Raw genomic sequence first — 56868 nt, forward strand, 5'->3', positions numbered from 1 at the left:
CCGCGCAAGGATGCGGTGGCGCCGGTGAAGAAGATGTTGCCTTGGCCACGCGGCAGCATCAGCCGCGCCGCCTCGCGTCCGGCGAGGAAGCCGGAATAGCAGGCCATCTCCCAGACCTTGCGGAATACGCGCTCGGTGGTTTCCAGGATCGGGAAATTGACGTTGGCGCCGATGTTGAAGATGCAGACTTCGAGCGGCGCGTGCTTGTCGGCGTCGTTGAGGAAGGAGATGATCTCCTCCTCCTTCCGCGCGTCGAGCGAGCGGGCATGGATCTCGCCGCCGGCCGCCTCGATCTCCTTCACCAGCGGCTCGAGCTTGGCGCCATTGCGTCGTCCGGCGAAGATCGTGAATCCTTCGGACGCAAATTTCTTGGCGATCTCACCGCCGATATAATCGCCGGCCCCGATGACCGCCGCCGTCGCATTTCTCTTCTGCATTGGCCTCTCCCGACTGCTGATTGGAATAAATCGATCTCGCCGCGTGCTCAGGACGTGCGCAGCGACTCCGCCAGTTTGTGCTTCAATATCTTGCCCGTCGAGGTCGCCGGCAGCGCGTCGAGCAGGATGATCTCCGAGGGCCGCTTGTAGGAGGTGAGCTGCGGCGCGACATGGGCCATCAAGTCCTCCGCCGTCGCCTTCGAGCCCTGCAGCAGCTGGACGAACGCGACCACTTCCTCATTGCCCTCGACCGGCCGCCCCACCACGGCGCACTGCACCACGGCGTCGTGGGTCGAGAGCACCGCCTCGATCTCCGCCGGATAGACGTTGAAGCCGGAGCGGATGATCATCTCCTTGGTACGGCCGACGATATAGAGGCAGTCGCCCTCGAAACGCGCGAGATCGCCGGTGTTGAACCAGCCATCGGGATCGATCGCCTTCGCGGTGAGATCGGGCGCGCGGTAATAGCCGCGCATCACGTTGGCGCCGCGGACATGGAGCTCGCCGACCGCGCCGCTTGCGACCAGCTTGCCATCCCTGCCGACGATCCTGGCCTCGAGACCGGGCAGCAGCGTCCCGACGCCATGGTCGGCTCTCGGCGCCTCCGGACGGATGCCGGAAATCCCGGGCGAGCATTCGGTGATGCCGTAGCCGTTGAGCAAAGGCAGCCCGAGTTCCTGTTCGACCCGCGATTTCAGATCGAGGTCGAGCGGCGCGCCCGCGACCGAGATCAGGCGCAGCGCGCCGCGGTTCAGTTTCGAAAGACCTGACGTCCGCTTGTATTCGAGCAGGCGCTGATAGGTGGCGGGAACGCCGTTCAGGATCGTGATGCCTTCCTCCGCCATCGCCTGCACCAGCGCCGCCGGATCATACTTCGCGACCAGGCGGACCGTGGCGCCGGTCATCAGCGTCATCGTCAGTAGCGAGATCCCGACGATGTGCGAGATCGGCAGCACGCAATATTGCACGTCGTCCGACGTCATGTTGCGCAGCGCCGCGGTGGTCTGGGCGCTGAACAAGAGATTGCGGTGCGTCAGCATCACGCCTTTCGGCGTGCCCGTGGTGCCCGAGGTGTAGATCAGCACGGCGACCTGGCTGGCGCCGTCGGCCTCGACCGGCTCGGGCGAGGTCGCCTCGTTCAGCGCGGATACGCCGATGCCATAGAGCGGGCCGACATCCTCCACCGGTGCGCTATAACGCGCGGCATGCGCGGCCGCTTCCTTGGAAACGTCGGTGGTGAGGAAGACGCGGCGCGCGCCGCTGTGATCCCGGATCTGGTCCAGTTCGCGCGGCGATAGCCGCGGATTGACCACGATCGCCCAGGCATCGAGCCGGCTCGCGGCGAACAGAAGGCACGCGAGCGGGATCGCGTTCTCGCTGACGATCATGATGCGGTCGCCGGCGCGGATGCCGAGCGCACGCAGCGCGTCCGCGGTGCCGCCGATGGCGCGATCGAGTTCGCGGTAGGTCAGGCTGCCGCCGTCATCGATCAGCGCCGTGCGATCCGGCGTCGCCGCGACATGCCGGTCGATCACCTCGTGAATCCGGTTCGGCAGATTTGCCAGAATTTCGGCCGCCGGGGCCGCTCGCTCCAATATCGTCAACGACACCTCCCGCCTCCACGACCCTTGTTCCGGGCCTTGCTGTGAATTGGTTTGCTTAGGTTCCTGGCCGTCTCGCGCAGCCTTTCGCCGCCGCGAGCTGGGCGACGATCTCTTCCTCGACCTCGCGCAGGCGATCCTTGCCGAAGAACATCTCGTCGCCGACGAAGAAAGTCGGCGAGCCGAACTCGCCGCGCGCCACCGCGGCTTGCGTGTTCTCGATCAGCTTCTTCTTGACGTCGTCCTGCTGGATGCGCGCGAGCACGCGGTCGATATCGACACCGGAGGCGAGGAACGCGTCGCGGAAGACCTGCGGATCGTCCATCTTCTTCGGCTCGACCCACATGTGGTGGTAGGCCGCACGGAAATAGGGCTCGAACAATCCCTCGAATTCCGCGGCGATCACGCCGCGCATCAGCATCAACGTGTTCACCGGGAAGAACGGGTTCGACTTGAATTTCGTGATGTGGTGGCGCCGCAGGAAGCGCTCGGTTTCCAGTGCGTTGTATTCGGCCTTGTTCTTGATCCCGCGCAGCGAGTCGAACGGCGACATGTTGCCGGTCGCCTTGTAGACGCCGCCGAGCAGCACCGGGACGTAGTCGAACTTCACGCCGGTGCGCTTTTCAATTCCCGGCAGGACCAGCTCGGCGAGATAGGCGTTCGGGCTGCCGAAATCGAAATGAAACTCGACTTTGAGCGGAGCAGCCATCGATTGCCTTTCCTTGGCTAGGCCGGCCCGTCGCCGCCATCGGTTGCGACCTCGGCTTTAAAGTTCTATTTTAGAACTGTCAATAGCGGATTGGGCTCTGCGGTAACGGTCGGCGCACAAACGGTTGAACGCGCCTCAGTGCCGAATTAGAATGAATCTTGCTTCGCGGACTGCAGGTGACTGGAGACATTGATGAAATGGGATACGCTTGAAGAGGAGCCGTGCTCGCTGGCCCGCACGGTGGCCGTGATCGGCGACCGCTGGAGTCTCCTGATCCTGCGCGAGTGCTTTCTTCGCAAGCGGAGGTTCGAGGCGTTTCAGTCTTCGCTGGGCATCACCCGCCATCTGCTCGCCGAGCGGCTGAAGAAGCTGGTGCGCTTCGGCGTGCTGCGCCGGATCCCGTACCAGGAATCGCCGAAGCGCTACGAATATATCCTGACGCAGAAGGGCCTCGACCTCTATCCGATCATCATGTCGATCGTGCACTGGGGCAACATCCACATGGTCGACTCGCGCGGCCGACCGATGCTGCATCAGCACAAGAACTGCGGACACATGTTCGACCCGGTGATGGTCTGCTCGGAATGCGGCGAGCCGCTGTCGGCCAAGGCCGTCCATGTGCATCCGGGCCCCGGCGCCCGCCAGACCTCGCCGGTGCACGCCATGGCGGCGGATGATCCGAAGGCGAAGACCAAGACCGGGACGTGACTGGGGCGCGGTAGCCCGCGTGGAGCGGAACGCGCAACCCGGGGCCGATGGATGACCCGGGTTGCGCTGCGCTCCACCCGGGCTACGCGCCGGGAAGTGAGCTCAAGCGGCCTAAAATCGCTCCAAATCCTTCAATTTGGGCGGGTTTTCGGCCCGTTTGCCTTGACTCCTGGCGCTTGGCAGCTATAACGGCGCCCAATCCGGCGTGGGATTTCTCGCGCCGCTTGTTTTTGTGCGAATTCCGGGGCAGGTCCCCGTCGCGCGAAAATCGTAACCCATAGCGACTGAACAAGAAGCCGCCCGGGGTTTCCCCGAGGACGGGATCGAACACGAAGGAATTAAACGATGTTCGCAGTCATCAAAACCGGCGGCCGGCAGTACCGCGTCGTTCCGGATGATGTTCTCGAGATTGGCAAGATCGCCGGCGATGTCGGCACGATCGTGCAACTTGGCGAAGTTCTGGTGGTCGGCGGTGAAACGCCGGTCCTGGGCGCGCCGACGGTGGCAGGTGCTTCGGTGGCGGCCGAGGTGCTGCAGCACAAGCGCGGTCCGAAGGTAATCGCGTTCAAGAAGCGCCGCCGCAAGAATTCCCGTCGCAAGCGCGGCTATCGCGATGAACTGACGGTGCTGAGGATCACCGAGATCCTGACCGACAACGCGAAGCCGACGATCGGCCCGCGGCCGAAGAAGGAAAAGGTTGCTGCAGCGCCCACTGAGGATGCCGCATAAGCCTTCAAAAACGCGGCGTTAGAGAAATGTGATCGTCACGTCTCAAAAGTTGAAACGTGACAAAAAGTGAAATGATTCCGTCAAGGAATTGATCTAGAGAATTACTGCAGTTGGAGACGAGCTATGGCTCACAAAAAAGCAGGCGGTTCATCGCGAAACGGACGTGATTCCAAGGGCAAGCGCCTTGGCATCAAAGCGTTCGGTGGCGAGCTCGTGATTCCCGGTAATATCATCGCGCGTCAGCGCGGCACCACCTGGCATCCGGGCCTTAATGTCGGCATGGGAACCGATCATACCCTATTCGCCAAAGTTGAAGGTCGTGTGGAGTTCCGCGCCAAAGGCAATGGCCGCACCTTCGTATCGGTAATTCCGGTGCTCGAGGCTGCAGCCGAATAGACGGTGGACGATATGAGTCCGCCGGATCCTGTTGAACCGGCGGGGCTCTAAGTGGCTCCAGGGGAGGCGGGATACCGGCCTCCCCTTTTCTGTTGCGCGTGTCCCATGTGGGGCCACGCGCAAGGATCGAAGCGTAGCGTACCGTTGTCGCATCACAGGAGCCCGACATGCTGCAGGATATCCCGACCCCAATGTTACGCGAGTCGAGAGGTTGCGTCCTCGAGACCGAACGGCTGACCTTGCGCAAGCCGACGCTCGCGGACGTAAAAGCAATTGCGCATCTCGCCAATGATCGTCGCATTGCAGAGAACACCCGCCGCCTGCCGCATCCTTATCTGAACGAGCATGCGGTCGAATTCGTGCGTGCGACTGCCGGGGGAGGCGGCGAGACCGTGTTCCTGATCGAGACCAGCTCCGCGCCGATAGGCGTGGTCGGCATCGACTGGCGCGAGCCTGATACTCCGGAGCTCGGCTACTGGCTCGGCGTCGAACATTGGGGCCAGGGCTTTGGCACCGAGGCCGCGCGCGCCACGATCGACTACTTCTTCGAGGAGTTCGGCCACGACTACCTGTTCTCCGGCGCCCGCGTCGCCAACCCGTCGTCGCGCAACATCCTGGAGAAATGCGGCTTCCAGTGGAGCGGCGTCGAGCTGCACCGCTTCGAAGCGCTCGGCTCCTCCACCCCGGTCGACTGCTTCCGCCTGTCGCGCAGCGTCTGGTCGTCGCTGAGGCGCTGGGGCTCATCGATGCGAAGGGATCGATAGCAGAGAAGACCGCGTAGGGTCTCGCCGCAAACAACACCCGTCGTCCCCGCGAAAGCGGGGACCCATAACCACCGGAAGTTGTTGAGGCGCGAGCAAGCAGAAACTGCGCAGCGTCGTTGAAGCTACACCGGCGGGCTCACCACCGGCTCTTCCCGCCCCAGCTTCTGCTCGCGCAGGAAGATGTAGAGCCCGGCGGCGATGATGATCGCGGCCCCGACGATTGTGGCCCAGGACGGCACGTCACCCCACACGACGAAGCCGAAGATCACCGCCCAGACGATCATCGAATATTGGTAGGGCACCACCACGCTTGCCGGCGCCAGCTTCAGCGAGCGATTGACACAGAACAGCGCCGCGACCGAGATCAGCCCGGCGACGAAGAAGAGAGCAAGGCTGCCGGCATCCGGCGTCACCCAGCCGAACGGCGACAGCACGACGCCGAGCAGGAACGTGCCGCAGAACTGCGACGAGGTCAGCACGATATCGGGTGTTGCGCGCAGCGAGCGCGTGATCAGCATCAGGACCGCGAACGACATGCTGCCGCCGAGCGCAATCATCGCCGGCAAGCTCACGGTTTGCGCTGATGGCCTGAGCGCGATCAATACGCCGCAGAAGCCGACCAGGATCGCGCTCCAGCGCCGCCAGCCGATCCGCTCGCCGAGCACCAGACCCGACAGCGCGGTGACGAAGATCGGGCCGGCAAGATAATAGGTGATGACGTCGGCGAGCGGCAGGTAGACGGTCGCAAGGAAGAAGGCGGCAACCTCGAGCGTTGACAGTATCACCCGCAGCAATTGCAGCCAGGGACGCTCGATAGGGAAGAACTTCGCACGCTGCTTCCAGATGATCGGCAGCAGCACCACCAGTGCCGCACAGGCGCGCAGCCACAACAACTGTCCGACCGAATAGGTCGCGACAAGGAATTTCCCCATCGCATCGCCGAACGAGAACATGAAGATCGACAGCAGCATCAGCCCGATGCCGGCAAGCCGGGCGGAGCGATCATCATAGGCGGAGAGTTTTGCGAACAGGGTCATGGATGGCTGGGATGCTTCTCGTCATGGCGGGATTAGAGCATGATCCGGAAAAGTGTGAGGCGGTTTTCCGAAAAGATCATGCTCAAACAATAACCTAAAGCGCGATGATGCTTCATCCTCATCTCATCGCGCTTTAGGCGGAATCGATTGCCGCATCAACATTGCTGCGATACCGGTACATCACAAAACAATTCTGCCGAGGAAAGCCCTGATATGACCGACTTCGACCCCGCCCAACACCGCATGGTGCAAGCACAGCGCTGGTTCGAAGATTTCACCCTCGGCGAGCGCTTTGTGATCCCGAGCCGGACCCAGACCGAGGCGGTGTTCGCGGCGTTCCAGACCGCCAGCGGCGACACCCATCCGATCCACTATGACGTCGAATATTGCCGTGCCCGCGGCATGCCGCACCTGCTCGCGCACGGCTTTCAGACCCTGATCCACACCGCACCCGGCGCCGGGCTGTTTCCGTTCATCGTCGAGGAATCCATGATCGGCTTTCTCGAACAGTCGAGCCGCTTCTTGAAGCCGGTCTATGCCGGCGACACCATCTATCCCGCGCTCGAAGTGACCGAGCTTGTGCCCGGCCGCACCACCGGCGTCGTGACGTTGCGCTCCACCGTGTTCAACCAGCGCCGGGAATTGGTGCTCGAAGGCATGCAGAAGTTCTTGATCCGGCGACGGCCAGCCTAAAGCGAAACGCCTTCGTGCGCGAGCAGCCAGCGCTTGCGCTCCAACCCGCCGCCATATTTGACCAGCGCGCCATTGGCACCGATCAGGCGATGACAGGGCAGCACGACGCTGATCGGGTTGGAGCCGTTGGCATGACCGACAGCGCGCTGCGCGTTGGGCGCACCGAGCTTTGCCGCCATCGCGCCATAGCTCATCGTCGTGCCCACGGGGATCTTCGCCAGCGCGGTCCAGACCTTGTTTTGGAACGCCGTGCCCGCGACGCGCCACTGGATGCCGCCGAGGCGATCGAGATCGCCCTTGAAATATTCGGACAGCGCGGCGCGGATGTCCTTCGGCGCACGCGCCTGTTTCAAGACCACGGCGCCATAGCGCAGGCGCAGCAGCTCGTTCATGCGCGCCTCATAGTCCTCCCAATCCAGCGCGCGGAGCACGCCGTCGTCATCGGTGACCAGCAACGCCACGCCGATCGGCGTTTCCAGCCGATCCAGGCCGAACGTTGTGGCCGGCTTCGTCAGTTTGTCGCGTACAGGCATTGTCGTTCCAGACATCGATGAACAGTCGCATCTTCGATCCGTCGCGTGCTACCGTCCACCCGGTTTCCGGGGACGGGGGACAAGATGTTCTGGATCGCAAACCTCTTGGTCGCGGTGGTGGCCGCGCCGCACATCTACTTCCTGATCCTGGAGATGTTTCTCTGGACCAAGCCGCTCGGCCTGAAGACGTTTCGCAACTCGATCGAGAAGGCCACCGATTCGGCGGTGCTCGCCGCAAACCAGGGCCTCTATAACGGCTTCCTCGCGGCTGGCCTGATCTGGGGCCTGCTTCACGCCAGCCCGGGCTTCGCGTTTCAGATCAAGACATTCTTCCTGCTCTGCGTAATCGTTGCCGGCGTCTATGGCGCAGCAACCGTCAGCCGCCGGATCCTCTATGTGCAGGCGGCTCCTGCTGCGCTCGCGCTGATTCTGCTCTGGCTTGCGTAACCAGCACCCTACTTTGGTCGACTGATATCGCTCGGCTTTTCGGCGCGACGCCACCTTGCATTGCACCAGGGGTTCCTCCACTATTACCGGCAGCGATGGCATCCGGCGGGTTTTGAAGTCCGGCGGAGAAGATCATCGGCACAATCACAACACATGAGGAAACTGCGAATGAGGAACGGGTTTTTGCATCTGGTCACAGGGACGGCGCTGGCATTCGCGCTGTCGGTTTCCGCGGCCAATGCCCAGAAGAAATACGACCCCGGCGCCAGCGACACCGAGATCAAGGTCGGCCAGACCGTGCCGTTCTCCGGACCTGCATCGGCCTATGCCTCGATCGGCAAGACCCAGACCGCCTATATGAAGATGATCAACGATCAGGGCGGCGTAAACGGACGCAAGATCAACCTGATCCAATACGACGACGCCTACTCGCCGCCGAAGGCCGTCGAGCAGGCGCGCAAGCTGGTCGAAAGCGACGAGGTGCTTCTGACCTTCCAGATCGTCGGCACGCCATCCAATGCCGCGGTCCAGAAATATCTCAACTCCAAGAAGGTGCCGCAGCTTTTCGCGGCGACCGGCGCCTCGAAGTTCACCGACCCGAAGAATTTCCCGTGGACGATGGGCTTCAATCCGAACTACTTCGTCGAGGGCCGCATCTACGGCCAGTACATTCTGAAGAACCATCCGAACGCCAAGGTCGGCATCCTCTATCAGAACGACGACCTCGGCAAAGACTACCTGAACGGCATCAAGGCCGGCCTCGGCGACAAGGCGGCCAGCATGGTGGTGGCGGAAGCCTCCTACGAGGTCTCAGATCCGACCGTGGATTCGCAGATCCTCAAGATCAAGGACGCCGGTGCGGACCTGTTCTTCAGCGCCACCACGCCGAAGCAGGCGGCGCAGGCGATCAAGAAGATCGCCGAACTCGGCTGGAAGCCAGTGCAGATCGTCGACATCAACGCGACCTCCGTCGGCGCGGTGATGAAGCCCGCCGGCCTCGAGGCGGCCAAGGGCGTGATCAGCGTCAACTACGGCAAGGATCCGCTCGATCCGACCTGGAAGGATGATGCCGGCATGAAGAAGTATTTCGAGTTCATGGCCAAGTACTATCCGGAAGGCGACAAGGACTCGAACTTCAACACCTACGGCTACTCGACCGCGCAGCTTCTGATCCATGTACTCAAGGAGTGCGGCGATAATCTCACGCGCGAGAACGTGATGAAGCAGGCCGCCAGCCTGAAGAACGTGCAGCTCGACCTCTCGCTGCCCGGCATCGTCGCCAACACCTCGCCGACCGATTACCGCGTCAACAAGCAGCTCCAGATGATGCGCTTTAACGGCGAGCGCTGGGAGCTGTTCGGCCCGATCCTCGAGGACGTCGGCCCGGCGGGTTAGTGGGGCGGCTTATGGAAGACACGATCGGCGGCCTCCGGGCCGCCGATTTGTTTTATGCGTCGCTGCGCTGCTTGACCCTGAGGAGCGCGCAGCGCGTCTCCGGACGATGCTTCGCATCGCTCGGAGAACCATGAGGCCCCGCCGGTGGCCTCGCCCTTCGAGACGGTCGCTTCGCGACCTCCTCAGGGGATAGGGCGGAGCACGCTGCCCCATCCGTCATTGCGAGCGCAAGCGAAGCAATCCATCTCTCCACTCGCGGAGGCATGGATTGCTTCGCTCCGCTCGCAATGACGGGAAAAAGCCTACTTCGGAATCTCCCCGAACGTCTTGCCCACCGGCAACACGGCATGCCTGATCAATCGCGAATCCTCCACCGCGGCCTGGCGGTGCTTCACCGCTTCGCGATAGACGGGATCGCGGATCATTTCGACGAAGGCGGCGACGCTTGGATATTCGGCGATGAAGCTATGATCCCAGCGTTCGGCCTCGGGCCCGATCAGCATCAATTCGAAGCGGCCCTGCCAGACGATGCGGCCGCCGAGCCGCTCGAACACCGGCCCGCTCTCGCGGCCATAGGCCGCATAGGCTTCGGCGCCGGTCACCCTGCGGCCGTCGGGATAGGCGGCCCATTCGCGCAGGCGGACCAGATTGAGCATGTGGATCGGCCCCGGCCGATCACTCTCCCTGAACTGCGCGAAGACTTCCTTGGTCGGATCGATATGGCCCATGCGTCGCTCCTTTCTTTGTTTGGCGCGTTTTCTATGCCTGGTTCCCCAATCCTTACCACGCGCCGCCTCACCTCCTAATCCCGCGTTAAGCTTTGCGTAACCGGGCCTTAAACCGGAAACGCTAGCGTGCGGCGGAACGTGGTGTGAGCAGCGTTTGTGGATGGCGTGGGGAAAGAAAAAGAGCGGCGGGCGCAAGGAGCCGCTATTCGGGCTTCCGGCCGCGCTCGCCGATTTGCGGCTCTCGCCGGCCGACCGCATCCCCAATCCCGAAGACAGACCGAAGAAATCCGCCAAGCGCAGCAGCAGCGGCAGCAGCGGCAGCAGTGACCCCGGCGCGGAACCGCCGCGCGAGCGCAAGTCTGCCCCGAGTGGCGGGAAACGGCGGAAATCGCGCGGCGGCTTTTCGATCGGCCGCCTGTTCTATTGGGGCGTGGTGCTCGGCCTGTGGGCGGCGATTGCGGTTATCGGCGTCGTGGTCTGGGTCGGCGCGCATCTGCCGCCGATCCAATCGCTCGAAATCCCGAAGCGCCCGCCGACGATCCAGATCGTCGGCATGGACGGCAGCGTGCTGGCGCAGCGCGGCGAAATGGCCGGCGCCAATGTCGCGCTGAAGGACCTGCCGCCATACCTGCCGAAAGCCTTCATCGCCATCGAGGATCGCCGCTTCTACTCGCATTACGGTGTCGACCCGATCGGCATCGCGCGCGCAGCGGTGACCAATCTCCTGCGTCGCGGCGTGTCGCAGGGCGGCTCGACGCTGACGCAGCAGCTCGCCAAGAATCTGTTCCTCACCCAGGAGCGCACCATGCAGCGCAAGCTGCAGGAGGCCGAGCTCGCGATCTGGCTGGAGCGCAAGCATTCCAAGAACGAGATCTTGGAGCTCTATCTCAACCGCGTCTATTTCGGCTCCGGCGCCTACGGCGTGGAGGCCGCGGCGCAACGCTATTTCGGCAAATCCGCCAAGAACGTGACATTGGCGGAAGCTGCGATGCTTGCAGGCCTCGTCAAATCGCCGTCGCGGCTGGCGCCGAACCGCAATCCTGAAGGCGCCGAGCAGCGCGCGCAGGTCGTGCTGTCGGCGATGGCGGACGCCAAGTTCATCACCGAGACCCAGGCGCAGGCCTCGATTGGCCATCCTTCCTACAACGTGAAGCCCGCCGGCGCCGGCACCGTGAACTATGTCGCCGACTGGATCGGCGAAGTGCTCGACGACCTCGTCGGCCAGATCGACCAGAACATCACGGTCGAGACCACGATCGATCCGAAGCTGCAGAACGTCGCCGAAGCCGCCATCATCGACGAGCTCGCCGCCAAGAGCGTGAAGTTCAACGTCACCCAGGGCGCGCTGGTGGCGATGACGCCCGAGGGCGCGGTGCGCGCCATGGTGGGCGGACGAAACTATGCCGAGAGCCAGTACAACCGCGCGGTGACCGCGAAGCGCCAGCCCGGCTCGGCCTTCAAGCCGTTCGTCTATCTCACCGCGGTTGAGGCCGGGCTGACGCCCGAGACGATCCGCACCGATGCGCCGCTCGATATCAAGGGCTGGAAGCCGGAGAACTACACCCACGAATATTTCGGCTCGGTGACGCTGACGCAGGCGCTGGCGATGTCGCTGAACACGGTCGCGGTCAGGCTCGGGCTCGAGGTCGGGCCGAAGAACGTGGTGCGGACCGCACACCGGCTCGGCATCTCCTCCAAGCTCGACGCCAACCCCTCGATCGCGCTCGGCACCTCCGAGGTCTCGGTGATCGAGCTGGTTGGCGCCTACGCGCCCTTTGCCAATGGCGGCACCGCCGTCTCGCCGCATGTGGTGACGAGGATCCGCACCGATAAAGGCAAGCTGCTCTACGTCCGCCCGGCCGACCCGCTCGCCCGGGTGGTCGAGCCGCGTTATGTCGCGATGATGAACGCGATGATGATGGAGACGCTGATTTCCGGCACCGCGCGCAAGGCCGAAATTCCCGGCTGGACCGCGGCCGGCAAGACCGGCACCAGCCAGGATTTCCGCGATGCCTGGTTCATCGGCTACACCGCCAATCTCGTCACCGGCGTCTGGCTCGGCAACGACGACAATTCGCCCACCAAGAAGGCGACCGGCGGTGGACTGCCGGTGGAGGTGTGGAGCCGCTTCATGCGCACGGCGCATCAGGGCGTGCCGGTCGCGAGCCTGCCGAATTCGCAAGTCGGCTGGGCGCTGTCGAACCTGGTGCAGGCCTCCTCGCAGATCAGCGCGCCATCACCGCAGTCACTCGCGCCACCCGCACCCGTTCCATCCGCCGGTCAGTATCGCCCGCCAACGCCGGCGCCGACGCGCGCGTCCGCGCCCCCCAACCCCAACGCGCGTCCGGAAGCTGCGGCAGGATTGGACGGTTGGTTGGTCGATCGCCTGTTCGGCGGGCGTTGATTGGTTTGCGCTGCCAGCTATTCCACGTCGTCCCGGCGAAGGCCGGGACCCATACCGCGTGATGCCTCAATAAGGCTTCAGCGGCAGTCGCCTTCCGCAAAACTGCTCCCTGTGGTTATGGGTCCCGGGTCAAGCCCGGGACGACAGCGGAGCGGCGCGAGAGCACCCCTTAATCCTCGATCCCGTAGCGGTGCAGGTCGTTGCCGTGGGTGTCGAGCCAGGTCTTGGCGCGATCCACCGACGAGCAGATCCGGCCCACGGTCTTCCAGAACCGCAGCGAGTGATTCATCTCGACCAAATGCGAGACTTCATGCGCGGCGAGATAGTCGAGCACGTAGGGCGGCGCGAGGATCAGGCGCCAGGAGAACGACAGCGATCCGTGCGAGGTGCAGGAGCCCCAGCGGCTCGATTGATCGCGGATCGAGACACGGCGCACGCGCACACCGAGTTCCGCCGCATACGCCAAGGAAGCCTTGTGCAAATCCTTGCGCGCTTCGCGCTTGAGGAAGTCGTGCACGCGGCGGTCCATGTGCTCCAGCTCGCCGGCCACGCACAAAATCCTTTCGCCGCTGTCACGGATCTCGGTCCACACCGTGCCGCGCTCGCCGGCGCGATGCACGAGCCGATGCGGCACGCCGCGCAGCGGCACCACTGTGCCGGGTTGGAACGGTGCCGCCTTCGGCAGACGACCGAGACGCGCGGCGATCCAGCCGCCATGAAGCTGCGCGAAGTCGCGCGCGTCGGCGATGGTGCCGCGCGGCGGCATCGTGAGGATCGCTTCGCGGTCAGTTGGATGAATGCGAAGCGTGTAGCGACGCGCGCGCCTATGCCGCCGTAGCCTGATCGCGAAATATTGGGAGCCGTGCTTGATGAGAAGAGTCGAGGGTTCGGCGGGCCGCCGATAGAGAAGCGCGCGAGTAGCCATTTCTGAGAGTCCGGGGAGGAGGAGTTCGCCCGGATTCTGCCATATCCGCCGCCAGGGAAATCGCTCGGCGCAAAAACAAATCATTTGCCCAATATACAGAGGCTGCCCGTGGTTTGACCCCCATATCGTGGGGTCGGAACCCGAAAAATTTGGGCCGACCCGGCCCGAAATCACCCCCCAAGGAACGAGTCAAAACTCATTCCTTGAGTGATCGCCGAATCCGGATTCTTTTAATCAATTCAGCGACTTACAAACCCACCCAAAACGGGCTCGATCACGCCGCTATTCAGCGGCTGCGACCAAGGAAAGCCGTGTATTCGCCGACGAAACCATGAAATCGGAGATGCGCGGCACGATTTCAGCGCGGAAACGCGAACCGTTGAACACACCATAGTGTCCGACGCCCTTCTGCACGTAATGCACGCGGCGGTGATCGGGAATCGACGTGCACAAAGCATGCGTCGCTTCGGTCTGGCCAAGGCCGGAGATGTCGTCCTTCTCGCCTTCCACCGTCATCAACGCAACGCGCCTGATCTTGGAGGGAACGACCAGCTCGCCACGATGGGTCATCTCGCCCTTCGGCAGCGCGTGCTTGACGAAGACGAGGTCGACCGTCTGCAGATAATACTCGGCGGTCAGGTCCATCACCGCGAGATATTCGTCATAGAATTCGCGATGCTTGTCGACGAGATCGCCGTCGCCCTTCACCAGATTGGCGAACAGCGCCTTGTGCGCATCCATGTGGCGGTCGAGATTCATGCTGATGAAGCCGTTGAGCTGCAGGAATCCCGGATAGACGTCGCGCATCATGCCAGGATGCGGGAACGGCACCTTGGTGATGACATTGTTGCGGAACCATTCGATGCCGCGTTCGGCGGCGAGGTTGTTGACCGCAGTCGGATTGCGGCGGGTGTCGATCGGGCCGCCCATCAGCGTCATCGACAGCGGCACGAAGGGATCGCGCCGCGCTTCCATGAGCGAGACCGCGACCACCACGGGCACCGAAGGCTGGCAGACCGCGATGACATGCATGTTGCCGCCGAGCGCATGCAGCATCTCGATGAGGTAATCGACATAGTCATCGAGATCGAAGCGGCCTTCGGACAGCGGCACCATGCGCGCATCGGCCCAATCGGTGATATAGACCTCATGGGTCGGCAGGAAAGCTTCGACCGTGCCACGCAGCAGCGTCGCGTAATGGCCGGACATCGGCGCCACGATCAGCACGCGCGGCTGGGGGCTGCGCAGCGGCCGGGTCAGCTTGCGATCGAAATAGAGCAGCCGGCAGAACGGCTTTTCCCAGACCGCGCGGACTTCAACCGCCGTACGCACGCCGTTGACCTCGGTCTCGTCGAGGCCCCATTCCGGCTTGCCGTAGCGGCGGGTGGTGCGCTCGAACAATTCGCAGGCAGCGGCGACGGATTTGCCGACTTCGGTATGCGTCCACGGATTGAGCGGATTCTGAAACAGGATCTTGGTGGCGTCAGTCACCGCGCGCGCCGGGTTCAGCGACGAATGCGCCATCTCGTACATCCAGTACAGTGGCGTCGTGAGCGCCGGACTGCCTTCGGCCGCCAGCGGCGGTGCGCCGCCAAATTCACCAATCGGCATTTGCTTCAAAATCCTTGTTTGCGACGCAGCATACTGTCGAATGCGTAATAATGCGTCAATGCACCGATCGGTCCATTTAAGGCGCCAAAAGCCTTAACTAAGCGAAAATCCACGAGAAAGTGATGGTTATTCACCGCTGCTGAGCAGCGAGCTGTTGCGTTTGGCGCTGCGCAAAAGGGCAAGAAAGATCGAAAATGACGCGACAAGCAGCACCGCGTTGATGACGAGGGCGTCGACCATCAGCTCGGTGCGGAAGACGTGGTCGATCAAGAGCGCCCGCATGCCTTCGAACACATAGGTCGGCGGCAGCATCCAGGCGACGACCTGCAGCCAGGGCGGCAAGACGCTGACGGGATAATAGATGCAGGCAAGCGGCATCAGCGCGAACATCAGCGTCCAGACGATGCTCTCCGCGCCGAGCCCGTTCCGCAGCACGAGGCCGGAGGCGAAAATGCCGACCGACCAGCTCGTGAAGATCAGGTTGCAGAAGAAGGCGATCAGCGGCAGGCCAATGGCGTAGAAGTTGAACCCGAAGAAGAACAGCGCCAGCAGCGTCATCGGAATGACGCCGATGGCGAGGCGGATCAGGCTCATGATCATCAGCGAGATCAGGAACTCGATCGGCTTCAGCGGACTCATCATGAGATTGCCGAGGTTGCGCGCCCACATCTCCTCAAGGAACGAGATCGAAAAGCCGAGCTGGCCGCGGAACAGGATGTCCCACAGGATGACCGCGCCGATCAGGGTGCCGCCGGCCTGCGCAAAGAAGCCCGAGGTCTGCGAAATGTAGTTCTGCAGGAAACCCCAAGTGATGATCTGCAGCGCCGGCCAATAGACCAGTTCCAATAGTCGCGGCCAGGACGACAGCAACAGGTACCAATAGCGCAGCACCATCGCGTTGATGCGGTTGAGCGACAGCCCGCGATGGACAGCAATCTCGCTCATGTCGCGCTCTCCCGGGTGCGGCCGCGGGCGACGTCCAGGAACACCTCTTCCAGTGTGTCGCGGTTGTAGCGGGCCATGATCCGATCGGGACTGTCGTCATCCTCGATCTTGCCGCGCTTCATGATGATGACGCGGTCGCACAGCCGCTCCACCTCCAGCATGTTGTGCGAGGCGAGCAGGATCGTCGCGTTATGGCTCTTGCGGTAGTTCTCCAGGTGCTGCCGCACCCAATCGGCGGTATCGGGATCGAGCGAGGCGGTCGGCTCGTCCAGCAGCAACAGGTCAGGTTCGTTGATCAGTGCCTTGGCGAGCGCCACGCGCGTCTTCTGGCCGGCGGACAGCTTGCCGTTGGCGCGGTCGATGAAGTCGCGCAGATCGAGGTCGGAGGCGAGCCGATCGATCCGCTCTGTGAGATTCGGCACGGCATAGAGCCGGCCGAAGATCGTGAGATTCTGGCGCACGGTGAGCCGCATCGGCATGTCGACATAGGGGCTCTCAAAATTCATCCGCCCGAGCACCTCGGCGCTCTGCTCGGGCATCGGAAAGCCCAGCACATGGATGCGGCCGGAGGTCGGCAGCACCAGGCCCATGATCATGGCGATCGTCGTGGTCTTGCCGGCGCCATTGCCGCCGAGCAGCCCGGTGATGCTGCCGCGCGCGATTCGGAACGAGACATCGTCGACCGCGCGGGTGGCCTTGTAGACCTTCACCAGATGCGCGACATCGATCGCGGCCGAAGCTACGGGATCGGAAGCTGGCGGCTTACGCGACATTGTCTGTTCGATGTTCATTCAACCCGTTTCATTGAGGCATCACGTCCCCGAGCGCAAGGAGCTCGTCATGCCCGGGCTTGTCCCGGGCATCCACGTCTTACTCTCCCTCGGCGGCAAGAACGTGGATGGCCGGGACCCGGCTACGCCAAGGCTTCGCCGGGCACTCTAGTGTCAGTCCGGCGAAGCGATCGCGAAGACGGGCAAGCCCGGCCATGACGGAGGCCAGAACAGCCAGATCACGCACGTTTGTGATCGAGCTGTCGTGTAGCTAGAGTGAGGATATGACCGACGTTGCCGCCTCCGATTTCCGCCAACCACGCCGTGTTCGCCTGGATACAATTCTGCGGCTGCGTTGGCTGGCGGCGCTCGGCCAGCTCGCCGCGATCTTCATTGTCGCGCAGGGCCTGGAATTCGACGTCCCCGTCATCCCCTGCATCGCCATCATCGCGCTGTCGGCGCTGCTCAATCTCGCCCTGCAGATCGCGTTCAACCCGATGCAGCGGCTGGAGCCGATCTATGCCGCGGCGCTGCTCGCGCTCAACATTGTCGAGCTTGCCGGCTTATTGTTCCTGACCGGCGGCCTGCAGAATCCGTTCTCATATTTGTTCCTGGCGCCGGTCCTGATTTCCGCCACCGCGCTGCCGGTCCGGCTGACGATCGCGCTCGGCTGTCTCGCGGTCGCCTGCGCATCGGCGCTGGTGTTCTTTCATTTGCCGCTGCCCTGGGACGCCGACGATCCGCTGGTGCTGCCGCCGATCTATCTGTTCGGCGTCTGGCTCTCGATCCTGCTCGCGATCGGCGTCACCAGCCTGTACGCGTTCCAGGTCACCGAGGACACGCGAAAGCTCTCGGACGCGCTGGCTGCGACCGAGCTGGTATTGGCGCGCGAGCAGCATCTGACCCAGCTCGACGGCCTTGCGGCCGCGGCCGCGCACGAGCTTGGGACGCCGCTCGCAACCATCTTCCTGATCTCGCGCGAGCTGGAAGATACGGTGAAGGACGGCCCGCTCGCCGCCGATTTGAAGACGCTGCGCGAACAGGCGCAGCGCTGCCGCGACATCCTGGGCAAGATCACCCAGCTCTCCTCCACCGGTGCGCCGTTCGACCGCATGAAACTGTCGACGCTGATCGAGGAGGCTGTTGCACCGCACCGCGATTTCGGCGTTGCAATCAAGGTGCGGCTTGCTGTCGCAGTCACCACGGAACCGGTCGGCGCCCGCAATCCCGCGATCCTCTATGGCGTCGGCAACATCCTGGAAAATGCAGTGGATTTCGCCAACCAAACCGTCGAGGTGAATGCTTGGTGGAATGCCGAGACCGTCGAAATCGTCATTTCCGATGATGGCCCCGGCATCGCCCCTGATATGCTGAACCGGATCGGCGAGCCTTATTTGTCGCGGCGCCGCAGCGCGGATGAGGCGCAAAACGGCCGCACAGGGCTTGGTCTTGGCGTTTTCATCGCGCGGACGCTGCTGGAGCGTACCGGCGCCAAGGTCACCTTCACCAACCGCGTATTTCCCGATCACGGCGCCGTGGTGCAGATCGTCTGGCCCCGCGATGTGTTCGAGACAAGCGACGCCGCCGACGAAATGATGGGCTGAACGCAATTCGACAATTTGACGCATTAACCGGTCGGTTTTGGGTGGCCTTGGCATCGCCGCAGTCACACGCCATATCTTTGGGGTTGGAGAAGGGATAGCAGAACCGTGAACGCCATCGCCGAACTGAACGATCAAGCCGACCGCTCATTGCTCATCGTCGAGGACGACAAGCCGTTTCTGGAGCGCCTGTCGCGCGCCATGGAGACCCGCGGCTTCACCGTGACATCCTGCGATACTGTGTCCGATGGCCTCGCGCAGATCGGAAAGGCCGCGCCTGCGTTTGCGGTGGTCGATCTGCGGCTCGGCGACGGCAACGGCCTCGACGTCGTCTCCGCGTTGAAGCGCAAGCGCCCCGATGCGCGCGCGATCGTGCTCACCGGCTATGGCAACATCGCCACCGCCGTGACCGCGGTGAAGATGGGCGCGATCGATTATCTCTCCAAGCCCGCTGATGCCGACGACGTCGTCGCGGCGCTGCTCGCAAGCGGCACCGAGAAATCCGAACCGCCGGCCAACCCGATGTCGGCCGACCGCGTGCGCTGGGAGCACATCCAGCGCATCTACGAAATGTGCAACCGCAACGTCTCGGAAACGGCGCGCCGCCTCAACATGCACCGCCGGACGCTGCAGCGCATCCTGGCAAAGCGCGCGCCGCGGTAATTTTGACGGCGCAACCGCCGTATCCCCTCATGGTGAGGAGCCGCAAAGCGGCGTCTCGAACCATGAGGCCTTGATCTCGCCCGTGGCCCATCCTTCGAGACGCCTGCTACGCAGGCTCCTCAGGATGAGGTCTGCCGTTCAAAACTCAGCATGCCCCTGCGGGTCGAGCAGGCGATTGAATCGCTGCGCCGCCGCGATCGCAAAGCGCACCGTCATCAGCTTGCGGGTCGGCGCCGGCAGCCGATGCTCCGGCGCCTCGCAATGCATGTGCGCGCCATAGGCATCCGCAATGATCAGGCCGGTGTCAGTAGGAAAGATCTCGCACGGCAGATCCTGCGTGAAGGCAAAGAACAGGCGGTCGCAATGGAGGCGATAGTCCTGCCATTTCTGGTCGGCGCGCAAGTCCTCCACCGACGACTTGATCTCGACGATCCAGATCTCGCCGCGCTCGTTCAGCGCCACGAGATCGGCACGCCGGCCCGACGGCAGCGGCAATTCGCTGATGCAGGAGAACCCGAGCGAGCGCAACAGTCGCGCCGTGCCGCGCGCGATCGCAAGCGCCGTCTCCGACTGGCGACGGTCCGGCGGCGGAACAAGGGCGATGTTGCGGGCGGACGATTCCATATCAATAACCTAGCCGATTCCGCCGGACCACCCAACATGGCTATGGCGGGAACCCAAGCTGCTCTCTCCGCTTAATAGACGGCCGCTGAATCACCCGGGCGGACCTGTGAGGGAAGCCCTGTGATCGACGACCTCTGGTACAAGAACGGCGTTATCTACTGTCTTTCCGTCGACACCTATATGGATGCCAATGGCGATGGTGTCGGCGATTTCAAGGGGCTGTTGCGCCGGCTGGATTATCTCCACGGGCTCGGCGTCACCGCGATCTGGCTAATGCCGTTCCAGCCCTCGCCAGGCCGCGACGGCGGCTACGACATATCGGACTATTACGGCGTCGATCCGCGCTATGGCACGCTCGGAGACTTCGTCGAATTCACCCACGGCTGCAAGCAGCGCGGCATCCGTGTCATCATCGACCTTGTCGTGAATCACACGTCCGACCAGCATCCCTGGTTTCGCGAGGCGCGCAAGAACAAAGAATCCCAGTATCGCGACTGGTATGTCTGGTCCGACAAGAAGCCGGCCAATGCCGGCACTGGCATGGTGTTTCCCGGCGTGCAGAAGTCGACCTGGAGCAGGGACAAGGAATCCGGCGCCTGGTACTTCCATCGCTTCTACGATTTTCAGCCGGACCTCAACACATCGAATCCGCATGTGCAGGCGGAGATCCTCAAGATCATGGGGTTCTGGATTCAGCTTGGCGTCTCCGGCTTCCGCATGGATGCGGTGCCCTTCGTGATTGCGACCAAGGGACCAAACGTCAAGAAGCCGGTCGAGCAATACGACATGCTGCGCGCCTTTCGCGAATTCCTGCAATGGCGCGAGGGCGACGCCATCATTCTGGCCGAAGCCAATGTGCTGCCGAAAACCGACATGGAGTATTTCGGCAGGGATGGCGACCGCATGCACATGATGTTCAATTTCCAGGTCAACCAGCATCTGTTCTATGCACTCGCCTCCGCCGACTCGCGTCCGCTCGCAAAAGCGCTCGAGGCGACAAAGCCGCGACCGGCGACGGCGCAGTGGGGCCTGTTCCTGCGCAACCATGACGAACTCGATCTCGGCCGCCTGACCGACGCGCAGCGCAAGATCGTGTTCAAGGCGTTCGGTCCCGACAAGGAGATGCAGCTCTACGATCGCGGCATCCGCCGCCGCCTCGCGCCGATGCTGGGCGGCGACCGGCGCCGGCTCGAACTGGCCTACAGCCTGATGTGCACGCTGCCGGGCACGCCGGTCATCCGTTACGGTGACGAGATCGCGATGGGTGACAATCTCGATCTGCCCGAGCGCGGCTGTGCGCGCACGCCGATGCAATGGTCGACGGAGCCGCATGCCGGATTCACGAAGGGCGACAGGCCGACGGCGCCCGTCATCGATACCGGCCCTTACGGTTATGAGCACGTCAACGTCGCCAAGCAGCGCCGCGATCCCAATTCAATGCTGAACTGGACCGAGCGCATCATCCGCATGCGCAAGGAAGTGCCGGAGGTCGGCTGGGGCGACTTCAGCATCATCGACACGCATGATCCAGCCGTATTCGCGATCCGCTACGACTGGCGCAACAATTCGGTGCTGTTCGTCCATAACCTCGATGACAGACCGTGCGAGGTGGCCTTTCGGGCCGGGCTTCCCGGTGACACCGGCAAGCTCCTGATCAACCTTCTCACGGAAGACCACAGCCGCGCCAATGGCCGCGGTCAGCACCGGCTATTGCTCGAGGCCTATGGCTACCGCTGGTACAGGGTCGGCGGGCTCGATTATCTGTTGAAACGCAGCGATATCGATCAGGCCGACAAAGGCGGTCACCCGGCCTGATCATCGATGTCGGCCGATTCGCCCTGCTCCAGCTCTGGCTGGTGGAGGTCGGCCGCATCGCGATCTCGGTGCCCCGGTGGGGCGATGATGACGCCTTCATTGCCGCGCAGCTCGAGCACGCTTTCGATCGTCTCTCCCTCGCGGTCGAGGAAGGTCGACAGCAGGATTTCGCTGCCGAAAGCGATCGCGCTCGAGGTGACCGCGGCCGGCTCGGCCCCCAGGTTCAGCGCCACGATCAGCGCGCCGTCCTCGCCACGCCGGCGATAGAGCAGGATGTCGCCTTGCGCGGCGACCCGTTCATAGCTGCCGGTCACGAGCTGTGGCCATTGCCGACGAAGCGCGATCAGCGCCTTGTACAGGTTGAGGATCGACGTCCTGTCGGCGCCGAGACTGGCGACGTTTTCGCGCAGCGCATCATGGGCGAGCGGCAGCCAGGGCTTTGCCGTCGAGAAGCCGGCATTGGGCTCGGCGTCCCATTGCATCGGCGTGCGGCAGCCGTCGCGGCCGACGCCGATACCCGGCACGTTCCTTTCGAAGGGATCGCGCACTTCATTGGGCGCGATCGGAACCTGGCGCATGCCGATCTCGTCGCCGTAATAGAGCGTCGGCGTGCCGCGCAGCGTCAGCAGCAGCATGGCGGCGACGCGCGCCTGCTCAGGCCCGACCCGGCTCGCGACCCGCGGCCGGTCGTGATTGCCGAGCACCCAGTTCGGCCATGCGCCCTGTGGCAGCGCCTTCTCATAATCCTCGATGATCCGCTCGATCGAGCGCGCGCTCCACAAGGTCGACAGCAGCGCGAAGTTGAACGGCATCTGCGCGCCGGTGAGATCATTGCCGTAATAGGCGACGAGGCGATGCAGCGGCAGATAGATCTCGCCGATCAGCACGCGGGCCTCGAATTCGTCGGTGACGCGCCGCATCTCGGCGATCACCTCGTGCACCTCCGCCTGGTCGGTGGAATATTGCGTCAGAAACTTCTCATGCGGCGGCCGGCCCTCGTGATAATGCGGATTGGGCGGGTTGTCGCGAAACTTGGCGTCCTTGATCAGATGCCAGATGACGTCGACGCGAAAGCCGTCGACGCCCTTGCCGAGCCAGAACCGCATCACGTCATAGATTGCCTGGCGGACCTCCGGATTGCGCCAGTTCAGGTCCGGCTGCTGGGCCAGGAAGGCGTGGTAATAATATTGCCCGCTCTCGCTGTCATATTCCCAGGCGCTGCCGCCGAATTCCGACAGCCAATTGTTCGGCGGTCCGCCGCCCGGCTTCGGATCGCGCCAGATGTACCAGTTGCGCTTGGGGTTATCCCGCGAGCTTCGCGATTCGATGAACCAGGGATGCTGGTCCGAGGTATGGTTCGGCACCAGATCGAGGATCAGCTTCAGCCCCGCGTCGTGGGCTGCAGCGACCAGCGCGTCGAAATCCTCCATCGCGCCGAACTGCGGATCGATGCCGGTGTAGTCGGAAATGTCGTAGCCGAAATCGACCATTGGCGACGGATAGATCGGCGACAGCCAGAACGCATCGACGCCAAGTTCTCTCAAGTACGGCAATCGCCGCAAAATTCCCTTAAGATCGCCGACGCCGTCGCCGTTGGAATCCTGAAACGAGCGCGGATACACCTGATAGAAGACGCCGCGCCGCCACCAATCTTTTTCAATATCGCCCAAATCACTCATATCGTCACGTCACCCTTCAATTCAGGCTTGAACGTGGCAAGGCGCTAACGCGTGGCGCGTTTGCGTGAAAATTTCGATGCATAACGTATTAATGATTCGCATCGAAGCGAGCCGCGAGCTCCGCTTCACCTCACCCCGCTTGCGGGGAGAGGAACATCACACGTGGCGGCCGGTCGCGAGCTGGTAGATGGTGATCAACACCTCGAACAGGATCAGCAAGACGATGATCAGCTCGAGCCGCAGCGAGCGGCGGGTATCGATGATGTCGGTCAGGACCTGCGCGGTCTCGGCGATGACCGCGAGCTTGCGGTTGAGCGATTCGGTGCGCTCCTTCAGTTCGTATTCGTCCTCGAGCCGGGCATAGAGCCGCTCGAGCTGCGGCTTGTCCCAGAGGATATCGGGCTTCTCGGACACTTCGACCGGCCCCGAGACGCGATGACGGACCGACAAGGCATTGCCGATGTGCTTCAGGATCGCGCTGCGGCTGCGATGGATCTGTCCGCTCTTGGCGAGCTCGCGCGCGAACGGCTCGGTCGTGTCGAATACCGCGGCGACCTCGCGCTCATGGCGCGCCAGCACGACGCTCTTCGCCAGCGCCTCGCCGACCAGGATCAGCCGCTCCGGCGACAGGCTCTGCAGACAGATCGGACCGCCCGGCGGAATTTGATCGTCCTTCTCGGAGGCGAGCTCGATGGTGGCGCTCTCCTCCTCGCGCCGCGCAAACGGCGCGACCAGGCGCGACTGCAGCCCGCGCAGGAACTCCTCCTCCTCCAGCGCATTCAGGCCGATCAGGACCACGACACCGTAACGGAACAGGATCGCGACGCCGTTGTCATTGACGCGGAACGCCAATGGCGTCGTCGCCAGTACATCGCTGCGCTCGAGCCCCGACGTGTTCAGGCGCTCGGCCACAAAGAAGGCGCGGGCCGTGGTGCGCGGGCCTCCGAGCGGCGACCGCGAAACCTGGCTCACGGGATGTTCCGTCACGGTGGATGCCATTCCTCTTTCACACTACATGTTCAAGAACTGTGCAATCCTATCACAGACCGGCCAATGGGCGCAGGATGTTCCGGACCCTTGTTGACGGGGTCCAAGGGAAGAATAAGGTGCCGCCATGGATGACAAAACCGAAACAAAACCGAAGGCCGGCGCCATCATCGTGCCGGTGACGCTGTTCGAGCAGAACTGCACCATCCTCTGGCACGAGCCGAGCAAGAAGGCGGTCGTGATCGATCCTGGCGGGGACGTCCCGAAGATCCAGGAGGCGATCAAACAGACCGGCGTCAGCGTCGAGAAGATCTGGATCACCCATGGCCATATCGACCATGTCGGCGGCGCCGCCGAACTGCGCGATGCGCTGAAGGTGCCGATCGAGGGCCCGCATATCGCGGACAAATATCTGCTCGACAATGTCGTTGCGAGCGGCGCGCGGTTCGGCATAAGCGGCGTTCGCGACTTCGCGCCGGACCGCTGGCTCGAGGAGGGAGAGCAGGTCACGATCGGCGAACTCACCTTCGAGATCCTGCATTGCCCCGGCCATTCGCCGGGCAGCGTCGTGTTCTTCAACCGCGAATTGCGCTTCGCCCATCTCGGCGATGTCTTGTTCAACGGCTCGGTCGGCCGCACCGATCTGCCCGGCGGCAGCCACGAGACGCTGATCAGGTCGATCAAGGAGAAGCTGCTGCCGCTCGGTGACGATGTCGGCTTCATCTGCGGCCACGGCGCCGGCTCCAGCATCGGCCAGGAGCGGATGACCAACCCGTTCATCACCGGCGAGCTTTGAGCGGCGGCGCAGCTTGTCCTCGCGGCGTCAGAACTATTTCATCAAACCGGCGGCCGTCAGCGCCCGGGTGATCACGTCGCTGATCTCGCGGGCACGGCCACGGAGATTCCGTGACGGCACAGTCTGACGCGAGGGAGTGGCGCGCGGCAAGGGCATCGGCTGCTTTGCCGCTTCCTTTGCGACCGGCTGCGTCACAAGCTTGACCGCTTCTCTCGGAGCCGGCGCGGATCGGCGGGTCCGTTCGGTGAGGCCGAAGAAATTCGCGATGTGGTAGGACGACGAAATCCCGGCCTCGATCAGGAAGGCGCCGGCTTCGCCGTAACGTTCGTCATTGGCGGCGACACCAAGCGGCGTGCCGTGGGCCATGCCGGTGATGGTGTAGGACTCGACGACGGTCTCGCCGTTCGAATCCCACCACACATCACGCGGATAGCCGTCGACCAACGTCGCCGCCATCGGCGCCTCCGGCAGGCCGTGCACGTCGAGCCATTGCCTGACGATCGCGTCCGCATTGCCGGGATTGACGGTGCGATCGGCACTGCCATGCCAGACCGAAACCTTCGGCCACGGACCGTTATGCTTCCACGCGCCGCGCACCAGATCGCCCAATTCAGTGGCGGTACGCGACGACGCCTGCATCATGCCATTGAGGGCTTCGCGCAGATTGGTGGCGATGCCGAATGGCAGGCCGGCAACGATCGCGCCGGCCGCGAACACGTCCGGATAGGCCGCGAGCATCACCGAGGTCATGGCGCCGCCGGCGGAGAGTCCGGTGATGTAGATGCGGCGCGGATCGAGCTTGTGATCGACCACCATGCGCGCGATCATCTGACGGATCGAGCCAGCCTCGCCCTTGCCGCGCTTGATGTCCGCCGGATTGAACCAGTTGAAGCAGGTGTTGGCGTTGTTCGCGACCTGTTGCTCCGGAAGCAGCAGCGCAAAGCCATAGTGACGCGCAAGCGTCGACCAGCCCGCACCGAGATCGTAACCGGCCGCGGTCTGGCCGCAGCCGTGCAGCACGACCACCAGCGCGGCACCGCGCGGCAACTCTTCCGGCACGAACGAATACATCTTCAGCGCGCCGGGATTCGATCCGAAATCGGCGGTCTCGACCAGCGGACTGTCGACCGCAGGTGCAAGGCTTCGCCCGTAGACGGCGGCAAGCCCATTGAATCCGCTCAGCCGGGGCAGATGGCTTAGGAACTCGATGTTCTTGGCAAGTGACAACAGCAACTCCTGAGGTGATTTCGTCCAGCCTCGGCCAAATCACATAGTTGCTGCAGCGCAAAATAAAAAGTCCGTATACTGTCCTTTCCCGCGAAATCGTGAGGCGGCCGGTAAATTCGTGATCGCAAGATTAATTTGTGATCATGTTGCACGCCGCATCCATGACAGGAATGCGGCGCAAATGATGATCGACAGCCCAAACAATGCGCATGCCGCATGCAGCGCCAGCCGCGCTGACCCTGCGACTTCGATCGCGAAGAACACGGCGCCAATTGCGGCCACACCGGACGCATTGCCGATCTGCGCCGTAGTGCCGTAGATGCCGGAACCCGCGCCCGCGCTCGCGGGTTTCACCGTCGAGAGCACTGCACTCGAGAGCGGCGCCATCACCAATCCTTGCCCGTAGCCGAAGATCATCAGCACCAGCGCAAGCGACGGCGCGGAAGGCGCCTCAACCAATGCCGCTGTCACGGCAATCGCGGCAAGGCCCACAATCTGCAGCGCGCAGCCCTCGATCAGCACCAGCGTGCCGCGATGCCTGGCCCGTGCGCCGCTATGGCGCGAGGCGACCACGAAGGTGAGCGCAGCCGGCATGAAGACCAATCCGGCCTGAAGCGGCGGAATATGCAGCGCGTTCTGCATGAACATGGTCATGATCAGATAGAATGAGAGATTGGCGAAGAAGAAAAAGAACACGGCAACCAGTCCGCGCATGAAGGCTGCGTCAGTCAGCAGCGCCAGATCGATCAGCGGCATGCCGCCGCCGCGCGCGATCACGCGTTCGAGCCGGACGAACGCGGCGATGATCACAGCGCCGCCCGCCATCACCAGCCACACCCAGGGCGACCAGTGCACGTCATGCCCGAACAACAGCGGTCCGATCAGGCACAGCAATCCCGCAAACAGCACGACCGCGCCGGGAATGTCGAGCCTCGTGCCGGCGCGATGCGGCACCGTCGGCATAATCCTGAGGGCCGCGGCAATGATGACGATGCCGAAGGGCACGTTGACGAAGAACACCGCGCGCCAGCCAAGCCCGGCGAGATCGAGCGTCACCAGCACGCCGCCGAGCAGGAAGCCGGCGGCGCCGGAGAGGCCCAGCACGATGCCGTAGATGCCGAAGGCACGGGCGCGCGCGGAATCCGCAAACAGCAGATGCAGCGTCGCCAGCACCTGCGGCACCATCAGCGCCGCGGTCGCGCCCTGCGCCAATCGCGCGATGATCAATTCAGGTCCGGATTGCGCAAGCCCGCACCACAGTGACGCCAGGCTGAAACCCGCAACGCCGGCGACGAACACGTTCCTGGTGCCGTAGATGTCGCCGAGCCGGCCGCCGGTGACCACCAGCGTCGCATAGGCGATCAGGTAGATCGCAATCACGGCTTCGATCTCGGCCGCGCTCGCATGCAGCTCCGCCGCGATGGTCGGGATCGCGACATTGACGATGAAGGCATCGACGCCGAACATGAATTGCGCGGCGACCACGGTCGCCAACACCCACCAGCGCCGCGAAGAATCCACTGACATAGGCTCACTGACATAGGTGACGATCTGGTGCATGGCGGGGCGTCCCGTTCAAAATCTGTTGTGCCCGCAGGCTACAGATTCGGCACATTCCGGCGATTACCTCCGAGGTAAGCGTCGCAGCAGGAATCGTAGGGTGGGCAAAGCGAAGCGTGCCCACCATTGCGGGCGGAATGCTTGATGGTGGGCACGTCGCTGCGCTCCTTTGCCCACCCTACGATCGCGTGCCTAAAATTCGCGGGCGGCGGCAAGCTGCGCCGCCCGCGCAACAACCATGCAGGCCCGGCGGGCTTGGAGCATTGCGTCGCACCTGCCCTGCCCGTAGGGTTGGCGCAACTAACGACAACAACAATCCTGGAGAAAACACCCAATGGCGCGCCTGAAATTCGGAGCCTTCCTCGCCCCGCATCATCCGATCGGCGAGCATCCGCTGCTGCAATTCCGCCGCGACCTCGATTTCGTCCAGCAGCTCGACGAGCTCGGCTATGACGAGTTCTGGTGCGGCGAGCATCACTCCTCGGGCTGGGAGATGATCGCTTCGCCGGAGATGTTTCTGGCCGCCGCCGGCGAGCGCACCAAGCGGATCAAGCTCGGCACCGGCGTGATCTCGCTGCCCTATCACCATCCGTTCAACGTCGCCCAGCGCATGGTGCAGCTCGACTACATGACCGGCGGCCGCGCCATTTTCGGCTCCGGCCCCGGCGCGCTCGCTTCCGACGCGCACACGCTCGGCATCGACCCGATGACTCAGCGCGACCGGCAGGACGAGGCGATCGCAATCATCCGCCGCCTGTTCAACGGCGAGCGCGTCACCGCAAAGAGCGACTGGTTCGTGATGAACGATGCCGCGCTGCAGATCCTGCCCCTGCAGGAAGACATGCCGTTCGTGGTGGCCTCGCAGATCTCACCCTCCGGCATGACGCTCGCCGGCAAATACGGCATCGGCATCATCTCGCTCGGCTCGATGTCGACCCAGGGCCTGATGGCGCTGCCGCAGCAATGGCAATTCGCCGAGGACGCCGCCAAGAAGGCCGGCACCACCGTGAGCCGGTCGAACTGGCGGGTGCTGCTGTCCTGGCACATCGCCGAGACCCGCGAGCAGGCGCGGCGCGAGGCCGGCGCCGGGCTGATGCGCTGGCACAACGAATATAATGTCGGCACTTTGATGCGGCCCGGGCTGACCGCATTCTCCTCACCGGACGAGGCCGTCGACAAGACTGCTTTCGTCGAGGGTGCGGCCTCCACCATCGGCACGCCTGACGATCTGGTGAAGATGATCAAGAACCTGGTGCAGGTCTCCGGCGGCGTCGGCACCATCGTCGGCTTCGCCCATGACTGGGCCAATCCGGAAAACACAAGGCGAAGCTGGGACATGGTGGCGCGCTATGTGATCCCCGAGATCAACGGCTTTATCGAGCCCTTGCGCAAGTCGCAGAAATTCGTGATCGAGAACCGCGCGATCTTCGAACGCGCCGGCCAGGCCGTGATGGCCAAGATCATGGAGAACGACAAGGCCGCCGCCGCGCTCGCGCATACCGGCCCCGGCCGTGTCGCGATCCCCACCGTCAACGCGCCTGATCTGCAGGAAGCCGCCAAACGCAAAGCGTGAGGGTTCGGTCCACCTCTCCCGCTCGCGGGAGAGGTCGCTGCGCCAAAGACGGAGCGGGCGAGGGCTTTCTCCACCCAAAGAATGTCAATCGCGGAGACACCCTCACCCCGACCCTCTCCCGCAAGCGGGAGAGGGAGCGCAACCGCCTGCGCTATTGATCCAACGACACTCCCGTTCCATCATTACTGACACACAGTCATGGTGAAGCAATGCCCTTCGACGGCCGCCTGTTGGCGGGAATCAGCGTGCTGGCGGCGGTGGTGCAGACCAAAAGCTTTGCCCGCGCCGCCGATACGCTCGGCATCACCGCCTCCGGCGTCAGCCGGGCGGTTGCGCGACTCGAAGCGCGCGTCGGCGTGCGGCTGTTCGACCGCACCACGCGCTCGGTGGCGCTGACCGACGAAGGCCGCCGCTTCTATGAACAAGTGGCGCCGCTGCTGGCCGGGATCGAGGACGCCGCGAGCACCGCGTCGGGATCATCAGGCGTGGTCCGCGGCCGGCTGCGCGTCGACATCGATCCCTATTTCTCGCGCATGATCCTCTCTGGCCATATCGGCGGCTTCTTGCGCCAGCATCCGGAGCTGAAGCTGGAATTGATCACGCGCGAGCATGTCGGCGATCTCGTCGCCGATGGCATCGACGTTGCGATGCGCTTCGGCGAACCTCCCGCCGGCCCGCTGATCGCGCGCAAATTGCTGGAGACGCGCGTGCTGACCGTCGCCTCGCCCGGCTACCTCAGGAAGCACGGCCGTCCCAAGCATCCTGGCGAACTGCAGCATCATCCCTGCATCCAGTTCATCGACCCGCTGTCCGGACAGCTTTTCGAATGGGAATTTCATGCGGGCAAGAAAGTTCTGCCGGTGAAGACCTCGAGTGCGTTAGTGCTGACCGACATCGGCACCATGATCAACGAATGCATCGCCGGCACAGGGATCGCACAACTGCTGGCCATCGGCGTGCAGCCGCTCTTGGACTCGGGCCGGCTGATCGAATTGTTTCCGGACTGGCCGGGCGAGACCTTCCCGCTCTACGCGCTGCATCCCTCGCGACACCACCCACCGGCGAAAGTCCGCGCCTTCATCGACTTCGCGCTCAAGGCGGCACAGGGCGCAGCCCGTTCGCGTGCGGAGTAATTGATGACCATCGATCACCAGTCACATGACATATCCGCACTGGGATCATCAGTACCTGAGTGAGAGAGTCCATCCAGCAGATCAAACGATCTCGGAAAGGATCGCTCTCAATGGCAACCAGGAAAACCGCTCTCATCATCGGCGCCTCGCGCGGGCTTGGTCTTGCGCTCGCCGAGGAATATTGCGGCCGCGACTACCAGGTGACCGCCACCGTGCGCGCCCCGTCGAAAGCGCTGGATGATCTTGCCGCGCGCTTTCCTGTAAGCCTCGAGATCGAGACTGTCGACACCACCGAGCCGGCCTCCGTCAAGGCGCTGAAGCAGCGCCTCGGGAATCGCATCATCGACACCTTGCTGGTCAATGCCGGCATTTGCCTCGCGCGTGAGAACACGCCGATCGATGCTGATGTCAACGACTTCGTCGCGATGATGGTGACCAACGCACTGTCGCCGATGCGCGTGGTCGAAACCTTCGAGGACCAGGTGCCGCCGCGTGGCATCATTGCGGTGATGTCATCCGAGCTCGGCAGCATCGCCGCCAATCGTGGTTTCTGGGAGCTCTACAGCGCAAGCAAGGCCGCGCTCAACATGCTGATGAAATGCTTCAGCCAGCGGCATCCCGGTGACCCGCGAGCGATGCTCTTGATCGCGCCGGGATGGGTGCGGACCGAAATGGGTGGCAGCCAAGCAATACTCTCGATCGAGGAGAGCATCCCGGCTGTCGTGACCGCGGTTGAGGCCCGCGCCGGCAAACCCGGCCTGAAGTTCATGAGCCGGCACGGCGACAGCCTGCCCTGGTAGCCGATTTCTACCCGCAGCCCGGGTGAAGCCAACGGGTCGCGCGAACGCGCGCCCGATGACAGGCTCCGCGTTACCCGGGTAACCGTGCCGCCGCATAACAACCATCCCGGGTTGCGCTTCGCTTCACCCGGGCTACGGGTCGCACAATCGGGGGCGATCATATCAGGCCAAAGGAGAGAGACATGTACACGCTCATGGGAGTCACGGGAAAGGTCGGCGGCGCCACAGCCCGCGCGCTGCTCGCGGAGGGCAAGCGGCCGCGCGTCATCGTGCGGGATCGCGCCAAGGGCGAGAGCTGGGCCGCACAGGGATGCGAGATCGCGATCGCCGATCTCGGCGATGCCAATGCGCTGGGCCGCGCCTTCGAGGGCGCGGAAGCCGCGTTTGTGATGCTGCCGCCGCTGTTCGATCCCTCGCCTGATTGGCGCGAAGCTAAAGCGATGATCGCTACGTTGCGCGCGGCGCTGACACGCGGCGCGCCCAAACGCGTGGTGGCGCTCTCGACGATCGGCGCCGATGCCGAGCGGCCGAACCTGCTCAGCCAACTCGGCCTGCTCGAGCGCGCGCTCTCGACGATCGCCATGCCGGTGGCTTTCCTTCGCGCCGCCTGGTTCATGGAGAACGCGGCATTCGATCTCGCCTCAGCCCGGGATCGCGGCGTCATCACAAGCTATCTGCAACCGCTCGATCGCGCGGTGCCGATGATCGCCACCGCTGACATCGGCAACACCATCGCCGATCTCTTGCAGCAGCAGTGGAGCGACACCCGCATCGTCGAACTCGAGGCCGCCGAGCGCGTCAGCCCCGCGGCCATCGCTGCGGCGTTCTCAAAGGCGCTCGGCAAGCCGGTTCGGGCCGAGGCAGTGCCGCGCGAACAATGGGAAACGATCTTTCGCGAGCAGGGCATGCGCAATCCGCTGCCGAGAATGCAGATGATCGACGGCTTCAACGAGGGTTGGATCGACTTTGCGGATAAAGGCGCCAATGCCCGCAAAGGCGCGGTGTCGATCGACTCCGTGATCGCCGCGCTCGTGAAGGGCAATACTTCGGCATGAGCTGCCCGTCATTGCGAGCGCAGCGAAGCAATCCATGCTTCCGCAGGTGGTTGCTGTGGATTGCTTCGCTGCGCTCGCAACGACAATGTGGACACAATGGGTGCGACAAATCAACCCGACGGGCAAATCAGTGGAAATGTGTCCATCCCTCTCGCGAAAAATAAATCGCTTAACCCGTCGGGCAAATCAGTGATTTAACTCCGCGCGTCTCACCCAAGAGAGGGGCGGGTCGCGATCGTCACGAACGTTGCGGTGAGATGCGGTGGACGTGATGGATGTGACTGACGAGCACACGCATCACGGACGGCGAAGTCGTGTGGTCCTGGCGCCCCGACGCTGGCGCTAAGCTTCTATGAAGTGACGGTGGCAAAAGAGCCCGGTCACCGGGGAGAGCACGAAGGAAACCGTAACACCATCGCGCAGGGAGAGCCGGAATGCTTCGGTTGAACCTGTGGTCCTACCCCCGTGCTTTTTGTTGCACGGGACCCATGGGTGCAACCAGCACCCGGCTTTCCCTGCGCCCTCTGCTGATTGAGAGGGTGGAAAGTGAAGCAAACCTCGGGCGCAACGCGTCGCGAGAACGCGACCTCACATCCTCACGCTGTTTGAAATTTGAATCATAAGTCACGACGACGCCGTAGGGTGGGCAAAGCGAAGCGTGCCCACCATCCCGAGCACGGCGCTGGATGGTGGGCACGGCGCAAGTGCGCCTTTGCCCACCCTACGCCTCTGCAACCGCTTAGTCGCGCCACAACAACATCTGTGGTTATGGGTCCCCGCCTTCGCGGGGACGACACCGGCGCTAGATCTATCCCCCGCCCTGATCAAACGCCTTGCGGAGCGCGACGTAGCCCTGCTGCTGCTGGGTCCAGTTGCGGCCGCCGGTGATGGCGCCGTCGATGACGAGGTCGTGGCCGTTGATGAAGGAGGATTCGTCGCTGGCGAGGAACACGGCGGCGTGCGCGATGTCATCGGGCAGGCCGGCGCGCGGGATCGGCTGGGCGGTCTTGTAGACCTCGCGCATCACGGCCGGCGTCTTCTCCGCGGCGTCAGTCGACAATCCCAACGCCTTGCCGAAGATGCCGGTCGCGATCGCGCCGGGCGAGATCGAGTTGACGCGGATGCCGGACTCGCCGAGCTCCATCGCCACGCATTTGGTCAGATGGATCACCGCGGCCTTTGCCGCGCCATAGACCACCGAGGACGAAAAGCCGGCAAGCCGTCCCGCGATGCTGCCATTGTTGATGATGCTGCCGGAGCCCTGCTTCTTCATGTGCGGCGCGACATGCTTCATGCCGAGCATGACGCTGCGCACCAAGGTTGCCATCGCGGCATCGAAACGGTCGACCTCCAATCCCTCGATGCCGCCGGTCTGCGCCGGGCCGCCGGCATTGTTGAAGAGGCAGTCGACCTTACCGAATTTTTCCAGCGTCAGCGCGATCAGCGCCTTCATCTGCTCTTCCACGGTGACGTCGGTCTGGCGGAAGATGCAGTTGGCGCCAAGCGCCTTGGCCAAGGCTTCGCCTTCGGCGACGCGCCGCCCGGCGATGACAACCTTCGCACCCTCGGCGACGAAAACCTCCGCCGTGCGCAGGCCGATGCCGCTCGTGGCGCCCGTGATCACCGCGACCTTGCCGTCCAAGCGTCCCATGTCAATACCCTCTTAAGTTGTCGATCGAATTCCATGAACTGGGATATTCCTGCCACAGGCGGAACAAGGCAAGCGGACTGTTCGGTGCACAACGCCGCCAGCTGTGGCCTGCGGCCCTCTGCCGGCCACAAATCGCAGCTTACCCGTCGGTTCGGCCTTATTTTGGATTCGCTGATCACCTGAAGTGACAAAGCCATGAAGAGATTGATCGACGAGTTCAGGTGCGGCTGGCGCGGGGACGCCCCGCCATCGCTCGCGCTCGGCATCGGCTTTGCGATCACCTGTCTGGCGCTGGCGACGGCGGTCCGGTGGGGCCTGTCCCAGCTCCGCCCCGACGTATTCTTTACGCCATACTTTCCGGCGGTGTTCTTCGCCGGCGCGTTCGGCGGCTTGCGCATCGGAATCCTGACCGCGCTTGCAGGCGGCCTGCTCGGCCTCGCCCTCAATTTCGGCAGCACGGTCACCGATCCGACGCGGATCGCGTTGCTTTTGATGTTCTGGGTGGTCTGCGGCCTGACGATCTGGGGCGTCGAGCACTACCGCTCGATCGTCGCCGAGCAGCAGCGGATCGCCAAACGCCTGATCGGCGAGCAGGACTACCGCAAGCTCGTGTTCGACGAATTGCAGCACCGGCTGAAGAACAAGTCCTCCACCATTCACGCCGTGCTGCACCAGGCGCTGCAGGACCAGCCGCAGATCTGGAGCCGCATCGATCATCGCATCCGCGCGCTGTCGGCGACCGACGACCTGATCGCGAAGGTTGACGGCAACGGATGCGATATCCAGGACCTCCTGATCTCCGAACTTGGTCCCTACGGCCACGTCCGGTTCAGCCTGAACGGCGATCGCCTGTTCCTGCCGGCGAAGCTGGCGGTGAGCCTGGCCTTGATCTTTCATGAACTCGCCACCAACGCCGGCAAGTATGGCGCGTTTTCCTCCGCGCGCGGCTTCCTGCAGGTATCATGGTCGGTATCCGACGATCGCCTCACCATCACCTGGGACGAGACCGAGGGCCCGGCCGTAGAGAAGATCGGCGAGCCGGGCTTCGGCACCAGGCTTTTGAAATCGGCGCTCAGGCCATTCGACGGCAAGACCGACGTCAGCTATCTCAAGACCGGTATTCACTGCACCATGCAGTGCCGGATTCCCACGGCTTGAGCGCGCTTTTTCGCGCTCCGCGCCGAAGCGAAGGTGAAACGAAACACAGCCGCAAGCACTCGATGATCGGGTTGACGCTCTGTTAATGACGATTGAGGCGGCGTCTGTTGAAATCTCCTATCGACACAGATGTCGCGGTTTTTCTCAGTTCCACTTAACCAAAACTACAAGGGACTTTGCCAAGTTCGCGCGCATGCACAGTCCCACAAAGCACGACTTTCAGATGGCCACGGCGGCGGCCACGAATGAGAGCGAACTCCATTCCGAATTGCGGATTCTGCGCGATGTCGTCAGGTTGTTGCCTGCGGGCGTCACGGTCCAGGACGAGCACGGCGACTTCCTGGTCGTTAACGATGCCGCCGCAGCGCGCTTCCAATTGGCAAGCGATGCAATGGCCTCGCAACTCGACGAACGCCGCGAGACCTGTCTCGAATTGCTACGCAACGGCCGCTCCGCCGTGCTGGAGGAAGCGGTTGCTTCCGGCGCCACCAGGCAGGTGTTCCTCACCGCGCATCGGCCGGTGCGGATCGCCGACCGCAGTCTCCTGCTGTCGACCTCCGCAGACATCACCGAGCAGAAGGCGTTCGAGGATCAGCTATTCCGCTCCGCCTATTATGACGAACTGACCGGCCTGCCGACGCGCCGCGTGATCGAGCACCGCGTCAACAGCCTGTTGCGCCGTGACGATGCAGATGGCCATTTCGCGCTCGCCTTCCTCGACATCGACAATTTCAAGCACATCAACGACTATTACGGCCACGCCATCGGCGACGCGCTGCTGGTCGAGATGACCCGGCGGCTCAGCCTGTCCTTGCGCGAAACCGACATTCTGTCGCGCATCTCCGGCGACGAATTCCTGCTGCTGCTCAATCCGATCCAGACCGAGCAGGAGGTCGCCGACTACATCGAATTCATGCTGCAGCGGTTGAAGGCGCCGTTCTTCATCGACCAGTCGGAGATCTTTGCCTCCACCTCGATCGGCGTGAGCCTTTATCCCGAGCATGGCCGAAGCTACGACGAGCTGCGCCAGAACGCCGACATCGCGATGTATCGGGTCAAGCACGGCGGCAAGGGTGCCGCGGCCTTCTTCGACGCCAGCATGGAAGTCGAGGCCATGGCGCGGATGAAGATCGAGCAGTCGCTGCGGCTCGCGATCCTGGAGAAGCGCTTCTGTTGCGCCTTCCAGGCCAAGGTCGATCTCAGGACGCAGGAGGTCAGGGGCATCGAGGCGCTGGTGCGGCTGCGCGACAATGAGGGCGTGATCCAGGCGCCCGGCACTTTCGTCAACCTCGCCGTCGAGCTCGGGCTGATCGACGAACTGACCCATCTGGTGCTGGCGGAGATCGTGAGATCGATCGACCTGATCAACAACACCTTTGGTCCCGACGCTTCCATCAGCATCAACGTCGCGGCCAAGCAGGCCGCCAATCCCGAATTCATGCGCCCGTTCGCCCGCGCGCTCGAGGAGACGGGATACCCGAAGCGCTTCATGATCGAGGTGACGGAAGACGCCTTCGTCACCAAGTCGCATTTCCAGGAGGAGATCCTGCCGATACTGCGCCGGATCGGCGTCGGGATCTCGATCGATGATTTCGGCATCGGCTATTCGTCGCTGTCGGCGCTCGCCGACATCACCGCCGACGAGATCAAGATCGACCGCTCATTCATCACCGACATCCATAAGCGCCCGCGCAGCCAGGGCATCCTGCGGGCGATCGAGTCCTTGAGCGAGGCGCTCGGCATGACCGTGATCGCGGAAGGCATCGAATCCTACGAGGAACTGGCCTACCTGCAGGCCGCGACCAAGATCCGCTACGCCCAGGGTTACTATTTCTCGAGACCGATCTTCCTGGACGACCTCAAGCCGTCGATGCCGCTGACGAGCGAAGCGCGGGCCCACCTGGCGAGCCGGGCGATGGAGGAGGCGCGTCCCGCTTACACCCGGACAAGCAGGTATCGGCGCTGAGGAGTGGCGCCCCTACAACCATTGCGAGGAAATACTGCGAGATCCCAATTAAGCGTTGAGTAACCGGATTTCCTAACCGCTTGTGACAATTTTGCGTTGTATCCCTGCCTCCCGGGAATTCGGGAATGCGCAATCCTTCAAAGCACATCCATAGGATCATCCTTCGCGCGAAGGTATTCCGCCGCCACTTCGCCGCGACGATCCGCGGCCCGGTGCTGTGGTTGACGCTCTGCGGCGGATTGCTGGTGACCGCGATCTTTGCCGGCACCATCCTGATGGTCGGCCAATTCCGTGAGCGCGCCCTGCACAACAGCGAGCGCGAACTGGAAAACACCGTGCTGATGCTGACGCGCCACTTCGACCAGCAGTTCGAAGACTCCGCGACGATCGCTTCCGACCTGATCTCACAATTGCGGATTCCGGAGCTTGCCTCGCCCGAAGCGTTCAAAGAACGGATGTCGACCGTCGAAGTGCACCATGTGCTGAGATCGAAGGGCCTGTCCTATCTCGGCGACGTCTCGCTGTTCGACACCGACGGGCACATCATCATCTGGTCCGGACCGCTGCCGGTGCCGAAGCTCGACATATCCGAGCGGGCCTACTTCAAGAGCTTCAAGTCCAATCCGACCACGGAAACCGTTCTCGCCGAAGCGGTCCGCAGCTATCGCAACGGCAAACTCAATACCGTGATCGCCCACCGCTTGACCGGGCACAACGAAATCTTTCTCGGGATCATGACGCGGCGCATCGATCCCGCGAACTATGAGAAGTTCTTTGCTTCCGTCGCTCCAGGCGAGAGCGCCACCATCGCCCTGTTTCACGCCGACGGGACCTTGCTCGCTCGTCATCCGCGCATCGATGAGATGATCGGACGGAATTTCGCTTCCGCCCCGCTGATGCGAGAGGTGCTGGCGAAGGGAGGCCAGCATACCCTGCGCGTCGAAAGCCCGGTCGATGGAATGAAGCGGCTGGGCTCGGCGGCGCGGCTCGGCCATTTCCCCGCGGTCGTGATCGCAACCAATTCCATCGACGCGGCGCTCGCCGACTGGCGTGCCCAGACCAAATTCCTGGTCGTCGCCGCTACGCTCGCCGCGCTGGTGGTTGCAGGGGTGCTGTTCCTGATCATCCGCGAGATCAACAAGCAAAACCGCCAGGCGCGGCAACGGCTGAAGGCGGAGCGGCAGCGGCTCGATACGGCGCTTAACAACATGATCCAAGGGCTGGTGCAGTATGACGCCACTGGGCGCATCGTCGCCTTCAACCGGCGCTATCTCGACATGTTCCAGCTCTCGACCGACGTCGCGAAGCCGGGATGCCATTTCCGCGACCTGATGCTCCACCGCCAGGTGAAGGGATTGTTCGACGGCGATGTCGACGCATTCTGCACCTCGGTCATGGACAATATCGCCCAAGGCCAGGTTGATCGCCGACTGATCGGTTGCGCGGACGGCCGCTGGTTTTCGGCCATCAGCACGCCTCTCAAGCACGGCGGGTGGATCACCACCGTCGAGGACATCACCGAGCGCTGCAGGCTCGAGCAGGAGCGCGACCGGAACTTCGCGTTCCTGCGCGAGATCATCGACCACATCCCCTCGCAGATCACCGTCAAGGATGCGCAGGACCGGCGCTATCTCCTGGTCAACCGGGTTGCCGAGGAGCAGTTCGGCATTTCGCGCGAGCTGATCTTCGGCAGGACCGCATTCGATGTCTTTCCGGCCGCCTCCGCGCGAATAATCACCTCGGACGACGAAAGGTTGCTGGGATCCACCGACGGCTTCTACAGGGACGAACACCTCTGGAAGACCCAGGCCAAGGGCGAACGCTACATCACCTCGAAACGCATCGGCATCCGCGATCAGGCCGGCGCGACGCGCTATATCATCAACGTCGTCGAGGACGTGACCGAACGCAAGCTCGCGAACGAAAGGATCACCTATCTTGCGCATTACGATGCGCTGACCGATCTGCCGAACCGCGTGCTGTTCCGTGCGCAGATCGCACGCGAGCTCGAAAGGGCAATGCGCGGAGAACGGTTCGCATTGCTTTACATCGATATCGACGAGTTCAAGGCCATCAACGACTCGCTCGGCCATCATGTCGGCGACGAGTTGCTGAAGACGCTGGCCGCACGGATCAAGGCCTGCCTCAAACCCGGCGACCTGATCGCCCGGCTTGGCGGCGACGAATTCGCGGTGATCCAGACCGCAGTTGATGCAACCGGTGATGTCGCGGAATTCGTGACGCGGATCCATGGCGCGATCCGGCAACCTTGCGACTGCCTCGGGCATCATCTTTCCACCGACGCCAGCATTGGCATCGCGCTGGCGCCGCAGGACGGCACGGAACTCGACCAGCTCATCAAGCACGCGGATCTGGCGATGTATGCCGCCAAAGCCGGCGGGCGCCGGACCCATCGCTTCTTCGAGCCGGCAATGGATGAAAGCGCCCAGGCCCGCCTCGCCATGGAGCAGGACCTGCGGCAAGCCATGGTGGAAGGCGGTTTCGAAATCCACTACCAGCCGCTCTTGGACTTGAGGACCAATCAGGTCGCGGGCTGCGAGGCCCTGTTGCGCTGGCGTCATCCGGAGCGCGGCATGATCTCTCCTGCCGAGTTCATTCCGGTGGCCGAAGACACCGGACTGATCAACGAGCTCGGCGACTGGGTGCTACGCACGGCCTGCACGGAAGCGGCCGCCTGGCCATCCCACATTCGGCTCGCCGTCAACGTCTCGCCGGTCCAGCTCAAATGCGAAACACTGGCGTTGCGGATCACGGGCGCGCTCACCGCCTCCGGCCTCGCGCCCGGTCGGCTGGAGATCGAGATCACGGAGGCGGTGCTGATCAGGGACGATGAAGCCGCGCTCGCGATCCTGCATCAGCTCCGCGCCATCGGCGTGCGCATCGCGCTCGACGATTTCGGCACCGGCTATTCCTCCTTAAGCTATCTGAAGCGGTTTCCGTTCGACAAGATCAAGATCGACCGATGCTTCGTCAGCGACATCGAGGTCGACGGTTCCTCAACCATCGTGCAGGCGGTGGTGAATATCGCTGCGTCGCGCAACATGACCACCGCGGTCGAAGGCGTCGAAACCGAGCAGCAGCGAAAACTATTGCGCGAGCTGGGCTGCACGCAGATGCAAGGCTTCCTGTTCAGCGCGCCGAAGCCGGCATCGGAGATCAGGCGATTGCTCGACATGGACCAGATGGCGACGCGGGTTTTGGCCTAGAGTCGATCGGGCGGCTATCTTGCGCGACGGCGATGGCGTACAAATATGGGGTGCGAGCCCGACCACGAGGCAATCTGGCCATAGGGCAATGGCGAGTGAACCCATGTCCCCTCTTTCCATCCTCCTCAATGTGCTCTGGATCCTGATCGGCGGCGCGTGGATGGCGTTTGGCTGGCTTGTCGCCGCGATCATCATGGCGATCACGATCATCGGCCTGCCCTGGGCGCGCGCGGCCTTCAATATCGCTGTCTATACCCTGTTGCCGTTCGGTTCGCGGGCCGCGCGCCGCGACGAAATCACCGGCGTGAGCGACGTCGGGACCGGCCCGCTCGGGCTGATCGGCAACCTGATCTGGTTCGTGCTCGCGGGCTGGTGGCTTGCGCTCGGTCACCTCGTCACGGCGATCATCTGGGCGGTCACCATCATCGGCTTGCCCTTCGCCTGGGCGCACCTCAAGCTTGCCGGCATCGCGCTGTGGCCGATCGGCAAGACGATCGTACCCGCTTGATCCCTTACGCAGCCAAGCGGCCGCGATTGTGCTGGGCAAGGATCGGGCGGATCAGCCGCCCGAAACGCTCGGCCTCTTCGTCATGCAGATAGCCGGACAGGCAGAAGGAATGGCAGCCGGCATCAATGAATTGCTGCAGCATGTCGGCGCATTGGACGGGATTGCCGACCACCGCAATGCCGGCGCCGGGCCGGACCTTGGTGATGCCGGTCCACAGATGCGGCAACAGGAGGTCGCCATGCTCGCGCGCAAGCTGCTGCACCCGTTGATTGGCCGCTGAATTGTTGTAGAGCGTCTTCATCTCCTGTTTCTGACGTTCGGTGGCATGACGCACCAGGCGGTCGGCCGCCTCCCACGCGTCCGCTTCGTTCTCGCGGCAGATCACCTGCAGCCGCATACCGAAACCAATCTCCTGCTCGCGGCCGTGGCTGCGCGCCAGCGCCCTGATTTCGGCGATGTTCTGCGCGATGCGCTCCGGCAGGTCGCCCCAGAACAGATGCACATCGGAGTGTTTCGCCGATAATTCCCACGCCTGCCGCGAGCCGCCGCCGAGATAGAATTTCGGAAACGGCTGCTGCAGCGGCCGCGGCCGGATATGCGCGCCCGACAGCGAGTGGAACCTGCCATTGAAATGCACCGGCCCGCGCGTGGTCCACAGCGCCTTCAGGATCGAGACCTCCTCGTCCATCAGCGCGTAGCGCTCTTCCTTGGCGTAACTGATACCCTCGGCTCCGACCTCGCTCTCGTTCTGGCCCGCGATCAGGTTGATACAGATGCGCCCGCCCGACATCTGGTCGAAGGTCGAGATCATCTTGGCAAGCAGCACCGGATTGATGTAGCCGGGACGCGCCGCGATCAGCGGCTTGATCTTCGACGACCGCGCCGCCATGAAGGCGCCCGTGATCCAGGCCTCCCAGCACACCGAGCCAACCGGGATCAGCAAATATTCAAAGCCCGCCGCTTCGGCGGCCTGCACGACCCGCTCGCAGAGTTCCGGCGAGCCCGCCACCTGGGCTTCCATCAGCCCATAGGCGGTGGTGTCGCCATGCGTCGGCAAATACCAGCCAAATTCGAGCGGACGCATGACGATCTCCCCAAGCAGATGGCGCTTTTCGCGCGGTTCTACCGGCAGTTTACAGCCTGCATCTCGCCAGACAATCGCTCTCAAGACCGTTGCCGATGGGGGACCAATCGGCTAAATGAACCGTCAGGCACCCGTAGCTCAGCTGGATAGAGCGTTGCCCTCCGAAGGCAAAGGTCACACGTTCGAATCGTGTCGGGTGCGCCATTTATCCCCATTTTACAGCGCGATAGCGCGCCAGAACCGAACGATCCAGATTTGTCTCGTTCGAGCGAGTAAGCGATCTGGATGAGATCCTCACCAGATCGCGGCCGCGAGCGCCGCGAGCAATGCGGGCGGCGTCACCAGCACACCAATTTTCAGGAAGCGCCAGGCACTGACGTCGACCTTTTCCCGCCGCAACGCCACCAGCCACAGGATCGTTGCGAGCGATCCAGTCACCGAGAGATTGGGCCCGAGATCGACGCCGATCAGCATGGCGCTCAAAACCTGCGCCGGGAGGTGGTCGACCGAGCCCGCAACGAGGCCTACGGGAAGGTTATTGGCGATGTTGTCGGCGATCGAGGCGACGATTCCGGCGCTCCAGGCGGCCTCAGTCGGCGATCTCTCGATTCCGGCCTGCAGAAGCGCATTGAGATGGTCAATCGCGCCGCTCTTCAGCAGCGCTTCCACCATCACGAACAGTCCCGCGACCAATGGCAGCACGCTCCAGGAAATGCCTTTCATCACCCGCCGGGGCGACTGGCGGCTGAGCGCGAGCACTGCCGTAGCCGTGACGAGACCGCAAATGAAGGTCGGCAATCCCAATTGCACGTCGAGTGCCGAAGCCGTCAGGAGTACGACGCCGATCGCGGCGATGCCGATTGCGGTGAGCCTGCCGCCGCGGCCGAGCCTGGGATGTGGCACGCGGCTCGCGATGGTCCCTTCAGCGAGCGCGTGGCGCTGGCTGAGGCACAGCACGACATAGGTCACGACAATTGCGGCAACCGAAGGCAGCGCGAACTGGCGCAGCCATTCAAATAGATGCGGCATGCGTTCGCCGAACACAACAAGATTGGCGGGATTGGAGATCGGCAGCACGAAGCTCGCGGCGTTGGCAGTGAAGGCGCATGCGAACAGATAGGGCAGCGGATTTGCGCCGGCGGCGCGGGTCGCGGCGTAGACAGCTGGCGTCAATACGATGGCCGTGGCGTCATTGGAGAGGAAGCTGGTGACGAGAATGCCGACGGCATAAACCAGAAGAAACAGCAGCTGCGGCGAGCCGCGCGCATGTTCGACCGCAAAAGCGGCAAGGTAGTCGAACAGGCCTTCACAACGAGCGAGCTCCGCGGTGAGCATCATGCCGGTCAGGAAGAAATATACATCGAGGCCCTTGGCGATACCGCGCAGCGCTTCGCTTGCGGTCAGGAGGTTGCAAAGCACCAGCGCGACCGCGCCCGCCACCGCCCAGACCGCCTCGGGCAGGCGAAAGGGCCTGATGATAACGCCGGCGGTTGCCGGGATAATGATGCTCCAAGTCAGAAGCGATTCGTGCGGCGACATCGCCCTCGTCTCCAAAAGAAGGCCGAAAATCATCCCGCCGCGATACTGGAGGTCGGCGGGATCGTCTTCGCCGTTTGTCCCAAATCCGAACCCGAATGCACGCGCGTCTCCGGGAGCGCAAACCAGCAAACCGCAAAACCAACGCCCGCAACCGCGCCGAGCGTGAGGAAGGCCGCGCTGTAGCCTACCTTCACAACGACAAAGCCTGCGAGTGTGGTAGAGATTGCCGCTCCGACGCTTTGCGCGGTGATCATCGCGCCTTGCGCGACGTTGAAACGTCCAGTGTTTCGCATGAGGTCGGCGACGATCACGGGAAAGATCGCGCCGAGAATACCTGCCCCAATCCCATCCAGCAGCTGTACGGCAAGGAGCCAGTTCCTGTTGTCGGATAGCGTATAAAGCGCTCCGCGAAGGGGCAGTATTAAGAGCGCAGCGAGGAAGAAGCTTTTGTGGCCCCATCGGTCGGCCCGCGCTGCAACAAGCATCGCCATTGGCACCATCATTATTTGGGCCGCGACGATGCACGCCGACATCATGCTGGTGCCGAGATTCTTGTCCTGAAGCGCGAGCTTCTGCCCGACGAGCGGCAGCATCGCTGCATTCGAGAGATGAAAGAGCGTTACGCAAACCGCAAAGACCAGAAGCGGGCGGCACGTCAGGAGAATGCTAAGGCCTGCCGGCTGCTCGCGGACGCTGTCTGGATTTCTCCCATGTTTCTGCAGCCCACGCGCGAGGTCATGGTCGATCGCATCTTCTGGGAGCGCCAGCACACTAATTAGGCTTGCGATCGTCATCACGCCAAGCACATAGAATACGACCTGAGGCCCGAAAAAGTAGGCCGCGCCGCCCGCAACAGTCGCGGCCGCTGCGTTACCGGCGTGATTGAAACTTTCATTGCGGCCGACGCGGGCCGTGAAGGCGCGATGGCCCGCGACGCCAAGGGAAACGGCTGCTATCGTCGGCGGAAAGATCACGCCTGCCGCGTGCGCGACGCTCTGCGACAGAACAACCGGCCAGAAGCCTGCGCAGAGAGGCAGAATCAGCGAGGCGCAGGTGACAATCAGCGCTGCACACACCATCATTAAGCGCTTTGCTCTTGTCGCATCGACCAGCGCGCCGACCGGGGTCTGCGCAACGAGGCCGGCAAAACCAGCGATCGACATCACCACGCCGATGCTAGCTTCGTCCCATTTTTGCTCGGTTAGGAGATAGACGGCGAGATAGGGACCGAGCCCGTCGCGCACATCGGCCAGGAAGAAATTGGCGGCATCAAGGGCGCGGTTGGCACGTTGTCCTGATTTTGAATCGCTAGACATGTTCGGCCTCGACCCTTGACGTGATTCCGCCAATTCCTTTCAACACGATCCGCTTCAGGCGTGTGTGGCGCGATCGTGCTTGGGCTTTGCCTCGTGCTTGGGCCTCGGCTTGGCCTCCTTGATCGGACGAAGATCATGGCTGTTGGTGCCGATCTCCTTCGCATCCACGACGCGGCCGTGTTTGGTTTCGACGCCCTCGCCTCTAACAGCGATCTTTGCGGCGGGCGCAAGAAGCTCGGCAACCTGTTCAGCCTCCTTCGGTCCGACACGGATGGTGGTGCCGTCGGCGAGCAGCGCGCCGCGGAGTTCGCCCTTCGGGCCGAACAACGGCAGCCGCACCGTTCCTTCGGCCAACATCTTCCTTTTCTCGAGCTTCGGATGTTTGTGATCGTGGTCCGGTCCTTGGTCCACGATACTTGCCCCGCTCGTGAGGGTAACCGCGATCGCCGCGATGAGATCGCCCTTGCGCGGCCGGACGCCGCGAACGCCGACCATGTCGCCGGCTTTCACTTGGCGAGTGAGTTCGGCCTCCATGTGCGGCGGCGTATGAACCAGGACAGGCGCCTGCGTCTCGCCATTCATGACGAAGCCGTCGATCGCGCCGTGGGGGGTGAGCAGGAAGCGTTCGACGGTTCCTTTGACTTCCGGCAGGCAATCGGGATCGATCCAGTGCATGTTGTTCTCCTCTGTAGTCTGTTGCTTCAGAAATTCGTTATTGGGGTCAACCGCGCGGCGGTGGCGGCAGAGGCGGACCGAAACGATCGGATCCACCCTTGGGGCCGCGCGGCGGACGCGGTCCGTCAAATTCGGTCATCTGGCCAGGTGAAGCGCCGATCGCCTGCACATCGACCACCCTACCGAGTGCGATGTCGAGCATCTCCCCGCGCACGGAAACCATCTGCCCGGGCAGCAGCCAGTCCGCAAATCGCTCGGCCTCTGGCGGGGGCAGTCGAAGCTGGGTGCCGTCGTCGAGCAGCGCGCCATTCACCTCGCCGCGCTTGCCGTGCAGCGCCGCGACGATCCGGCCGCTGATGGCCTGCTGCATGCCGCCGCGATCGGGGCCGCGCGGTAGTCCATTGTCGGCCACGCTCCTGCCCGTTGCGACATTGGTGACGGAAGCCGCATCAACGAGCGGAATCGCCCGGGCGCAAATGCCGCGAATCGAAACCTCATCGCCTGGCCGGATCGTATGGACGACCTGGGTGGAGAGATGTGGCGGCAACTTCACTTCCGTGCCGTCCGCAAGGATGAGCCCGTCAACGTCACCCCGCGGCGTCAACGTGTATTGCTTCACTCGGCCCAGCGATTCCGGCAGTTGAGACGAATCCCAAACTGAGCCGGGGGCTTGCGAATAGGCATCAGTACCGGCGCCGATGGACGTCGCGGCGAGGACCGCGCACGCAAGTGCGCGTCTTCGTGTCATTGTCATCTTCATGATCGAGCTCCTTCCGAATGACGAGCGAATCGCCAGTGCGAAAGGTTCAGCAATGGGCATGCCAAAGCCGAAGTGCTTGTTTGTGAAGGTGTTAGCGGGAAGTGAAGTTGTTCAGTTGTCGTCTTTTCTGACGGCGCGCGTCGGATTTTCTGACGCATCGCTGCCTGTGAGGCCGTAACGCTGCATCTTCGTGTAGAGAAGCTGGCGGTTAATGTTGAGGCGCCGCGCCGCTTCGGCGCGGTTGCCGCCGCAGGCGTCCAGCGCCTTGCGGATCATCGCTTCTTCAAGCTGCGCCACCGCCGCCGGCAAATCACTCTCCGGAAGCGCTGTCGGAATTGGGTGATCCTGCGCTGCGCCGGTGTCGATATCGTCGGCGCCGATGGTGTGGCTTCTGGTCAGCACACAAGCCCGTTCGATGACGTTTCGCAGTTGCCTGACATTGCCGGGCCAGTTGTAGCGCGTCAGCTTGTCGATTGCGCCACTACTGAGCTGCTTCATCGGTTGTCCCGAAGAGACCGACAATGAAAGGAAGTGCTGGGCGAGCGGAACGATATCGGATGGCCGGTCGCGTAGCGGCGGGATCGCGATGGGAACGACATTGAGGCGGTAGTAGAGGTCTTCGCGAAACTCGCCGGCCGCCACCAGCGTTGGCAAGTCGCGGTGGGTTGCGGTCACGACCCGTGCCGTGGTCCGGATCGGCTTGCCGCCGACCGGCGTGATCATCCGCTCCTGCAGCACTCGCAGGATCTTTGCTTGCAGCCCAGGCGGCATGTCGCCGATCTCGTCGAGAAACAGCGTGCCGTTGTTGGCCTCGCGGAAGGCGCCGGTGCGGTCGCTGGTCGCGCCCGTGAACGAGCCCTTCACATGCCCGAACAATTCGCTTTCGAGCAGGTCTGGCGGGATTGCGGCGCAGTTGACGGCTATGAAAGGGCTGTCCTTGCGCTGGCTGTGCAGATGCAATGCGCGCGCCACCAGCTCTTTGCCGGTTCCGGTTTCGCCGAGGATGAGAACCGTCGACTGGCTGTCGGCAGCGAGCCCGATGGCCTTCTGCACACGCCGCATTCCCTCGCTCGATCCGATCAAGGTATCGAGGCTGCCTTTGCTTGCAGTGGCGACCGGCCGCCGCCGCGACGGCAGGCGCTCCAAGAGAGCTTTCAGCTCATCGCGTCCGATCGGCTTCGTGAGATGGTCGAAGGCACCGAGCCGCATGGCTTCGATGGTATTTTCGGCGCTCGCAAAGGCGGTCAGCACCACCACGGCTGGTGGGCTCTCGTGCGAGCGGATGCGGCGCAGTACCTCGATGCCATCCATGCCAGGCATCTTGAGATCGAGCAGCACTGCGTCCACCGTCTCGGACAGCGCGGCGAGACCTTCGCGCCCCGATGAGGCCGTTTGCGGCGTGTGGCCGAGATCGCTCAATGCCTCCGCGAGACCCTCGCGCAGGGCCGCGTCGTCATCGACAATCAGGACGTTTGCCATGGCACCTCGATCTCAAACCTCGCGCCGCGCTCGGTGCGCGCAAGCCGCGCTTCCCCATGATGAGCACGCGCGATTTCCCGTACTATAGCAAGCCCAAGCCCGGTTCCCTCGGAGCGCGCAGTTGCGAACGGCTCGAACAGACGCTCGCGCATCTCTTCGCTCACCCCTGCACCACTATCGGTCACGGACAGCAACAACTTATCCTGTTGCCTGAGAGCGTCGACGACGATGCGTCCGCCAGCGAGCGTGTTCTGGATGGCGTTGAGAATCAGATTGTCAAGAGCCCGCTGCATCTGGGAGGGGTCAAAGCGAGGCAACGGGCTGGTCGGCTCGGGCGTTCCCATCTCCAAGGACAAGCCGTTGGCAGCCGCCAATTCCTGGTGGGGCTCGATCGTACTTTCTAGAAAAGACACAAGTTCGACATCTATCGGCTTGGGCTCGCCGGCCTGAGTCATTTGCAGCAGATTGCGGAGCAGCGCATCCAACCGTGCGACCTGCGTGAGGATCGCTTCCAGTGCGATCTTCTTGCGAGCGTCATCGCTCGCAGCCAGCGCGTTTTCCGCCTTAAGTCGCATAGCCGCGATGGGATTGCGTATCTCGTGCGCAAGTCCTGCCGATAACCGCCCGACGGCCGCAAGGCGCTCGGCCGTACTTGCGCGGCGCCGCTCCAGCGCGAGCCGTTCGCCGGTCTGGTTCAGCGCATCGACCAGCCGGTCGAGCTCCTGCTCGCCAGTGCGCGGAAGCTTTGGAAGGTCGACAGACCGGCTGTCGCTCTTGCCCAGCGCTTTCTCCAGCGCCCCGATCTTCCGCGACCATGAGAACAGCACGCGCGCGAGCCAGATGGCCGAACCGAAAATGGTCAGTGCGAGCACAAGCAGCCCTGCCAGCAACTGCGTGTAAGCCGGGCCCTCGGCGGTGAAGGCGCGCGTCATGGTCCAGGCTGTGGTGCCTTGCAGTGGTCCGCGCAGCGGGCAAGCGTGCACCAGAAGTACCTGCGAACGCGCCGGCTGCCGCCGGCCGGCCGGCCGGCCGGAACGCACGGCTTCGGCGTTGACTTCACGGATTGTGTTCAGTTCAGCGGCGGGAAGATCAGTCTTCGGACCGGTACCCTCATAGGAAGGGAAGGCGTAAGCGAGCGAGCCTGCATCAGCTTGCCAGATGCCGCCTTCGACACCGATAGCGCTGGAGAGAGCGACCTGAACCAGCGTCGTGAGGTCTTGCTTTAGCCTATCGTCGATCCGCCCTCCAGTCCAACCGGAGACGAAGAATTGGTAGCGGTCGGCGATTTCTCGACAGGCCCGCGCGGCCAGTTCCTCAGAGCGCGCAACACGCGCGTTGGCTGTCTGCTGAAAGGACTCGAACAGAAGATAGCCAGTCGCCACTCCCGACAAGACCAGCATTATCCAGAGTGCAAGCAGTCGCGACCAAAGAGATCGCATCGAAAGTTCTCACGCAGTTAAACAGCTCTGATCTTATACGAATCTCAAGATAGCGCTATTGACCGCTGACGGTCTTCGCGGGGATCTGGACCGAGTTCAGAGGTGGCCGCGGCACAAAGTCAAAGCCGATCACGGGTCCGCACCTCGTCTACGGCTTCCTCACCACCACCGAGCCGAACGCGATTGTCGCGCCGATCCACTCCAAGGCGACGCCGGTGATCTTGACGACGGACGGTGGGCGCAACGTGTGGCTGCGCCCACCGTGGGAGGAGGCGAAGGCGTTGCAACGGCCGCTGCCGGATGATGCTTCTGAAGATCGCGCTGCGCGGCCCCGACAAGAAAGATAGAGCGGCCGCGTCGTCCTCGCCGGGCTGGTGCTGAAGTTATCCGCATTGCGCTGGGGAGGCGGGTCATATTGCCGAGCCGCCACAGAATTGCTCGGTTTGGTTGTATACGCTAGACCGTCGGGAGGCGCCGTTGGGGATCACGCTACAGAAGCTAGAGGAACTGCGTGGGCGGGGCTTGTTTGCGGCTGGCTGTCGCGTTCTCGATATCGGATCATCCAATCTGTATTCAGCAGACCGGGATGGATTGCGATCCTTCCTCGCCTGCTACGGGGTGAGCCCCGACGACGCGTCCATCAACCAGATATCGAACGGCTCGGGCTATGGATCGGCCGGAGGAGCAAACCAAAGCTTTATCGGCGAAGTCCTTGAGAAGGCAGGCCTGACCTATCTCTCTTTCGACATTGCGAACGGGTACCGCACTAGGATCTTCGATCTAAACACGGAAAGAATTCCCGACGATCTGATGAGTTCGTTCGACACGGTGCTTAATTTCGGCACTACAGAACATGTCTTCGACCAGCTCAACGCCTTTCGAGTGATCCACGACGCTACCAAAGTCGGCGGCTATATCGTTCACGATTTGCCGATGTCCGGCTATGTCGATCACGGCTATTTCTGCTACACGCCGCGCTTCCTGTTCGATCTTTCGGGCCATAACGAATATGAGATGATCGATTTCGCCTACCAGGGTCCCGTCGCAGGCAACGACATTTATGGCATCGTTCGCGACTATACAGCCTACTTTCCAGCGCTGGCCAACAAGCTGCCCGAATACAGGACGGATTTTTGGTCGCGGCTGAATCGCAAGCTCAAGCGCAAGTTACCAGAGGTCAGGCCGGACAACATCTCGTTGTATCTTGTTCTCCGCAAGATGAAAGAGGGGCCCCTGAAAATGCCGTATGACACCAGCACGTCGGTACATGTCGCGGCCTGAATAAGACTAAATCTAAACTAACCGCCATATGCGACTCTGATACCGCGGTTGATCCGATGCCGCCTTCGGGTGATCTGGTCCTGAGTGTTATCCGGCGTAGGCTCCGAACGCTAGCCGACGTTCCTAAGCGCGTGAGTCGCTTCGCGCGCCATTCCCGCACGAATGTCCGCTCATTGTCATAGGCAAAGAAGCTTAGCTTGAGCGGATAACTGTCGCGCTTCCCCGATACTCATAGCTCACTTCAGCGAAATCCTGATCCCGCTGAGGTTGGCGGCGAACTCCATCCCCGCTTTCGGTCCCTTCAAGACGAGCACGACGCCGTTCTCGTTTCTCAAGTTGACGCCGCCGGCGCCGCCAACCAGAGCACCACCGGCGCCGACCGCGCTATAGGTGCCGGCGAAGTCGCTCACGTCAGCTATGCCGGATGCCCAACCTTCCAGCCGGCTGACGGATGCGCCGGCGGTAACGCCGAGGCTGAGGCCGGAGACCCGGAACGGATAGTTGCGGCCGCGATATGTCAGGACGCCGGTGCCGCCGCCGGCGCCGACCAGCAGGCCCGCTTTCGCGAAATGGACCCGCACGTAGCCCGGCGCTTGCGCTTGCGATGACGTTACCGGAAATACGAAGGCGAGCAGCGCGATCACCGCAAGACGAATTGCAGATGGCTCCATTGCAATGTTTCCGCGTTTTCAGGGATTCGTCGCGTCCACCTTCTTCCACGTCTGGTCCGGATCGAACAGATAGGTGCGCTTGGCGATGACCGCCGTGCGTTCGCCGAGATCCTTCTGATAAACGGTGCCCGCGTGGTTGACCATGAAGGTCATGACACCTGAATTGCCATACTCTGCGGGATAGGCGATCAGTCCGAAGCCGCCGATCATCTTGCCCTTGACGACATAATTCACGGCTCCACCGGGCGCATTGGGCCCCTGTCCTTTCAGGATTCGGAAGTAGTAGCCGTGGTAGGGCGCGCTGCCCTCCGCGCCAGCCTTATAGCCTTCCGTTGCCGCCTGCGCCGCGAGCTCACCGAGGGGACTTTGGTCGCGATCGTCGCGCCAGAACAGGCCATCCTTCTTGCCGGGAGTGCTGACAATCCGTTGCGCATAGAGCCCGGCGCCGTCGCCGGTGCGATCCTTGTCCGCATACTCGTTCTCGGCATCGACAAAGGCGAGCGCGGTTTGAATGACATCGATCTCGTTGCGTCCGATGCGGCGATACAGGATCTCGAGGCGACCCGCGGCGGAATCAAACTCCCAGCCATCCCTGTTGTTGACCAGGGGGATCGGGAACGGGAAGTCATCCGCGCCCAGGATGAGCGTTGCCTTCTTGTTTCCTTCCGCCTTGATCGAATGCTTGGCTTCATACGCGGACAGGAAGCGTTCACGCGTCTCGGCGTCGGCGACATCATCGCCTGATGCGATGATGTCCTTGGCGTCCTTGCCGAGAACCTTCAGCACGGCTCTCTTCTCGCCGGTCTTGACGGCGGCAGCCAGCGCGGCCGCGGCGTCCTCCGGCGAAGGATAGGCCTGTTGCGCGTGAGCCGATGTGATCGGGAATGCCAGCATGATAACGGTGGCGACAGCGGCCGCGGGGCGGGCCAACCGGAGCGACTGAACGATCGTCATGGTGTTGGCTCCGATGCTGTGGGAATCCGCGCGCCGGCGGCAAGCCAGTCGCCGTAGGTCCGGAATTTCAATCCGAGCTTGTCGTAGTAGACCCTGAGATAGCCGTCGCTACCGCGCGTGACAGCTTCCGGCATGATGCCCTGCACTTCCTGCGCCATCACACCGACATAGGACTTGTTGCTGCCGAGATAGCTGAAGCGGTAGTAGCCAAGACCGTTGGCGAGGTGGCCGAGCAGCACGACGTCATGCTTTAGCGCGATATCGGAGCGCCGTCCGCCGCCACCACGGAAGCCCCCGCCGCCTCCGCCACGGAAGCCTCCACCGCCACCGCGAATCGCGGCGCCCTGGAAACCACCGCCCCCGCGGCCGGCTAAGGCAACAGCGCCTCCCGCCCGTCCGGCAAAGCTTGCCTGGCCTCGGGCGGCCTGCAGATTGGCAGCCCTGCCGGATGACACATTTTTGAAGGCGGTGTCGCGGCCGCCGCCGCCACGCGCCGCATTGCGACCGCGGTCAGCAGCCCCCGCACGAGCACCACCTGCTTTGGCGCGATCGGCCGCGGCTGGGCGATTGGCGCGATCTCCGCCGGGACGATCACGAGAGGCGCCGCCCTCGCGGCCGCGATCACCAGCGCGATCTCCGACCCGATCGCCACCGCCCGGCCGATCCTGTCCCGGACGCAGCACCTGCTCGCCGCCGCGGCCACGGAAATCCATCCGGTTGGCGCTTCCCGCCTTCAGGTTGTTGTTGCCGAAACGCTGCTGCACATTGGCGTTGTTGTACCGTACGCCTTGCCGATGCGCCGGGTTGTGCTGCCAATTGTTTCCGACGTTGGTGACCCTGTTGTAGTGGTTGACGTAGAGGTTGCGGTTGCCCCAATTGAATCCGCCACCCCAATAATTGCCCCAGCGGCCGATGGCCCAGGCGGTACTGAAGGCAAGGCCCGCTGCGATCACGCCCGCGCCGATATAGGATGGGTAGCCGAAGTAATAGGGCGGATAGGCCGCATACGGCCAGGTTCCGTAGACGGTGGCCGGATCATAATAGGGAACGTACATCGTATTGGGATCAGCCGACTCGATGACGATCACCTGCTTGTTGTCCTGGGTCTGCACGCTGACCTTCTGCTGCTTGGTCGTCACCAGCTTGTTGTTGGCCTGGGCTTTGGCGCGCAGGCGCTGGACCGCGTCCATCACATCAGGCTGCTGCGCGAGCACGGCATCGCCGAGATTCTTGGTCCAGTCGATCTTGTCGCTCATCATCGAAAGAACCGCTGCGGTGCTGACCAGGGCTTTCACGCTGTCGTCCCAAGGCTGCTTGTCGACCTCGTTCTTCAGAGCATCGCCCTTCAGGTTCTTGTGCGAGGTCACCCAACGGTCGGCCTGCACGATCTCCAGCGGATAGGTCGACGCCGCGAGCACGTTCGCCAGGAGGTCGTCGGGATAGAGTGCAATCGGCGCGACCAGCGCCTCGAGCTGTTCAGGCTTCAACAATTGTTCGCTCGGCGCAGCCTGTGACGCCCCCTGCGGCTGACCGCCCTGATCAGGCGGAGAACTGGTCGCCTGCGCACAGGCCGCGACGGGAGCCAACATAAACAGTGCGAGCGCGAGCAAGATCCTGCCGCAACGAGACATCACAACCTCCATGAGCCTCACATGCTGCAAGCATCAGTCCAGGGCATGCGCGTCTCTTGATCGAGATCAAAGAAACCAAGCGCCGTTCATCTGGATAGCGAGATTGCTGCGACGCGACATGTTCGCGCGGACACCAGGATCGGGACCAACTCCCGGGGCAGACCGGTCGCGCCGAAGGTCAGCGAGCAAGTGGTAGTTTGATGCGGAACAGCGCCCCGCTGCCGCTCCGGTTTTCCACGGTGATCCGGCCGTGGTGCGCTTCCACGATCGTGCGGGCGATCGCGAGTCCCATTCCCATGCCGTGCGTCTTGGTGGTGAAGAACGGCTCAAAGACATCCTTCAGATGATCGTCGGCGACGCCCGGGCCGGTATCACCGACCAGGATCTCGGCCTGTTCATTCGAGATGCCCATCGCGACGATCACCTCCCGCTTCTCGCTTTGCGATTCCGATATAACGTCGATCGCGTTCATGATGAGATTGAGGACAACCTGCTGAAGTTGGATGGAATCTCCCTTGACGCGCAGCGTCATTGGCGCCGGAACATATTTCAGCATCACATCGCGGCCTTCGGCCGAAGCCGAAATGACGCCGACGGCTTCCCTCACGGTCTCGTTGAGATCAATCTCGCTAACTTCAATTGGCGCCCTTTTCAGCATGTTGCGAAGACGGCGGATCACTTCGCTCGCTCGCTGATCATCACGCCTGATGTCGGCGAGGATTTCTCGTATTTCGTCGAGATCTGGCGAGATCGATTTCAGCATCAGCTCCGCCGTTTCGGTATTGGTGAGAATGGAGCCGAGCGGCTGGTTCAGCTCATGTGCGAGCGAGGTCGCCATCTCTCCGGCAGCCGAATAGCGGTTGACGCGCGCAAGCTCCGCCAGCCGTTGCCGTGCTTCGACTTCAGCGAGGCGACGGCGACGACGTTCATGGAGCAATCCACTGATCAGGCCAGCCTGCACCAGAATCACGCTCGCGATGAGCGCGACCTGCCATCGATATCTTTCCCAGAATGTCGGCTCGCGAAACAGGATTTCGCTTCCCGCGGGCAGGTTGCTCTCGCGGATGCCCCAGCGTTGCAGCTCGCGCCAGTCGTATTTCGGAGCTGCAAATCCAATCGGCTCGATCTTGATGTCGGCCGGCTTCTCGCCACCGAGAATCCGGATCACGGCATTGACGGTTTTCTCGCTCGATGCGCTGATGGAATGCATCGGGCCGCCGACCGTGTCCTGGCCGAAAAAGGCTTCCTGGAATGAAAAGATAGGGGCATTCGCGACTGCATGAAGACTGCGCAGTGCAAGATCGCCCTCATGGGCGACACCTGCCGCGTCGACCGACATCAAGCCCCAGAACAGGACGGTGTGTGGCGGAAGTGTCGCCGCCCGCTGCAGGATTTCCTGGAATGACAAGTCCGCGTACCACACGAACGCGACCCGGCTTTCGAACGGCTTCGCTTCCCTCTTTGCTTCCTCGAGCCAGAACTTCTCCAGGGGCGAGGCGCCGATCACGACGGCAATCGTCTGCGTGTCCGGCAGGACCTTAAGAATGCTGGCGAAAAAGGCTGCGGAATCATTGTGGACGGAGACGACGGTGTCGTTGTCCGTGAGTCCGGCGCGGTTCACCAATCGCTGTTCGACCGCCGTCAGGACCATGGGCGTCCCTGGGAAGAGCTCCGCGCGGTATTTCTGGACGAACCCGGCCGCAGGTGCCCCGATGCTGATCACAATGTCGGGCGCCGCACCCTGATAGAGCGCGCGCAGATAATCGACGAAGGGCGCTTCCGAACCCGAATTGTTGAATCGCGCCGCCAGTAGCGTCTGTTCCTGGAGGTTCAGCGGCCACGGCGATTGGCGCTCGAGCTCCGCCCGGATGGCCCGGGCAAATTCGCTCCATGGTCGGAAGTCTCGCCCGAACGAATGGAGCAGCAGCACGCGTTTCGGTTCGCCGCGTGGGACGGCGCTTGCCGGCCCGGGCAGGATGGCAACCCACGCCAGCAGACAGACGCACAGGCACAGGGCAACAACTGCCCGGCCCGTGCTGACCGCATCAACGATGATGCGTCTGCTCATCTTTCTCACCGGCAACTTCACCGTTTGGACGGCTGCACTCTATCCCAACTCTAGCGCCAAAATTGCACTGCAGCCTACGGTCTCAACGGTCCGGCCTATAGCTGGCAGCGATGGTACGTGACCTCCATGCCTTCGACGCCGGGAAACAGCCGCGTGACGCTGTTGTCATCGACCACTTTCAGGAAGAATTGCACGTTTGAGAGCATGATGCCATTGGCGCAGCTCACGACGATGTTGATGTTCTGGCCGTCGTCCTTCCTGGACTTGATCGAACAGTTCTCGAACTTGCCTCTCAGGCGATCAGGCTCGGCGATGAAGCCACCGCCATAGACGCCGGGAAATCTGGTGAAGGTGACCTGTCTTGCCCTTCCCTTGCGCGCAAATACCTTGTTGCATTGGTCGGCGCTCGTGACCCATGCGCCTGTGAGATCGAACGCGGTCGCCTTCTCTGATAGTCCGAAGACGGAAGCGGCCAATGTTGCCGCAAGCACCAGGGACCTGCGAAGTCCATTCATATCATGCCCCCTACCCCGAAACTCTCAAGCGCTTTCCGTCCTCACCACGCATCAATGGCCGGTGAACACCAGGGTCTTGATCGGCAACAGCAGCGCCTGGATGCGCAGCAGCAATGCGTGCACCAGTCCCACGCCGTCGACCACATGCAGCGCGATGCGGCGGCCCGCGCTGGTTTCCTTGTTGGAAATTTCCTCATGATTGCTGGTGTAGGCGTTGACGATGCAACTGCTGCCCGGCGTGACCCCTTCGAGACCGCCCTTGTAGAGCGGCTCCAGGAACACCAGGACGGTCCCCGGCCGGAGGATGTTTTGCGCTTCGAGCAGTTGCTCGCCACCTCGGAACTGGCCGGCGGCGATATAATCCTGGACCGTCGTGACCACCATCGGAACGATGACCCACGGTCTTGAGATGCAGGTCGCTTCCGCCACCATGCCTTCCCTCATCACCTGCGCCTCGATCTGACCGAACCCGGCCTGCAGAGCCCGCCGGCCCGCCCCCTCCGGGATAAGGATGCCGGCCGGCCGCATCAGCGGGTTGACGACGTCGCCGACGCGAAGCAGGAACTGCTCCACCCGCCCATCGACGCCGGCGCGAACGAAA

The 56868-nt window shown here is 62.9% G+C and carries 50 protein-coding genes, 1 tRNA gene and 1 pseudogene (2 of these 52 only partly in view); 23 read left to right on the plus strand and 29 right to left on the minus strand.

All coding sequences use genetic code 11. The annotated features are described in order from the left end of the window. The 3 genes in view from YY7_RS0105935 to YY7_RS0105945 are tightly spaced (at most 55 nt apart) and all read right to left on the minus strand, a layout consistent with a single transcriptional unit that may run on beyond the window. Window positions 1-437: the 5' portion of an SDR family oxidoreductase gene (locus tag YY7_RS0105935; RefSeq protein ID WP_028162422.1), read on the minus strand. The gene continues 301 nt to the left of window position 1, outside the view; 437 of the gene's 738 nt are visible here — the first part of the coding sequence; the start codon lies at window positions 435-437; the stop codon falls past the left edge of the window. A 47-nt stretch (window positions 438-484) separates the two neighbouring features. Next, complete coding sequence (locus YY7_RS0105940; RefSeq protein ID WP_051396568.1) at window positions 485-2041, minus strand: class I adenylate-forming enzyme family protein; 1557 nt, start codon at window positions 2039-2041, stop codon at window positions 485-487. Between the two features lie 55 nt (window positions 2042-2096). Further along, window positions 2097-2747: a 2-hydroxychromene-2-carboxylate isomerase gene (locus YY7_RS0105945; RefSeq protein ID WP_028162424.1), complete on the minus strand. Its 651-nt coding sequence runs from the start codon at window positions 2745-2747 to the stop codon at window positions 2097-2099. 192 nt (window positions 2748-2939) lie between these two features. On the opposite strand from YY7_RS0105945, the gene YY7_RS0105950 reads away from it, so the two are divergent. The 4 genes from YY7_RS0105950 (at window position 2940) to YY7_RS0105965 (ending at window position 5344) form a co-directional block, all read left to right on the plus strand. Further along, window positions 2940-3455: a winged helix-turn-helix transcriptional regulator gene (locus tag YY7_RS0105950; protein WP_028162425.1), complete on the plus strand. Its 516-nt coding sequence runs from the start codon at window positions 2940-2942 to the stop codon at window positions 3453-3455. A gap of 345 nt (window positions 3456-3800) precedes the next feature. Next, complete coding sequence (rplU, locus tag YY7_RS0105955; RefSeq protein WP_028162426.1) at window positions 3801-4184, plus strand: 50S ribosomal protein L21; 384 nt, start codon at window positions 3801-3803, stop codon at window positions 4182-4184. 123 nt (window positions 4185-4307) lie between these two features. Further along, the gene (gene rpmA, locus YY7_RS0105960; RefSeq protein WP_028162427.1) at window positions 4308-4580 is read left to right on the plus strand and encodes a 50S ribosomal protein L27; all 273 of its coding nucleotides are present in this window, start codon (window positions 4308-4310) and stop codon (window positions 4578-4580) included. A 167-nt stretch (window positions 4581-4747) separates the two neighbouring features. Next, on the plus strand, window positions 4748-5344 hold the full coding sequence (locus YY7_RS0105965; protein ID WP_028162428.1) for a GNAT family N-acetyltransferase: 597 nt from the start codon (window positions 4748-4750) through the stop codon (window positions 5342-5344). A gap of 122 nt (window positions 5345-5466) precedes the next feature. On the opposite strand, the gene YY7_RS0105970 is transcribed toward YY7_RS0105965, so the two are convergent. Beyond that, window positions 5467-6381: a DMT family transporter gene (locus tag YY7_RS0105970; RefSeq protein WP_028162429.1), complete on the minus strand. Its 915-nt coding sequence runs from the start codon at window positions 6379-6381 to the stop codon at window positions 5467-5469. Window positions 6382-6594: 213 nt separating this feature from the next. On the opposite strand from YY7_RS0105970, the gene YY7_RS0105975 reads away from it, so the two are divergent. Continuing rightward, window positions 6595-7074, plus strand: coding sequence for a MaoC family dehydratase (locus YY7_RS0105975; RefSeq protein ID WP_028162430.1), 480 nt, complete (start codon window positions 6595-6597; stop codon window positions 7072-7074). Here the strand turns inward: YY7_RS0105975 and YY7_RS0105980 are convergent. Then, on the minus strand, window positions 7071-7607 hold the full coding sequence (locus YY7_RS0105980; RefSeq protein WP_028162431.1) for a methylated-DNA--[protein]-cysteine S-methyltransferase: 537 nt from the start codon (window positions 7605-7607) through the stop codon (window positions 7071-7073). The genes YY7_RS0105975 and YY7_RS0105980 overlap by 4 nt on opposite strands. Before the next feature lie 84 nt (window positions 7608-7691). Here YY7_RS0105980 and YY7_RS0105985 point away from each other — a divergent pair, with 84 nt between their 5' ends. Further along, on the plus strand, window positions 7692-8054 hold the full coding sequence (locus YY7_RS0105985) for a DUF1304 domain-containing protein (RefSeq protein WP_028162432.1): 363 nt from the start codon (window positions 7692-7694) through the stop codon (window positions 8052-8054). 168 nt (window positions 8055-8222) lie between these two features. Beyond that, window positions 8223-9449, plus strand: coding sequence for an ABC transporter substrate-binding protein (locus tag YY7_RS0105990; protein ID WP_028162433.1), 1227 nt, complete (start codon window positions 8223-8225; stop codon window positions 9447-9449). A 302-nt stretch (window positions 9450-9751) separates the two neighbouring features. Here YY7_RS0105990 and YY7_RS0105995 read toward each other — a convergent pair whose 3' ends face one another. Then, on the minus strand, window positions 9752-10177 hold the full coding sequence (locus YY7_RS0105995) for a DUF1330 domain-containing protein (RefSeq protein ID WP_028162434.1): 426 nt from the start codon (window positions 10175-10177) through the stop codon (window positions 9752-9754). 160 nt (window positions 10178-10337) lie between these two features. On the opposite strand from YY7_RS0105995, the gene YY7_RS0106000 reads away from it, so the two are divergent. After that, window positions 10338-12581: a transglycosylase domain-containing protein gene (locus YY7_RS0106000; protein ID WP_028162435.1), complete on the plus strand. Its 2244-nt coding sequence runs from the start codon at window positions 10338-10340 to the stop codon at window positions 12579-12581. Between the two features lie 169 nt (window positions 12582-12750). Here YY7_RS0106000 and YY7_RS0106005 read toward each other — a convergent pair whose 3' ends face one another. The 4 genes from YY7_RS0106005 to YY7_RS0106020 all read right to left on the minus strand — a co-directional run bounded on the left by YY7_RS0106005 (window position 12751) and on the right by YY7_RS0106020 (window position 16853). Further along, window positions 12751-13590, minus strand: coding sequence for a M48 family metallopeptidase (locus tag YY7_RS0106005; RefSeq protein ID WP_028162436.1), 840 nt, complete (start codon window positions 13588-13590; stop codon window positions 12751-12753). Window positions 13591-13788: 198 nt separating this feature from the next. Beyond that, on the minus strand, window positions 13789-15117 hold the full coding sequence (locus YY7_RS0106010; RefSeq protein ID WP_028162437.1) for a polyhydroxyalkanoate depolymerase: 1329 nt from the start codon (window positions 15115-15117) through the stop codon (window positions 13789-13791). A gap of 126 nt (window positions 15118-15243) precedes the next feature. Beyond that, window positions 15244-16062 (minus strand): ABC transporter permease, encoded by an 819-nt coding sequence (locus YY7_RS0106015; protein WP_028162438.1) that lies wholly within the window; start codon window positions 16060-16062, stop codon window positions 15244-15246. Beyond that, entirely contained in the window at window positions 16059-16853 is a 795-nt protein-coding gene (locus YY7_RS0106020) for an ABC transporter ATP-binding protein (protein ID WP_051396558.1), read from the minus strand. Before YY7_RS0106020 ends, YY7_RS0106015 begins: the two co-directional genes overlap by 4 nt. 263 nt (window positions 16854-17116) lie before the next feature. On the opposite strand from YY7_RS0106020, the gene YY7_RS0106030 reads away from it, so the two are divergent. Beyond that, window positions 17117-18436, plus strand: a complete 1320-nt coding sequence (locus tag YY7_RS0106030) for an ActS/PrrB/RegB family redox-sensitive histidine kinase (protein WP_028162440.1) — start codon at window positions 17117-17119, stop codon at window positions 18434-18436. 105 nt (window positions 18437-18541) lie between these two features. Continuing rightward, window positions 18542-19096, plus strand: coding sequence for an ActR/PrrA/RegA family redox response regulator transcription factor (locus tag YY7_RS0106035; RefSeq protein ID WP_027583039.1), 555 nt, complete (start codon window positions 18542-18544; stop codon window positions 19094-19096). Window positions 19097-19234: 138 nt separating this feature from the next. Here YY7_RS0106035 and YY7_RS0106040 read toward each other — a convergent pair whose 3' ends face one another. Beyond that, on the minus strand, window positions 19235-19720 hold the full coding sequence (locus YY7_RS0106040) for an MmcB family DNA repair protein (protein ID WP_028162441.1): 486 nt from the start codon (window positions 19718-19720) through the stop codon (window positions 19235-19237). Window positions 19721-19840: 120 nt separating this feature from the next. Between YY7_RS0106040 and YY7_RS0106045 the strand changes: the two genes are divergently transcribed. Continuing rightward, window positions 19841-21535, plus strand: coding sequence for an alpha-amylase family protein (locus YY7_RS0106045; RefSeq protein WP_028162442.1), 1695 nt, complete (start codon window positions 19841-19843; stop codon window positions 21533-21535). On the opposite strand, the gene YY7_RS50870 is transcribed toward YY7_RS0106045, so the two are convergent. After that, window positions 21523-23214, minus strand: a complete 1692-nt coding sequence (locus YY7_RS50870) for an alpha-amylase family glycosyl hydrolase (RefSeq protein ID WP_080663598.1) — start codon at window positions 23212-23214, stop codon at window positions 21523-21525. The genes YY7_RS0106045 and YY7_RS50870 overlap by 13 nt on opposite strands. A gap of 156 nt (window positions 23215-23370) precedes the next feature. After that, entirely contained in the window at window positions 23371-24213 is an 843-nt protein-coding gene (locus tag YY7_RS0106055) for an RMD1 family protein (RefSeq protein WP_051396559.1), read from the minus strand. A gap of 115 nt (window positions 24214-24328) precedes the next feature. Between YY7_RS0106055 and YY7_RS0106060 the strand changes: the two genes are divergently transcribed. Beyond that, complete coding sequence (locus YY7_RS0106060) at window positions 24329-24997, plus strand: MBL fold metallo-hydrolase (protein ID WP_028162444.1); 669 nt, start codon at window positions 24329-24331, stop codon at window positions 24995-24997. A gap of 33 nt (window positions 24998-25030) precedes the next feature. On the opposite strand, the gene YY7_RS0106065 is transcribed toward YY7_RS0106060, so the two are convergent. Both YY7_RS0106065 and YY7_RS0106070 read right to left on the minus strand, forming a co-directional pair. After that, window positions 25031-26224, minus strand: a complete 1194-nt coding sequence (locus YY7_RS0106065) for an extracellular catalytic domain type 1 short-chain-length polyhydroxyalkanoate depolymerase (RefSeq protein WP_028162445.1) — start codon at window positions 26222-26224, stop codon at window positions 25031-25033. Between the two features lie 141 nt (window positions 26225-26365). Continuing rightward, window positions 26366-27784, minus strand: a complete 1419-nt coding sequence (locus YY7_RS0106070) for an MFS transporter (RefSeq protein WP_028162446.1) — start codon at window positions 27782-27784, stop codon at window positions 26366-26368. A gap of 334 nt (window positions 27785-28118) precedes the next feature. Here YY7_RS0106070 and YY7_RS0106075 point away from each other — a divergent pair, with 334 nt between their 5' ends. The 4 genes from YY7_RS0106075 to YY7_RS0106090 all read left to right on the plus strand — a co-directional run bounded on the left by YY7_RS0106075 (window position 28119) and on the right by YY7_RS0106090 (window position 32345). Beyond that, window positions 28119-29357 carry an LLM class flavin-dependent oxidoreductase gene (locus tag YY7_RS0106075; RefSeq protein WP_028162447.1) on the plus strand — a complete coding sequence of 413 codons (1239 nt, stop codon included), beginning with the start codon at window positions 28119-28121 and terminating at the stop codon, window positions 29355-29357. A 209-nt stretch (window positions 29358-29566) separates the two neighbouring features. Continuing rightward, window positions 29567-30490 carry a LysR family transcriptional regulator gene (locus YY7_RS0106080; protein WP_028162448.1) on the plus strand — a complete coding sequence of 308 codons (924 nt, stop codon included), beginning with the start codon at window positions 29567-29569 and terminating at the stop codon, window positions 30488-30490. A 110-nt stretch (window positions 30491-30600) separates the two neighbouring features. After that, on the plus strand, window positions 30601-31290 hold the full coding sequence (locus YY7_RS0106085; protein ID WP_028162449.1) for an SDR family NAD(P)-dependent oxidoreductase: 690 nt from the start codon (window positions 30601-30603) through the stop codon (window positions 31288-31290). A 182-nt stretch (window positions 31291-31472) separates the two neighbouring features. Beyond that, entirely contained in the window at window positions 31473-32345 is an 873-nt protein-coding gene (locus YY7_RS0106090) for an NmrA family NAD(P)-binding protein (RefSeq protein WP_028162450.1), read from the plus strand. Window positions 32346-33153: 808 nt separating this feature from the next. Here YY7_RS0106090 and YY7_RS0106095 read toward each other — a convergent pair. Beyond that, window positions 33154-33996 (minus strand): SDR family NAD(P)-dependent oxidoreductase, encoded by an 843-nt coding sequence (locus tag YY7_RS0106095; RefSeq protein ID WP_028162451.1) that lies wholly within the window; start codon window positions 33994-33996, stop codon window positions 33154-33156. A 195-nt stretch (window positions 33997-34191) separates the two neighbouring features. Between YY7_RS0106095 and YY7_RS0106100 the strand changes: the two genes are divergently transcribed. From YY7_RS0106100 to YY7_RS0106115, 4 genes are all read left to right on the plus strand, one after another. Continuing rightward, a complete protein-coding gene (locus tag YY7_RS0106100) occupies window positions 34192-35154 on the plus strand; it encodes a sensor histidine kinase (RefSeq protein WP_028162452.1) in 963 nt (320 codons plus the stop codon). Between the two features lie 223 nt (window positions 35155-35377). Further along, a complete protein-coding gene (locus YY7_RS0106105; RefSeq protein ID WP_028162453.1) occupies window positions 35378-37120 on the plus strand; it encodes a putative bifunctional diguanylate cyclase/phosphodiesterase in 1743 nt (580 codons plus the stop codon). Window positions 37121-37245: 125 nt separating this feature from the next. Beyond that, window positions 37246-40347 carry a bifunctional diguanylate cyclase/phosphodiesterase gene (locus YY7_RS50875; RefSeq protein WP_080663599.1) on the plus strand — a complete coding sequence of 1034 codons (3102 nt, stop codon included), beginning with the start codon at window positions 37246-37248 and terminating at the stop codon, window positions 40345-40347. Window positions 40348-40450: 103 nt separating this feature from the next. Then, complete coding sequence (locus YY7_RS0106115) at window positions 40451-40855, plus strand: YccF domain-containing protein (protein WP_028162454.1); 405 nt, start codon at window positions 40451-40453, stop codon at window positions 40853-40855. Window positions 40856-40859: 4 nt separating this feature from the next. Here the strand turns inward: YY7_RS0106115 and YY7_RS0106120 are convergent, their stop codons facing one another. Next, a complete protein-coding gene (locus YY7_RS0106120) occupies window positions 40860-41939 on the minus strand; it encodes an LLM class flavin-dependent oxidoreductase (protein ID WP_028162455.1) in 1080 nt (359 codons plus the stop codon). 127 nt (window positions 41940-42066) lie between these two features. On the opposite strand from YY7_RS0106120, the gene YY7_RS0106125 reads away from it, so the two are divergent. After that, window positions 42067-42143, plus strand: a tRNA-Arg gene (locus YY7_RS0106125). 90 nt (window positions 42144-42233) lie between these two features. On the opposite strand, the gene YY7_RS0106130 is transcribed toward YY7_RS0106125, so the two are convergent. The 6 genes from YY7_RS0106130 to YY7_RS0106155 form a co-directional block, all read right to left on the minus strand. Continuing rightward, window positions 42234-43478, minus strand: a complete 1245-nt coding sequence (locus tag YY7_RS0106130; RefSeq protein WP_028162456.1) for an arsenic transporter — start codon at window positions 43476-43478, stop codon at window positions 42234-42236. 29 nt (window positions 43479-43507) lie between these two features. Further along, the gene (locus YY7_RS0106135; RefSeq protein ID WP_028162457.1) at window positions 43508-44794 is read right to left on the minus strand and encodes an MFS transporter; all 1287 of its coding nucleotides are present in this window, start codon (window positions 44792-44794) and stop codon (window positions 43508-43510) included. 54 nt (window positions 44795-44848) lie between these two features. Further along, entirely contained in the window at window positions 44849-45469 is a 621-nt protein-coding gene (locus tag YY7_RS0106140) for a hypothetical protein (protein ID WP_028162458.1), read from the minus strand. Window positions 45470-45515: 46 nt separating this feature from the next. Further along, entirely contained in the window at window positions 45516-46223 is a 708-nt protein-coding gene (locus tag YY7_RS0106145; RefSeq protein ID WP_433994490.1) for a hypothetical protein, read from the minus strand. Window positions 46224-46340: 117 nt separating this feature from the next. After that, window positions 46341-47708 carry a sigma-54-dependent transcriptional regulator gene (locus tag YY7_RS0106150; RefSeq protein WP_028162460.1) on the minus strand — a complete coding sequence of 456 codons (1368 nt, stop codon included), beginning with the start codon at window positions 47706-47708 and terminating at the stop codon, window positions 46341-46343. Beyond that, window positions 47693-49147, minus strand: coding sequence for a sensor histidine kinase (locus YY7_RS0106155; RefSeq protein WP_028162461.1), 1455 nt, complete (start codon window positions 49145-49147; stop codon window positions 47693-47695). Before YY7_RS0106155 ends, YY7_RS0106150 begins: the two co-directional genes overlap by 16 nt. 62 nt (window positions 49148-49209) lie before the next feature. Between YY7_RS0106155 and YY7_RS62975 the strand changes: the two are divergent. Beyond that, window positions 49210-49528 (plus strand): annotated as a pseudogene (locus tag YY7_RS62975) (SOS response-associated peptidase); the annotation flags it as partial. Between the two features lie 96 nt (window positions 49529-49624). Further along, a complete protein-coding gene (locus tag YY7_RS0106165; RefSeq protein WP_155255058.1) occupies window positions 49625-50428 on the plus strand; it encodes a hypothetical protein in 804 nt (267 codons plus the stop codon). A 236-nt stretch (window positions 50429-50664) separates the two neighbouring features. Here the strand turns inward: YY7_RS0106165 and YY7_RS0106170 are convergent, their stop codons facing one another. From YY7_RS0106170 to YY7_RS0106195, 6 genes are all read right to left on the minus strand, one after another. Next, window positions 50665-51099 (minus strand): hypothetical protein, encoded by a 435-nt coding sequence (locus YY7_RS0106170; protein WP_028162463.1) that lies wholly within the window; start codon window positions 51097-51099, stop codon window positions 50665-50667. A gap of 18 nt (window positions 51100-51117) precedes the next feature. After that, a complete protein-coding gene (locus YY7_RS0106175) occupies window positions 51118-51993 on the minus strand; it encodes a DUF2950 domain-containing protein (RefSeq protein WP_433994491.1) in 876 nt (291 codons plus the stop codon). Between the two features lie 56 nt (window positions 51994-52049). Then, window positions 52050-53684 (minus strand): DUF3300 domain-containing protein, encoded by a 1635-nt coding sequence (locus YY7_RS0106180; RefSeq protein WP_028162465.1) that lies wholly within the window; start codon window positions 53682-53684, stop codon window positions 52050-52052. Window positions 53685-53862: 178 nt separating this feature from the next. Beyond that, window positions 53863-55752: a sensor histidine kinase gene (locus YY7_RS0106185; RefSeq protein ID WP_028162466.1), complete on the minus strand. Its 1890-nt coding sequence runs from the start codon at window positions 55750-55752 to the stop codon at window positions 53863-53865. A 95-nt stretch (window positions 55753-55847) separates the two neighbouring features. After that, complete coding sequence (locus YY7_RS0106190) at window positions 55848-56267, minus strand: hypothetical protein (protein ID WP_028162467.1); 420 nt, start codon at window positions 56265-56267, stop codon at window positions 55848-55850. Window positions 56268-56318: 51 nt separating this feature from the next. After that, a protein-coding gene (locus tag YY7_RS0106195) for an HlyD family secretion protein (protein WP_028162468.1) crosses the window boundary here: on the minus strand, window positions 56319-56868 show its end. The gene runs 683 nt beyond the window's last position; the window shows 550 of its 1233 coding nt (coding positions 684-1233); its start codon lies off the right edge, out of view — the gene reads right to left on this strand; its stop codon occupies window positions 56319-56321.

The sequence above is a fragment of the Bradyrhizobium elkanii WSM2783 genome, assembly GCF_000472865.1.
Lineage (GTDB): Bacteria > Pseudomonadota > Alphaproteobacteria > Rhizobiales > Xanthobacteraceae > Bradyrhizobium > Bradyrhizobium elkanii_A.

Excerpts from the sequence above, each read along its gene's own strand:
- YY7_RS0106095 (WP_028162451.1), bottom strand. The coding sequence starts at position 33,996 with ATGGGACGCTTGGACGGCAAGGTCGCGGTGATCACGGGCGCCACGAGC.
- YY7_RS0105980 (WP_028162431.1), bottom strand. The coding sequence starts at position 7,607 with ATGCCTGTACGCGACAAACTGACGAAGCCGGCCACAACGTTCGGCCTG.
- YY7_RS0106175 (WP_433994491.1), bottom strand. The coding sequence starts at position 51,993 with ATGCTGGCATTCCCGATCACATCGGCTCACGCGCAACAGGCCTATCCT.
- YY7_RS0106190 (WP_028162467.1), bottom strand. The coding sequence starts at position 56,267 with ATGAATGGACTTCGCAGGTCCCTGGTGCTTGCGGCAACATTGGCCGCT.
- YY7_RS0106010 (WP_028162437.1), bottom strand. The coding sequence starts at position 15,117 with ATGCCGATTGGTGAATTTGGCGGCGCACCGCCGCTGGCGGCCGAAGGC.
- YY7_RS0106140 (WP_028162458.1), bottom strand. The coding sequence starts at position 45,469 with ATGCACTGGATCGATCCCGATTGCCTGCCGGAAGTCAAAGGAACCGTC.
- YY7_RS0106070 (WP_028162446.1), bottom strand. The coding sequence starts at position 27,784 with ATGCACCAGATCGTCACCTATGTCAGTGAGCCTATGTCAGTGGATTCT.
- YY7_RS0106120 (WP_028162455.1), bottom strand. The coding sequence starts at position 41,939 with ATGCGTCCGCTCGAATTTGGCTGGTATTTGCCGACGCATGGCGACACC.
- YY7_RS0106060 (WP_028162444.1), top strand. The coding sequence starts at position 24,329 with ATGGATGACAAAACCGAAACAAAACCGAAGGCCGGCGCCATCATCGTG.
- YY7_RS0106090 (WP_028162450.1), top strand. The coding sequence starts at position 31,473 with ATGTACACGCTCATGGGAGTCACGGGAAAGGTCGGCGGCGCCACAGCC.
- YY7_RS0106145 (WP_433994490.1), bottom strand. The coding sequence starts at position 46,223 with ATGACAATGACACGAAGACGCGCACTTGCGTGCGCGGTCCTCGCCGCG.
- YY7_RS0106055 (WP_051396559.1), bottom strand. The coding sequence starts at position 24,213 with ATGGCATCCACCGTGACGGAACATCCCGTGAGCCAGGTTTCGCGGTCG.
- YY7_RS0106180 (WP_028162465.1), bottom strand. The coding sequence starts at position 53,684 with ATGTCTCGTTGCGGCAGGATCTTGCTCGCGCTCGCACTGTTTATGTTG.
- YY7_RS50875 (WP_080663599.1), top strand. The coding sequence starts at position 37,246 with ATGCGCAATCCTTCAAAGCACATCCATAGGATCATCCTTCGCGCGAAG.
- YY7_RS0106000 (WP_028162435.1), top strand. The coding sequence starts at position 10,338 with ATGGCGTGGGGAAAGAAAAAGAGCGGCGGGCGCAAGGAGCCGCTATTC.
- YY7_RS0105970 (WP_028162429.1), bottom strand. The coding sequence starts at position 6,381 with ATGACCCTGTTCGCAAAACTCTCCGCCTATGATGATCGCTCCGCCCGG.
- YY7_RS0106075 (WP_028162447.1), top strand. The coding sequence starts at position 28,119 with ATGGCGCGCCTGAAATTCGGAGCCTTCCTCGCCCCGCATCATCCGATC.
- YY7_RS0105975 (WP_028162430.1), top strand. The coding sequence starts at position 6,595 with ATGACCGACTTCGACCCCGCCCAACACCGCATGGTGCAAGCACAGCGC.
- rpmA (WP_028162427.1), top strand. The coding sequence starts at position 4,308 with ATGGCTCACAAAAAAGCAGGCGGTTCATCGCGAAACGGACGTGATTCC.
- YY7_RS0106150 (WP_028162460.1), bottom strand. The coding sequence starts at position 47,708 with ATGGCAAACGTCCTGATTGTCGATGACGACGCGGCCCTGCGCGAGGGT.
- YY7_RS0105990 (WP_028162433.1), top strand. The coding sequence starts at position 8,223 with ATGAGGAACGGGTTTTTGCATCTGGTCACAGGGACGGCGCTGGCATTC.
- YY7_RS0106020 (WP_051396558.1), bottom strand. The coding sequence starts at position 16,853 with ATGAACATCGAACAGACAATGTCGCGTAAGCCGCCAGCTTCCGATCCC.
- YY7_RS0106080 (WP_028162448.1), top strand. The coding sequence starts at position 29,567 with ATGCCCTTCGACGGCCGCCTGTTGGCGGGAATCAGCGTGCTGGCGGCG.
- YY7_RS0106085 (WP_028162449.1), top strand. The coding sequence starts at position 30,601 with ATGGCAACCAGGAAAACCGCTCTCATCATCGGCGCCTCGCGCGGGCTT.
- YY7_RS0106135 (WP_028162457.1), bottom strand. The coding sequence starts at position 44,794 with ATGTCTAGCGATTCAAAATCAGGACAACGTGCCAACCGCGCCCTTGAT.
- YY7_RS0106185 (WP_028162466.1), bottom strand. The coding sequence starts at position 55,752 with ATGAGCAGACGCATCATCGTTGATGCGGTCAGCACGGGCCGGGCAGTT.
- YY7_RS0106100 (WP_028162452.1), top strand. The coding sequence starts at position 34,192 with ATGAAGAGATTGATCGACGAGTTCAGGTGCGGCTGGCGCGGGGACGCC.
- rplU (WP_028162426.1), top strand. The coding sequence starts at position 3,801 with ATGTTCGCAGTCATCAAAACCGGCGGCCGGCAGTACCGCGTCGTTCCG.
- YY7_RS0106155 (WP_028162461.1), bottom strand. The coding sequence starts at position 49,147 with ATGCGATCTCTTTGGTCGCGACTGCTTGCACTCTGGATAATGCTGGTC.
- YY7_RS0105965 (WP_028162428.1), top strand. The coding sequence starts at position 4,748 with ATGCTGCAGGATATCCCGACCCCAATGTTACGCGAGTCGAGAGGTTGC.
- YY7_RS0106040 (WP_028162441.1), bottom strand. The coding sequence starts at position 19,720 with ATGGAATCGTCCGCCCGCAACATCGCCCTTGTTCCGCCGCCGGACCGT.
- YY7_RS0105945 (WP_028162424.1), bottom strand. The coding sequence starts at position 2,747 with ATGGCTGCTCCGCTCAAAGTCGAGTTTCATTTCGATTTCGGCAGCCCG.
- YY7_RS0106130 (WP_028162456.1), bottom strand. The coding sequence starts at position 43,478 with ATGTCGCCGCACGAATCGCTTCTGACTTGGAGCATCATTATCCCGGCA.
- YY7_RS0106105 (WP_028162453.1), top strand. The coding sequence starts at position 35,378 with ATGGCCACGGCGGCGGCCACGAATGAGAGCGAACTCCATTCCGAATTG.
- YY7_RS0105985 (WP_028162432.1), top strand. The coding sequence starts at position 7,692 with ATGTTCTGGATCGCAAACCTCTTGGTCGCGGTGGTGGCCGCGCCGCAC.
- YY7_RS0105995 (WP_028162434.1), bottom strand. The coding sequence starts at position 10,177 with ATGGGCCATATCGATCCGACCAAGGAAGTCTTCGCGCAGTTCAGGGAG.
- YY7_RS0106005 (WP_028162436.1), bottom strand. The coding sequence starts at position 13,590 with ATGATTTGTTTTTGCGCCGAGCGATTTCCCTGGCGGCGGATATGGCAG.
- YY7_RS0105950 (WP_028162425.1), top strand. The coding sequence starts at position 2,940 with ATGAAATGGGATACGCTTGAAGAGGAGCCGTGCTCGCTGGCCCGCACG.
- YY7_RS0106015 (WP_028162438.1), bottom strand. The coding sequence starts at position 16,062 with ATGAGCGAGATTGCTGTCCATCGCGGGCTGTCGCTCAACCGCATCAAC.
- YY7_RS50870 (WP_080663598.1), bottom strand. The coding sequence starts at position 23,214 with ATGAGTGATTTGGGCGATATTGAAAAAGATTGGTGGCGGCGCGGCGTC.
- YY7_RS0106170 (WP_028162463.1), bottom strand. The coding sequence starts at position 51,099 with ATGGAGCCATCTGCAATTCGTCTTGCGGTGATCGCGCTGCTCGCCTTC.
- YY7_RS0106115 (WP_028162454.1), top strand. The coding sequence starts at position 40,451 with ATGTCCCCTCTTTCCATCCTCCTCAATGTGCTCTGGATCCTGATCGGC.
- YY7_RS0106030 (WP_028162440.1), top strand. The coding sequence starts at position 17,117 with ATGACCGACGTTGCCGCCTCCGATTTCCGCCAACCACGCCGTGTTCGC.